We start from the raw sequence: 57671 nt of genomic DNA on the forward strand, positions 1-57671 counted from the left end.
TCGCTCTTGATTGTTCGGCGTAACCCACAACGATAACTTCGTTGAGCGCCTTAACATCTTCCTGAAGCGCTACGTTAAGCTGACTACGTCCGTTAAGCGGAATTTCCTGCGTTACGTAGCCAATAAAGGAGATGACCAACGTAGCATTGGGATTGGGTACGGTAAGCGTATATGCCCCGTTTATGTCGGTGACGGTACCCGTTGTAGTGCCTTTCACCACCACACTTACGCCGGGCAGACCTTCGTTTCCTCCGCCCGTAACCTGCCCTTGAACCTGCAATCGGGTTTGTGCCAAACTATTAAAGGCGCTAAACCACATAGTTAGCCCAATTATCCAGCTACAAATATGAATTATAGAACACTTTACCATAACAAATGGGGTTAAATGGGAATAGAGATGTTTATCTTGTTGTTATGTAAATAAGTAGGACATAATTACACAATGTTCTAGCTATTTTTGAAAAAATCAAAGTCTTTCGCTTACTTTTTTGTATTACTTAGGGAAATAATAACATTTAAACGGCCAAGATAATGTGGCTTCCAGCATTGAACTTTTTACTGGGTAAATGCCGGAATCAATAGTCGAGCGGCAGTACGTACCGGCTGCGCATCGGTTTCCGGAATCGAACGATACGGCCAGCGCATCCGGCAACCGACTTTCGACCAACCTCCTACTACCGACATAAACTTGTCACAAGCCGGATTTGGATAGCCTTTTTCAGTAATATAAGGAGCAATATACTCGCGCATCCACCGCTGAATTCCCTGTTCCCATTCTAGCGCCTGGTCTAAATCACTCAGCATCAGATTGTACCAATCCTGCGCCAGTTTCGGGTGCAGACATGCTACGTTCGAGTAAGCGCCGTGGGCACCTTCCTGAATACCCGTTGCCAGAAAATGGCCCGGCACGAACACTGATAGGCCCTGCATGTATTTCCGCATCTGAACGTACCATGCTGAATCACCACCCGGTACTTTTACACCAACTAATTGAGGAATAGCGTCTTTCAATTGACTGAATTGAGTAGGCGTTAAGCGAACTTTGGCGTGCGGAGGATTATAAAGCACTAGCCGAACGTCAGTTGATACGTCTGCCATTCGACGCAGGAATGAAATGATTTCAGATTCAGTCGGCGGAAACCAGTCGGGCAAAATTACCTGCACGGCACCCGGCTCCCAACGTAGCGACCGTTTTAACCGCTCTAACGACAAAATCGGACTCATGTGACTGACGCCAATTTGAAACGGCATTCCAGCAGCATGGCATTTCTGCGCTAATAATTCATGAATCTGATCAAATTCGACTTCGGTCTGGTTATAAAATTCGCCCGCCGTTCCGTTCGAGTAGATGCCATCGACGCCGAAGGCAATCAACGTATCGATTTCATTCGCTAACTCCTCAAAATCAATCGAATCATCTTCACAAATCGGGAGCATCAACGTAGCCCAGTTGCCCCGAATATCGGTTGCCTCAAGCGAGTGATACGTTGATGGTTTATTACGTGCGCTCATGTGCTACGTTGTTTTGACTTGACTTAATACGTGCAGCCCCGGATTATCTCAACGGTGTGATTATCGAGCCAATCCCAGTCCAGTTCAACACCAAGACCTGGACCTGTTGGGCAATACTGACAACCATCTTCCCGAATTTCCAGCGGATCGTTTTTCAATCCAAAACGGAACATAGGATGGTGACTTTCCAGAAAACGTGACAATCGTGTGGCACAACCGACGTGCAGATTTGCTACGTCCAGCAAGGGGGCTCCTGCCGTGTGAATTTCCAGGCCATAACCCATCATTTCGCACATTCCCAGGGCTTTCATGATGCCCGTTACCCCACTTTTATGATGCACATCGCCCCGGATGAGGTCAATTGCCCCATTGGTCATGTAGTTTGATAGCTCAAATAATCCGACGGTTTCGGCAGCTAAAACTGGCGTTCGAATGGTGTCTGACAGTTTTTTCAACTGACCGATATGAGCGTCTGGAAATGGTTCCTCAAACCATTCATAACGGAGTTCATCCAACTCATAACCAATCACCAAAGCATCATCAAACGTCAGTACTGCCGATGAATCCAGCATCAGCGGAAAGTCGGGGCCAACTAATTCACGGGCTTTCCGTAATCGGGGAATATCCAGTGCTGAACCGCCTGAGAGTTGCAGTTTTATTCCCCGAAATCCCTGTTTCACTTTTTGGGTAACTTCCTGTTCAACCTCTTCGAGCGTCGTTATTGTTTGCGGTGGACAGGTGGCGTAGGTGGGTACCTTTTCGCGGTATTGGCCAAGCAATTTCGCAATCGATATATCTGCCACTTTACCTTTTATATCCCATAACGCTACGTCCAGATTGCCCCAAATGGCTTCCCGGAAATTGTATAAATGCCGCTGTTTTTGCCGAAACGACTGCCAGATTGCTTCGTGATTGAGCGGATCTTTTCCCACCAGATCATGATAATATACATCCTGAACCGCATAAGCCGATGCGCGCCCCTGACCTAACGGACCATAATCCATCGTGTAGCCTTCTACGCCCTCATCGGTATGCAACGTAGTGAGTGGAAAGTCCCAATACGATACGTGGCCGGACGGTATCGGGCGCGGATGAAACCACGCTTCAGCGCCTACGCGAATCAGGCGAGTTGTAATCTCAGTGATAAGCATCTGAAATTGCACTTATGTAGTACATATCGATGCGAATAAAAATCACACGAATGATATCTCCTAATTTATCTGCTATTTTTTTGTTGGATAATGAAATTTCAGGCTAAACGTAGCAGATGTGGCTCGAGATGTTTGAGCATGCCACTAGTAAACTCTTCAGGAGTTCCGTTCTTCAGAATATTGACCAAATCCCGGTGAGTAACTGAGCCAACAGTATGGAAGTCGTGGTCGGTTTCGTATTCTACTACATATTCGAAAACCGGCATGAGCATGGCCTGAAACCGCTTAATAGTCTCATTGCCAGCCATTTCGTATAAAGCCGAGTGGAAAGCGATTTCACAGTCAACTTTTTCCTGAATCGTCAGCACCTGAGATTCCTGCTTGACAATCGCTTCCAGTTTTTGGATACCCTCGTCGGTTTTTCGGACAAATAGCAAGGCGGCCTGACCAACTTCCAGTACCAGCCGAAATTCAAAAATCTGTTTACGCGTATCGGTACCTAAAATGTGGGGATGCATCATCCGTTCCAGCCCGCTCAGAATATCGGGTTGTGTCAGTATCATACCCCGACGTTTTTTAGTGTCAATCATACCCAGCATCCGCAGTCGGCTCAAAGCTTCTCGTACTACGTTTCGACTAACGCCCAGTGCTTCAGCCAGTTCCACTTCTTTCGGAATAGCGTCACCTGGCCTGAAGGCTTTGTGAGTAATGTATTCACGTAATCGCTCCTCCACCTGATCGGCCATAGTGGTCGAAATGATCGGTTCTATTTTAGGTGTCGCTTCCATTATATATATTATTTCGATGAACGATATGTATACCCATTCATCGAAATGCTAAAGTAGTGAATTGGCTAATAAGTAGTACATTTATACAAATTTCAAATTAATAAAGAAGGCGTTACGATCGGCATTAACCTGTGCAAATGAAAGCAATCGTTTGTTGGATATTACTGGGAATTGTCAGTACTGTCGGTTTAGGGCTGCAATACGTTCCATCAAAATCAGCTACGTCAGAGCAAAAACGTAATGAACCAAACGTACTATTCATTGTTGTCGACGATTTACGCACTGATCTGGGTTGCTACGGGGATTCGCTCGCTCACACGCCGAATATTGACAAACTGGCTCGCACGGGCGTAGTATTTGATCGGGCTTACTGTCAGCAGGCTGTTTGTGCGCCGTCGCGAGCGTCCATGCTGACCGGATTACGCCCTGATTCGCTACGTGTTTGGGACCTCAATACACCCATTCGAACCCATTTGGCGAACGTAGTGACGCTGCCACAGTATTTTAAGCAACAAGGATACGTAACACAGTGTATCGGCAAAATCTTTCATGATCCCGCTGATCATCAGGACGCTCAGTCATGGTCGGTGCCCGAACAACTGCATATTACCGATGACGCTGGCGGCAAATACGTCCTCCCTGAAAATATACGTAACGGCGGTAAAGGTTTCTGGAAAGCAGCTCCTACCGAGCGCGCTGAGGTACCGGATTCGGCGTATGTGGATGGGCGAGTGGCGCTGGCAGCAGTACGTGCGCTTGAGAAATTACGGACGCAACCGTTTTTTCTGGCCGTTGGGTTTCGTCGTCCTCATTTGCCGTTTTCAGCGCCCGAACGCCACTGGAAATTTCATAAACCTGAGCAATTCGCTATTCGAAGCAATGAACAACTGCCGATGGGAGCGCCAGTTTACGCAGGTCATGAATCGTCGGAGCTTCGCGGATACACGGACGTACCGCCTAAAGATGATTTGTCGGATGCAATGAAACAGCAGCTTCGGCACGGCTATTACGCCAGCACCAGCTACGTCGATGCGCAGGTAGGGCTTGTTTTGCAGAAAATCAGGCAATTAGGATTAGCCAGCAATACGATTGTAGTTCTGGTTAGTGATCACGGCTTTCATCTGGGCGAACAGGGGCTCTGGACGAAAACATCGAATTACGAACTTGATGTGCGCGTACCACTTATTGTTTCGGCACCCGCGCAGAAGGCCAGAGGTAAGCATACAAAAGCGTTGGTTGAATTGATCGATCTATTTCCGACGCTGACAGATTTGTGCCAGATCCCTACGCCAAAACAGATACAGGGTAAGTCGTTCAAAAAGCTGGTCGATAACCCAGGTCTAACGCATCGATCCAGTGCGATTAGCCAGTTTCCACGACCCTGGACATATAAAAAGAATCCAGAATTGATCGGGTATTCCATCCGTAATCAGCGTTTTCGCTACACTGAATGGCGACGGTATCAGGATGGTAACGTAGCAGCAAGTGAGTTATACGACCTCGAACATGAACCGATTGAACGTACCAACCTAAGTGGTCAATCAGCTTATAGGAATATCTTGAAAGACATGTCTCAGGCGTTACATAACGAAATCCCGGCAAAACCGGCTCCTTTACAACGTGCTTCCCGTTAACGTACTACGTCTGAGAGTAAGGTTACGGGTAATGGATTTTAAAATAAACCTACACTACGTATCGCTTCACTACGTAGCATTCTCCATTTATCAGATGCTTTTCTGGCAGAACATCAACACAGAAACGTATTAAACCGAAAATCCCGGACGGATAGGTATAAATTACCAGGTTCCGCGTTTTGTAACATATAACTCTTGTGTAGTTAATAAGCTGGATTGTTTACCTGAACGCTTAAACTCATGCGCCCTTTTTTACCTAAAAAACGGTCTTTTCTCTCCCGACAGACCGTTCTTGTTTCGGCTACTGGTCTGGTAGTTGGTGGGCTTTTTGTCGGAGCTTACCAGAACCGAAACCTCAACAAAGCTTCGCAGTCGTACCTGACAAGCCTGTTCGCAAAACTAGGCGACGACGATAAACATGACCCCAAATACGCGGTTGGTAGCCTGAATATTGCACCTGGCCTCGAAGCGACTCTTTATGCCGCCGAGCCAATGCTAACCAATCCGACCAACATCGATGTAGACGCCCGTGGTCGTGTTTGGGTTTGCGAAGCCTATAATTATCGTCCAGCCGTCAACGGCAATCCGACAAAAAAAGAGGGTGATCGTATCGTCATTCTGGAAGATACCAACGGCGATGGCAAGGCCGACGAAACCAAAGTGTTTTATCAGGGCCCCGAAATCGAATCACCACTGGGGATTTGGGTGCAGGGTAACAAAGTAATCGTTTCCGACAGCCCGAACGTCTGGGTATTTACCGATGAAAATGGTGACGATAAGGCTGACAAAAAGGAGTTGCTGTTTACAGGTATCGGCGGTGAGCAACACGACCACGGAATGCACACGTTTGTGTTCGGCCCCGACGGAAAATGGTATTTCAACTTCGGAAATTCGGGCGAACAATTGCTCGATAAAAATGGCAACGCCATTACCGATATCGCCAGTGGAAAAACCATCAATAAGCAGAATTTCAAACAGGGCATGGTGTTTCGCTGCGACCCTGACGGGAAGAACGTAGAGCTACTGGCCCAGAATTTCCGTAATAACTACGAAGTGGCGGTCGATTCCTACGGTACGCTCTGGCAATCGGATAATGACGACGATGGCAACAAGAGTGTACGGATTAACTACGTCATGGAATATGGTAACTACGGCTACACTGACGAGATGACGGGGGCAGGTTGGCAGGCCAACCGCGATAATATTGAAACCGAAATTCCTTTCCGCCACTGGCATCTGAACGACCCCGGCGTAGTGCCCAATCTGCTTCAGACAGGAGCTGGTTCGCCAACGGGAATCATTGTATATGAAGGAAAACTTCTGCCCGAAGTCTTTCGCAATCAGGTTATTCACTGCGACGCTGGTCCGAACGTAGTGCGTTCGTATCCAGTACAGAAAAACGGTGCGGGTTACAAAGCCGAAATTGTGAATGTACTCGAAGGTGCCCGCGACCAGTGGTTCCGGCCTGCCGATGTGTGTATAGCGCCCGATGGTTCGCTAATTATTGCTGATTGGTACGATCCCGGCGTGGGTGGGCACCAGGCGGGCGATCAGAAACGTGGCCGTATTTATCGGGTAGCTCCTCCCAATACGCCTTATACAATCCCCAAACTGGACGTATCGACTACCGAAGGCGCTATCGAAGCGTTACAAAGTCCGAGTATGGCATTCCGGTACGCGGGCTGGCAAAAACTCCACGAGATGGGTAACAAGGCCGAAAAAGCGTTGGCGAAACTGTATAAATCTTCAGACAATCCCCGGATGAAAGCCCGCGCCTTGTGGCTTTTAAGCCAGTTAGACAATGGTAAAAAACACATCGAAACGGCGCTGAAAAGCGACAATCCTGACCTACGTATCACGGCGCTACGTACCGCCCGCGAACGTAAAGCCGATGTAATTCCCTATGTAAAACAGCTTGTCAATGATCCTGATCCTCAGGTACGTCGGGAGTGTGCCATTGCGCTACGTAAGAGTACGTCTCCCGATGCTCCAGCACTTTGGGCGCAACTTGCCAGTAAATATGATGGGCAGGATCGCTGGTATCTGGAAGCGCTTGGCATTGGGGCAGAAGGTAATTGGGACAGTTACTACGTTGTCTGGGCCAAACAAATAGACCCGTTGGCTAATGCCGCTGGGCGAGATATCGTTTGGCGCGCCCGAACAAAAGAATCGGTACCGGCGCTGGCGAAACTGGCTGGTGATGCCAACGTAGCACTGAATCAACGGCTTCGTTATTTCCGGGCGTTCGACTTCAACCCCGGTGCCACCGAAAAATCGACGGCTCTACTGGAAATTCTGAAAGCAAACAGTAGCTCTACGGACGTAACAAAACTGGCGCTACGTCACCTCGACCCGACTTTCGTGAAAACTTCGCCTGTTGCCTCGGAAGCACTGGCGAAACTCATGACCGATGTATACGGGAAGCCTGAATACATCGAACTGGCAACACGTTACGAACTTGCCTCAGAAAGTGAACGCCTGAAACAACTGGCTATTCAGAAAGCTATGGAAGCTATGGGACGAGATGCTGCCCGTCAATTGCTGAAGCAGCAGGGTAGACCGCTGGTTTTGGAGGTTATCAATGGGAGCGACGCCGAAGCTGCTACGAATATGCTTATCGCACTACGTCGGGTAGGCAACAAGGAATCCATCGACATTTTGAAAACGGTAGCTCTCGATGAAAAACGGGCGGCACCGCTACGTCGGGAAGCAACCCGGTCATTAGGAGGTAGTATTGAAGGAGCTGATATGGTTTTGGCTCTATTGAAATCCGGCGATATTAAAGGCGATTATAAAAAAGCAGCCGCGCAGGGTGTAAGCAACGATTGGCGTCGAAACGTTCGTCAGCAGGCGGCTAGTTATCTGGATGGAAGCCAAAGCGCGGAAGGCAAGAAACTGCCTCCCATGACCGAACTGCTAACTATGAAGGGCGACGCGGCCAAAGGAGTCATCGTGTTCAAGAATAATTGCTCCATCTGCCATCAGGTAAACGGAGAAGGTATGGATTTCGGACCGAAACTATCGGAAATTGGCTCTAAACTGCCAAAAGAAGGCCAATACCTTGCCATTATACATCCTGATGCGGGAATCAGCTTCGGTTTTGAAGGCTGGGAAGTGAAATTTAAGGATGGCAGTTCGATGACGGGTATCGTATCGAGCAAAACCGAAACCGACCTTCAAATGAAATTCCCAGGTGGAACAGTGCAGAACTATAAAATGGCGGATGTCGTCTCCATGAAACAGATTGATTCGTCGATGATGCCTTCCGGTTTGCAGGAAGCCATGAACACTCAGGAATTAGTAGATTTAGTAGAGTATTTAGCAAGTTTAAAGAAAAAATAACCGGGATTTAACGGATTTGAGGATTTACACGATTTTGTTTATTGATAAAGCGCTTCAAAGAAGCGAAAAACAAAATCGTGTAAATCCTCAAATCCGTTAAATCCCGGTTCAGACAACCATCATGCAACGACGCAACTTTGTAAAATCGACATTTGGGCTGGCTGGGGCCGCCGTCACGGGTGAATCTATAACCGGTAACTGGCATTCGCAACCTACTTCTCTAGCCAAAAACACGTTTAAATTGAAATATGCCCCACACTTCGGCATGTTCGAGAATAGTGCAGGTAAAGACCTCATCGACCAGCTCAAATTCATGGCCGATAATGGTTTTACAGCTCTGGAGGACAATGGAATGATGGGGCGTGATGTGGCTACGCAGGAAAAAATCGCCAAAGAAATGGCCCGGCTCGGTATGACACTGGGCGTTTTCGTGCTCGATAAGGGCGGAAACAGTCAGAATACACTAGCAGCCGGAAAGCCCGAATTCATCGAAATTTTCCTGAATGGTTGCCGGAAAGCTGTCGAAACCGCCAAACGTGTTAACACTAAGTTCACGACGGTGGTACCCGGGGATTTTGATCGGAGTCTGCCGATTGGTATTCAGACGGGCCATGTGATCGACGCGCTACGTCGGGGAGCCGATATTCTGGCTCCGGCAGGCTTGACGATGGTGCTGGAACCCCTCAGCGATACGCCCAATCTGTTCCTGCGCACCTCCGATCAGACCTACGAAATCTGTCGCGCCGTGAATAGCCCTGCCTGCAAAATCCTGTTCGATATTTACCATATGCAGAAAAATGAAGGACACATCATTCCGCATATCAACTGGTGCTGGAGCGAAATCGGTTATTTTCAGATTGGTGATAATCCGGGACGTAAAGAACCGACCACAGGTGAAATCAATTACAAAAACGTGTTCAAGCACATTTACCAGAAGCAGAAAGCCGAAAACAAAGAGTTTATTTTTGGAATGGAGCATGGCAATTCGCAGCCGGGTAAAGATGGTGAAGTGGCGTTAATTAAAGCCTACGTCGAATCAGACAGTTTTACTGTTTAAATTTTTTGTCATGCTGAAGCACGAAGCATCTTAATGATTCCTGACTAGCTCATTTGGATGCGTTAAGATGCTTCGTGCCTCAGCATGACAAAGAAAAACGAAAACGGGTATTCAGAAGTCTAATCGACTGATCTGATTACCCGTTTTGCTTGACGTAAATTTCTTTCTTAAAGAACTACTACAGAGTTCTCTTCGCTCGATACACCACTGGCTACGTATTTATCAGCAGACCAGTCGTTTTCCCATGTTATACCGTCCAGGACGTAACGGAACTGATACTCTCCACCTACCGGCAGTTCAACGGTTGTTTTGTACGAACCGTCTTTTTGCTTTTTCAGAATTTGGGTACTGATGTCCCAACCATTGAATTCACCGGCCAGGGAGACCGTTTTAGCACCGTTGACGGCTTCAGCCGGCAATTCAAACGTTACTTTTGCAAGAGGCTTGCTTTTGAGGAATTGTTTGGCAACTGCCATATAAGTTCACTTTTTGGTTTCAATGCAAAGTTATAATACAAAATAAGTAATATCATAATTATCAGTATATTAACGCTGAATATTCTTTAAAATATTCTAATTAATGTATTTTGATTTATAATTTCACTTCTGAGAAACGTCCTATTTTGAAACTATCTTTACTATGCTTTTAGGCATACGTTGTCGTAATTGTATTGTCATTTGCCTGCTTAAACGATTAGGTAACTATTCAGGAAAATTGTGCCGCTAGTTGCTAGCAAATGAGCAGCTCAGTTACGGACTATTGATAAAATAATACGCTATTTGCCCGCGTATCATTTTATCAATAGATAATCGGTAAAAGTACTCGTCTGCTTTACCTTATTTTGTCGTGTAATATCGGTTGACGCAACAAGGCACCAACAACTTTCTGACTCTCTATCATTCGTTCAGAATACGAGCCGGAAATAAAATGATACGTTAGATGCCGTTTATCGAGTTCCAGGCGGAAACGATTCAGCATTTCTTCTCGCCGGTGTCCCTGATCGCGAAGATTATCAGATACCCACGGTACGTCGATGTCCAGCAAAATATACGTATCATACTGAACGCTACGTTCCAGCGCAGTTAGTTCGGGCGGTATTTGATCAAAATAAATTGAGGAATAAATCTGAGTGGTAATCAGATCAGTATCGCAAAAGAGAAGCCGGTTCGCGATACGTTCGGCGGCTTGCACGGCTTCCGTCTGCGCTTGTCCAATCTGGATAATTTCGTCTATGGTGAACGTATTAGACGTAATGAAGCTACGCGCCATTTCCGGTACAAACGCTGTTTTGTATTCAGTAGCTAATTGCTGAGCCAGGGTTGTTTTTCCTACGCTTTCAGGGCCATACAAACAGACTTTTTTGACAAAAAATGGCCGTACTACGTCGGGTATAAATTCCCAATACTGCGCGGGTTGCTGCCGGATCAACGTAGCAGAAACGGGAACCTGCTGCCGGAGTGGGTCGAACGAAACGTAGTGTAAACCAGAATGATGCGCCAGTGGAATAGCGTACTCCTCCGATGCGAAAAAGACGCTCACTGCTGGGAAACGTCGTTTGATAAAGGCTGCCCAGAGTTTGGTGGCTTCCCAGAGAGGAAGCGTCGGGTCGTGAAAATCGTCGGATGCTGTAACAACCTCAATTGTTGGATAGGTGGCAAGTAGTTCCGTGAGCCAGCCAAGCCGGATAGCTGCGGGAATCACATCATCGGGCGTAACGGTCATCGACACAATCAGGTGATCGCATTGTTTCCGGGCAAAATCAATCAGCGCCAGATGCCCCTTATGAACCGGCATAAACTTGCCGAAAACCAAACCCGTTCTTTGGCTCATTCAGTAACGTTTTTCACAAAAATAAGTCGTGCTACGTATCACACCGATGCTACGTCTGACTTACTTCTTCACAAATACGTACTCGCCTGTATCAAAAGGATTTAGCACTAACTGTTTTGTATCCACAGAAACGATTTTCATGAGTCGTCCTTGTGTAGAGGACATGCATAAGGCCCGGATTCGTACACCATCACCTTCCAGGGTGTAATCCCCACTTCCGCAACCTAAAAATCCGTATTCAATGGGTTTTGTATTTTGATAATATTCGTTGAAAGTGCCATCGTTAGTGAACGTAATAAATACGCCTTTATCAGTTGGAACGCTGACCTGCGCACAGGCTGCGCTGGTAGTTGGCTGGCAATAATTGATAAGTTGCCAGGTACCTACGAGCTTATTCGCCGGGTCGGCATTCTCTGGTTTCGAGCAACTCAATCCAATCAATACAGTGAAGAAAAGAATAACGTTTTTCATGAATAGAGAGATTTATCAAAGCAGACCCGAAAAACAGCTAAAGCGTTGTAGCCGGGCTGTCTACAACCTGCACCAAATATTAACCTGCCCCCGCCGATTCCTGCCCAAATGCATCCATCTGTCAATCTGCAAGAACTGCGGGTAATTAATGCAGCATTTTTACCATGCATTAGCCGTTCACCAGATTATTTCCTGACCATGAACCAGAAACTCCGCCAATTCTTTGTCCTCTGCCTGTTGGTGGCTGCCTGTTTACCGCTGTACTGCCTCGCGCAGGGCTACACCCCCGAAACAGTCCCAAATCCTAAAGAGCAACGTAGCAGTCACTACGTTAGTAATCCCGATGACATTCTGTCGACAGTAGCCGTTAGTCAGATTGATTCGATGCTGGGTGCACTGGAAGATTCGACAACGGCGCAGGTGGCCGTGGTTTGCGTGAATTCTATTGGTGAAGCTGTGCCCAAAGATTTTGCCACTACGTTGTTCCGGAAATGGGGGCTTGGATATAAGGAGAAAAACAACGGCTTGCTGATTTTGCTGGTGAACGATCAGCACCGAATCGAAATGGAAACCGGTTATGGTCTGGAAGGCGTTCTGCCGGATGCAATCTGCAAACGTATTCAGACCCAGAACATGATTCCGTTGTTCAAAGTGGGTGATTTCGACAGAGCCATGGTGGCGGGTGTCGCGGAAGTAATACGTATCCTGACGATGCCCGAAGCTCAGCGTGAGATTTATGATGATTCAAAATACATGCCGGCTCCATATACAGGGCTGAGTGGTGGGGGCGTGATGGTACTCTGTATTTACTTCGGTGTCTTTTTATGCCTTGTAAAACTATTTACCCTTTGGTTCAGAAGCTCCGACGCAACCACAACGGCTATTGAGCAGGCTATTTCTAAATCCCGCTGGAAAAGAGATGTGTGGGGAATTTTTCTCACGTTGATAATGCCAATGCTATTGGGTGCAGTATTCATCCAGCTTCGGGACAGAGGTATGATGCCCGGTTGGCAAATGCTGCTGTGTCTGTATGGCTATATGTGCCTGGTTCTGTGGGAGGCCCGCCTGCGCCGACTGATCAAGTTTAACGAACTTTTTGGCAAAATGACCGATCAGCAGCAATACGACCGGTGGAAGCTGGCCATGTCAACCGGCTGGTTCAAGGCCATGCTTTTCCCGCTGCCGTTCTGGCTGATTCGACGAGAAGATAAACAATGGCTGGATAGACTCCGAAATCGGCCAAGACGTTCGGCTGAGGGTTATGACCTTACGAAAGTGGCTGAGCCTGAAGAAAATCCTTTCCTGACTGAATATCAGCAAGTGGAGCAGCGACTAAAAACCGTAGATTACGATGTTTGGCATAATCAGGCTCATAACGTAACGCAGGCGATTGGCTACGAAAATCTGAAGGATAAAACGTATACCCGGTGCCGTAAATGCTACTCCAGAGCGTTGCACCTGACCGATACCAGCGTAGTGACGAAATCTACCCTCGAACGAGAAGGACGTAGCATTAAAAAATACGTCTGCGAGGCCTGCGGTCATCACGAAGAAACCGCTCATGTCATCGCCCGACTGACAGTAAGTTCAGCTTCCTCGTCATCGTCCAGCTCGTCGGGCAGTAGTTACAGTTCATCGAGTAGTTATTCAGGTGGTTCTTCCAGCAGTTGGGGCGGGGGTAGTTCAGGCGGAGGCGGTTCGGGAAGTAGCTGGTAGCCAGTACGTATCGTATGAAAATTTTATTCCGGAAACTCGTGGCGTATTCACCCTTGGCAGCTATTGCCGCACTCTTGTTTGGCTGTAGCGAAAGTGCACGTAGTGGTTATCGCATCGAGGATGGTGAGGTCGTGTTGTATACGGGTTTTCCGGCTAATCGTTCGGTTGTCAAAGAAGCCAATGTCGCTACGTTCAAGGCCATCAATAAGGTATACAGCAAAGACGAAAAGCAGGTGTTTTATCGGGGGCAGCCCATTGCAAAGGCTGACCCTGCTACGTTCGAGTATCTGGCTGGCGACTATTCCAAAGATCGGGCAAACGGGTATTTTCAGGAGAAACGTATCAGTACCGATGGCCACCATTTTGATATTGTACCAAACCCCGCCGAAACCTCCAGTAACGTAACGGCAGAAGGAATCGCCTATGCCCGCGATAGCCGCTACGTTTACCGGAGCACAGAAATTGTAAAGGGCGCCGACCCTGCTACGTTTAAAGTCGTTCCCATGTTCAACGGCAATTACCTTACGCATGACCGACGCTACATATACTTCCATGATCGTCCGATCGAAGGCGCCAACGGACAGTCGTTTCGAAAAATAGCAGAGCTGACATTTACGGACGGACGTAGCGTTTGGGGGCTGGAACTGGGCAAAGACACCTACTGGAACCGGATGACTGACGTAGATATTACGTCCTTGAAAAGTGCGGGAAGCTACTACGCACTCGATAAAAATCACGTCTATCTAGGTAACGACCAACTTCCTGATGCTGACCCTGATACGTTCGAAGAAACCGGCTATCTGACGGGCAAAGACAAAAATGCTACGTATCAGTCAAGGAATCGTTCGGCTAATTAATTGGCGTTTAGTATGCGCGAATTGGCGAATACGTCCACAGAACGTAACGATTTAATTATTACCCCGCGATTACTGGGTATTATTTGGAAAAGCTTCGAATGGCATGGCTTATTCATGAATAACCCAGATACGCCATTATTGGCCCATTTTCTGGCGTATTACGAACGGCCCGTGCAAAATCCTGTTTTCAGTTGGTATAACAAAGCGAAGCAATTAACGTATCGCTATGACCTGAGTATCAATCAGGTGGAGGTAACGCCTTCGGTTCAGCCTGAATTGCGGTGGGAATCGGATGCTAACAAGTATCTCTGGAAAATTCTGCCGCCCGAATGGCTGGAAGCTAACGGCAATTGGAAACCCATTTGGTTTAAAGCTGCGGAACGCTGGGAGATAGCCCCAATACTATTTATACTGGAGCAGGGTTTCGACGTAAATACAACCGACGAACTTGGTAGAACAGCCTTGTATTACGTTGTTGGACCGTTCGGAGGCAGACTTGACCTCGTGGAGTTGCTGGTAGAAGCCGGGGCCGACCTGAGCCTGCCGAATAACACAGTTGATATTCTTTTAGAGCGTAGTCAGGAAGGGCTTCTGGGGCGGATCGAAATTGAAAATGCGGCTCTGATTACTAGTTACTTACAAAGTTTGTAACCAGCCGTTTTTTGGCTATTTTTCAGACATCAATTGCGTCTGAACGTTGATCCTAAAACCTTGAATCAGTCATGAAGAAGCCCCGAGGTTGTCTCTTTTCCCTGGTCGTTCTTGTGGTAGCGATACTCGTGCTGGGAACTATTAGTTTCTTCGGCGGCAAATTCATTGACCGCTTCCGGCGCCCGTGGGCCTATAGCCAAACGGAGCCGCTTTTGATTGGCAAATGGCGAGGGTCGTATAAAGACCCTGACGGAGTAGCCAAAAGCCTCGAAATGGAAATGTTTGTGCCGGAAACAGATGATAAACGCTGGGAAAACGCTTTCAGAACCCGCCGTCGGCGCAGTGGCCGCCCCCGTTCTCGTTCCATTAACTCATTTAAGGGAGCTACCGTTGTCGTTAGTCCATTAGGACGGGAAGAGTATGAAATCTGGGGGCATGTGCACCGCGATGATTATCACCAGATCGACATGACCTTCGAGTTCGATGAAAAGCAAATCCTTAAAGTCAATAATTTTTACCTCCACCACGCTGAGCAGAGCCGTTGGCAGGGTGATGAATTAAACGTTACGTTGCTGTTCGTGTACCGTCGCCCCGACAACTCTGCCTATTCCGATAGCGCCGACCCGCGCTACTCTAAGCGCGTACCTGTTCATTTAACCCGTGTTGAGCTCTGAATTACCGCTTCCTAAAAACTAATTGCCGTTCGCTCAAAGGTTTGTCTGCTGAAAAGCTGGTCCATGTAGCTTCATCTACAGAGTCTTAACGCACTCTTTACTTTGAAGGACATGAAAAAGCTACTATCATTTTTGACGATCGTGCTGTTGCTGAACGGCTGTAAGAAATCTGAACCAGAACCCACGCCGTTTTCCATTCAAAATTTTGATCCTGCCCAGGGAGTTGTCGGTACGGTGGTTACGATTACGGGCGAAGGATTCTCGACAGATCTTGCCAGGAACGTAGTGAAATTCGGAACGGGTGTAGCTACTGTGACGGGTGCCTCGGCTAGTCAACTGACAGTTACGGTACCGGCTTCGGCACAATCCGGTAAAATCACGGTTGAAGTCGACGGGCGAACCACGACTTCCTCGGCTGACTTTACGTTCATCGACGGGCCAGTCATTACCAGTTTTACACCCCAGCAAGCCGAAGAAGGCGAAACGGTACGTATCAACGGGCTTAATTTCTCCAATAATACGTCGGCGAAATTTAACGGCGTAGCGTCCAAGGGTGTTACGCGGTTAAGTAATACGCAATTGGACGTAGTGATACCGGACGGAGCCACAACGGGTAAAATCGTGCTGGAAGACGCTGGTAAATCGTTCACCAGCACCCAGGATTTCACCGTGATTGTGCCCCTGTCGAGCAAATCTACGATAACGAAATTAGTGGGTATCCCGGCCTTCGCAACAAATGGAGCCGACGGTGTTCGGATGGCCTACACCAGCAACAGTATCTACCTGACCGGTCCGGGCCAGAAAACCGTCTATAAAATGGACCTCACTACGTTGGGCGTAGCTCCTTTCCAGACAATTACGGGTGAGCCAGTAGGTATTGCGGCTACTGGCGATCAGGTTTATTTTGGGGATACGGATGCGGGATACTTTTATACCTATCGCTTCGATAAACTATCCAAATCAACCTCGGCCGACGCCAATGCCCGGCCTTTCTCCCTGAAACCCGGTGGAGCTACCGGAAAATATACCTATCTCTCTGCCAATTTTAACAACGAAATTATTGGCATCGTCAATGGTACGGCTGGGGGTAATTCGTCGTCAAGTTTCTCGACCACGGTGGTCAACACGCAGCTTAAGGGCACCCCCGACCAAGCCAACGCGCACCTGGCTACCAATACAAAAAGTGTGTTTGTCTTCTGCAATCAGGCGCTCTGGAAACTACAGACCAACAATACACTTACGCTGGTAGCGGGGGCTGCGGGCCAGAAAGGCTACGTTGACGGCGCAGGCGCTGCGGCCCGGTTTCAGGACGGCGGTTATGCACGCGGGAATGCGATAGCGGTCGATGAGGCCGACAATGTGTACGTAACAGACTATGGTTCAGGTTGTATTCGCAAAGTTGATGCGTCGGGCAACGTAACGACAGTGGTAGGGAACAAAAAATTTTTCGGGACCACCATTAAGCCGGGAAAAGGACACCGTACGGCCTTCCGATTCGACCAATTCGACATCGCGACGGGCGCTGATGGAGCGTTATACGTAGTGGCCAACAATGACGTCCAAAGCCAGACACTTCGCTTTGCGGTTTATAAGATCACGTTTGATAAATAAAGCTTCAGTGACTACATAAACTTTCTTTGGAGAAAGTATTGTAAAACCCCTCCATCAACCTTATTTATTTCAATTAACAAAAGATTAACTAACTTGCGAATGGAATCGGCATTAATAAAAACGCCGGCCTCAACCGGACCGGCGTTTCTGGTTTCTTTCTTAACTTAAACGCTGTTAGGCGTCCGCCTAATGACATCAACAAGCAGACAGTAGTTGCATCCTAAGGCCGATTGTATGATGAACGGTTGAATAGATATACAAATGGTCGGACGCGAGATGCCGGAGCCTTAGGTTCCGGCATCTTTTTTTGCCGTTTGAAAAGGTTTGACTTCAGCCCAGATTTCTATAGAACAATTTCCATAGTTTTGTTCACGCATCAAGGATTTGTTACGTCCGAAAATGCAAATCATTACAGAAATAACGTTTCTATTCAGTAGTCTTTGCCTTTCGTTTTGACTAAGAAACGCGTAAATTACCCTGACTAAGTGAGGTACCCTAAACCGTTGTATCGTTCATGAAAACCCAGTCGACTGTAAGTGCTCACCCCTGGTTTCGGTTCTATCCGAAAGAAGTACCCACCGAAATCAATCCAGAAGCTTATCCATCACTAGCGGCTTTGTTAGAAGAGGGCTGCCAACGGTTCGTCAATAAACCGGCTTATGCCTGTATGGGTAAGCAGATCACGTTTGGTGAACTGGAAAAATTGTCGGCTCAGTTTGCGTCGTTTCTGCAGAATGATTTGAAGCTTCAGAAAGGCGACCGGTTGGCGATTCAGATGCCTAATACGTTGCAATATCCGATTGCCATGTTTGGCGCACTGCGGGCGGGATTAACGGTTGTCAATACCAATCCGCTCTATACGCCCCGCGAAATGCAGCATCAGTACAAGGATTCGGGCGCGAAAGCCATCGTTATTCTGAGCAATTTCGCAAGCAATCTGGAGAAAATTCTCGACCGGACCGACATTAAACACGTAGTAGTCACGCAACTGGGCGATATGCTGGGTTTCCCGAAGAAGCTGATCGTGAATGCCGTTGTGAAGTACGTAAAGAAACTGGTGCCTGCTTACAACCTACCCGAGGCAATTTCATTCAGTGAAGCCCTGAGTCGTGGTAGTTCTCAGCCTTTTAAACCGGTAAACATCGCCAATACCGACCTGGCTTTTGTTCAGTACACTGGCGGCACAACCGGCGTATCGAAAGGAGCGATGCTGACGCACCGAAACATTATTTCCAACGTAGAGTGCCAGCATTACTGGATGATGCCCTCGCACGTGCCCGAAGGTGAAGGCATTATTGTTGCCGCGTTGCCGCTTTATCACGTATATGCCCTCACCACCAATGCGTTAGCTGCTTTGAAAAGCGGCTCGATGAACCTGCTCATCACCAACCCGCGCGATTTGAATGCCTTTATCGACGACCTGAAAAAGTATAAAATCACCGCGTTTACGGGCGTCAATACGTTGTACAACGGACTACTCAATCACCCGCGTATTGGCGAGGTAGATTTCAGCCATCTGAAAGTTACGTCAGCAGGGGGCATGGCTTTACAGACCGCTGTGGCCGAACGATGGGCTAAACTGACCGGTAATACACCCTGCGAAGGCTACGGCCTGACTGAAACATCGCCAGTACTTTGCTCTAATCCGGTTGATGGAAGTGTACGGGTGGGTACTATTGGAATTCCCTGGCCCAGTACGGAGATGAAAATTATTAACGAAGATGGAACCGATGCTGCCATCGGCGAACCCGGCGAGATTGTAGCGCGGGGACCACAGGTATTTAAAGGCTATTTAAATCGGCCGGAAGAAACTGCCAAATCCATGATGGGCGAGTGGTTTAAAACGGGCGACGTCGGCGTGATGAACGAAGATGGTTTCTTTAAAATCGTTGATCGCAAGAAAGACATGATTCTGGTATCGGGCTTCAACGTGTATCCGAACGAAATTGAGGACGTAGTGGCGCAGTGCCCCGGCGTGCTGGAAGTCGCTTGCATTGGCGTTCCTGACGAGAAATCGACGGAGGTCGTAAAGATTTTTGTGGTCAAGAAAGATCCAAATATTACCGCCGACGACATAAAAGCTTACTGCCGCGAGAATCTGACTCCTTACAAGGTGCCCCGCGCGATTGAATTCCGCAACGAACTACCTAAGTCGAACGTCGGCAAAATACTACGTCGGCCGTTGCGGGATGAGGAAATGGAGAAGCTGAAAAAGTAGTGGTTTTAGCAACGTAGCGCGGGTGGAAACCCGCAGCCGTGGTGTAGAATATATCCATCAAGGCTGCGGATTTCCACCCGCGTTACGTTGTAAAATTATCCCGCCATCGCAGCCGTTGGTGCTACGTCGAAGAGCTGCAATTCCTGCTGAAATCCTTTCACCTGCTTTATAAACCGGCTGGCTTTCCGTCGCGAAACTTCTACGCGGTGGCCATTAACCAGGCTCACACTTAGTTGCTGATGCTCAGGGTGAATAGCTTCCAGATAAAGCAGATTGATGATATTCTTTTTGTGAGGCCGCGCAAAGAATTTTGGCGACAGACGGCTTTCCATCTTCTTGAGCGTCAGCGAAACCATCAACTGACTACCATCAACAAAGTGAAATAACGTGTAATTGCCCTCGCCCTCCAGCCGCACAATCTGATGCATGGGCATTTTCTTGCGGCAACCCCAGAAAGGAAGTGTTAAATCAGGCATGGCAAACTGGTCGGCCAGTTGCTCAACGAGGAAATAGCTTAGCGGTTTCGCTACTAGCTTTTTTTTCATGATGTGGAAATTTTTGGTGCGAATAGTAAAATACAAAACAACTTCCACTGAGGTAGAGAGTTTGTTTATGTATTCAGATAGCAAGTTTACACAAAATTCATTATCAATCAATTGGCTGACTGATAAAAAAAATTGATACCGAAATGGTAACGTAGCACATAGGTTAAAAAAACCTTCCAGCAAGGACGTAATGAACTAATTAAGTCGCTTTCAACTTTGAGAAAGATAAGACAAGTCGATACGAATTAGCATGGCAACCCTTCTTGATTTGGTCGGTAATACGCCCCTGGTTGAATTGAACCGCCTGAATCCAAATCCCAACGTAACACTTTATGGTAAACTTGAAGGTAATAATCCTGGCGGCAGCGTAAAAGACCGCGCTGCGGTTAGTATGATTCAGGGGGCCATTGCTCGTGGTGAACTAAAGCCTGGTATGAAACTTATTGAGGCTACAAGTGGGAATACAGGCATTGCCCTCGCTATGATTGCCCGGCTCTATGATATCGACATTGAGCTGATCATGCCCGGCCATTCCACCCATGAACGCGTGTTGACCATGGAAGCATTCGGCGCTAAGGTGATTCTGACTGAAACCATGGAAAGCGCCCGCGACTATGCCGAAGATCAGGTGAAAAAAGGAGGGTATCTGATGCTCAATCAGTTTGCTAATCCCGATAACTATCTGGCTCATTACCAAACTACGGCCCCCGAAATCTGGCGCGATACGTCCGGAAAGATTACCCACTTTGTTTCATCGATGGGTACTACGGGTACTATTATGGGCACTTCGCGCTTTCTGAAAGAACAAAACCCGGACGTGCAGATTGTAGGATGCCAACCCACCGAGGGGTCATCCATTCCGGGAATTCGGAAATGGCCAGTGGAGTATCTTCCGAAGATATTTGAGCCGCAACGCGTTGACCGAGTTATGGAAATCTCGACCGAAGATGCTACGGCCATGACGCGTAAACTGGCTAGTGTAGAAGGCGTTTTCGCCGGTATGAGCAGCGGAGGTGCCGTTCATGCCGCCGTCGAACTGGCCAAAGAACTGGAGTCCGGTACTATCGTCTGCATCATCTGCGACCGGGGCGACCGCTATCTCTCATCTGATCTGTTTGGTTGATAGTCGATCCGCAAGACGAGAAATATTTCTACCAGCCTTAACTCCCGGTTGGCTGCGACGTATCTTTGCAGCATGTATAAGCGAATCATCCTGCCATTACTATTCCGTTTCGATGCGGAAACCATTCACCACACCGTCACAAGATTTTTAAAAATATTTCTGTCTATCCCCGGCGTTTCGGCTCTCTTCCGAAGTTACTACGTAGTAAACGACAAACGTCTGGAACGTACCGTTTTTGGTATTACGTTCCCTAATCCGGTAGGTATGGCGGCTGGCTTCGATAAAAACGCCGAACTCGTCAGCGAACTGAGCGACCTGGGTTTTGGCTTTGTGGAAATCGGAACCGTTACGCCCCGTCCGCAAGCCGGAAACCCCCGCCCGCGATTATTTCGATTGAAAGCTGATCTGGGAATAATCAACCGAATGGGTTTCAACAATAAAGGCGCTGGTCCGGCTGCCGAACGACTACGTCATTTCGCTAAAAATCGAGGAAATCGGAAGGTGATTGTGGGGGGTAACATTGGCAAAAATAAAGACACGCCGAACGAGGAAGCTATACAGGACTACCTGTTCAATTTCCGAGCCCTGTTCGATGCGGTTGATTATTTTGTTGTCAACGTCAGTTCGCCCAATACGCCCGGCCTGCGCGACCTACAGGAGCGTGAACCGCTAACTCGTTTGTTGTCGGCTATCCAGGAGGAAAACCGCCAGCAAGCGGTACGTAAGAATGGTTCTCCCAAGCCTGTTTTGCTGAAAATTGCCCCTGATTTAACGAATGGCCAACTGGACGACATCATTGCTATTGTTGCTGAAACAGGTATTTCGGGTGTTATTGCTACCAATACGACCATTAGTCGTAGTGGATTACAAACACCTGCAACCCTAGTTGAACAAATGGGAGCGGGTGGCGTAAGCGGTCAACCGCTACGTGCACGAGCAACCGAAGTAATTCGATACCTTCATCAGCAGTCGGGCGGAAGCTTTCCCATAATTGGCGTTGGCGGCATTGCTTCAGCCGATGATGCAATAGAAAAGCTCGAAGCCGGGGCCAGTCTGATTCAGGTATACACCAGCTTTATTTATGAAGGGCCAGGTTTAGCCCGGCGCATCAATCGGGGGTTGTTAAAGCATCAGTCATAAATGGTCAAACTCAAGTTCTGGCTTATTCAGTTTCAGGAGCCAATCTGATATACATTTTACATTTGTAAACAAAAAGCTAGTCCCGTGCATAGTTTCTTCGTAGATTTTCGTTGAAATTTTGGAAATTTACCTGCCGCTACTGTCCTGACCCATTTTATGGCACAACCGACTACCCCTCCTCGGCAGAACACAATCCGTCGACCTGTTGAACGTAACGAACCCCGTGCCCCACGGCCAAAGCCATCGGCCAGCCGAACGAAAGCGCCTTCTTTTAATTGGGGTGCTGCTCTCGACCGTTGGTTCACCGACCAGCGTTCTACATTGACCCTCGGGGTCTTAACGATGGCCGTGGCTATCGGACTGCTGTTTGCGTTTGTTTCGTACCTGTTTAATGGTACCGCCGACCAGAGTGTGGTTGGCGCTGCTCTTTCCGAACCATTGACCGAAACCGCCCACGAAACCCGTAACTGGGCCGGCGTGGTAGGGGCGTATATTGCGCACGTATTTGTGTTTCGATGGTTTGGCATTGGAGCGCTGGCCTTTCCGATCATTGTTTTTCTGGCGGGCTATAAACTCACCTTTCGGCGTGAATTGTTACCGCTGAGTCGCACTACTACGTTACTTCTGTTCATGGCCTTCTGGACGAGCCTCATGCTGGGGTACATTGTGCTGGTAAGTAACTCAGCGCAAACGGCCAGCGTATGGTGCGGAGGTCTGGGCTATGAAACCAACGTAGCACTGTATGGGCTGATTGGCTGGGGGAACCTGGCTTTCATTGCTTTTCTGCTTTTCGTCTTCGTCGTTTATTTTGTAGATATACGGACGATCCAATTGCCCAATCTTTCGTTGCCATCTCGCCCTCGTCCGGTACGTTCATCGGCGAATCCTTTGCAGACGTACGACGAAAGCGAGTATGAGGATGACGAGGAAGAGGAATTTACTGCGGACGAACCACGTAATAACGTTCGTGCTACACCAACATATCAGGACACTCCATACACGAATGGCACGAGCACACCCGATGCGAACGTAGCAGAACAACCGGCTTCGATGGCGGAAAATGTGGCTAAAACGACTGGTGTTACGTTCTCGATAAAAAACCGGGATGCTGTGGCCGACGATCCGGTTGTTGACGAAGAACAGGGTGCTACGCCGTCGCCTACGTTTGAGCCTGATCCGTTCGAGGATGATGACTTGGTGGCGCTTCACGGTCTTTATGACCCAACTAGCGAATTATCCCAATACCAATACCCGACGAATGAACTGCTGACCGACTATCAGAATAGCCGAAAAGCGCAGGTTTCTGACGATGAACTGACGGCGAATAAGGAACGTATCGAAAACACGCTACGTAACTTCGGCATCGAAATCGACTCCATTCAGGCGTCAATTGGTCCGACTGTTACGTTGTACGAAATCGTACCGGCCAAAGGCGTCCGTATTTCCAAAATCAAGAGTCTGGAAGATGACATTGCCCTGAGTCTTTCGGCCCTTGGCATTCGGATTATTGCCCCGATGCCTGGGATGGGAACCATTGGGATTGAAGTGCCCAACAAAAACCGCGAAATGGTGTCGATGCGGTCGGTGATTACGAGCGATATCTTCAGTAACAGCAAATTCGACCTTCCCATAGTACTGGGGAAAACCATTTCGAACGAAATATACGTAGCAGATCTGGCTAAAATGCCGCACTTGCTCATGGCGGGGGCAACTGGTCAGGGAAAATCGGTTGGGTTGAACGTACTACTTACGTCGTTGATTTACAGAAAGCATCCGTCGCAATTGAAACTGGTGCTGGTCGACCCAAAAAAGGTGGAATTGACCCTGTTCAACAAATTGGAACGTCACTTTTTGGCGAAGTTGCCTGATTCAGAGGAGCCGATTATTACGGATACCAAAAAGGTGGTCAATACGCTAAATTCGCTCTGTATAGAAATGGATCGGCGTTACGACCTGCTGAAAGATGCTGGTTGCCGAAACCTGAAAGAATACAATGCGAAGTTTGTAAAACGCCGATTAAATCCTGAGAAAGGCCACCGGTTCTTACCCTACATCGTCTTGATTGTCGATGAGTTGGCCGACCTGATGATGACCGCTGGAAAAGAAGTAGAGCAACCCATCGCCCGATTGGCTCAGTTGGCCCGTGCTATTGGTATTCACCTGGTTGTAGCTACGCAGCGGCCTTCTGTGAACGTAATCACCGGCTTGATTAAGGCGAACTTCCCGGCGCGGCTGTCGTTTAAAGTAACGTCTAAAATTGATTCCCGAACCATTCTCGACACAGGCGGAGCTGAACAACTGGTCGGTATGGGCGATATGCTTTTATCGTCGAATTCCGAGATCATTCGCTTGCAATGTCCCTTTGTCGATACAAATGAAATTGAGGAAATCTGCGAATACGTAGGTAATCAGCGCGGCTATGACGAAGCCTACGCCCTGCCCGAATTTGTAGGTGACGATGGCGGACAAAGCGACGATAAAGATGTTGATCTCGGCAACCGCGACCCGATGTTCGACGAAGCCGCCCGCCTTATTGTGATTCACCAGCAGGGTAGTACGTCGCTGATTCAGCGTAAACTCAAACTGGGCTATAACCGCGCCGGTCGCCTGGTCGACCAGTTAGAGGCTGCCAAGATTGTAGGTCCGTTTGAGGGCAGCAAGGCCCGCGACGTACTGGTGCAGGATTTACAAATGCTGGAAGAATTGCTGAAACGTTTGAAAGGCGAGTAGAAGCTTTATTCCGCTACGTAACATCATTAAACTTTTCCGATCATTTTTGGTCTTTGTATAGAGATAAAGCCAATTATTATTAACCTGAATTGACGAGTAATTCCTATGAGAATGAGAACAATAGCGTGCATATTGAGTTTGGCGTTCTGTTTAACGTTTCCTGCATTTGCCCAGAAAGATAAACGTGCCCAGACCATTCTGGACGCCATGAGTAAGCAATATAAGTCGCTGAAGTCGTATCAGGCTTCGTTTACCTACGCCAGTGCAGGGGCTGGTACGAAGGAGTCTTATAAAGGTGATTTGACGGTAAAGGAAGAGAAATTCCGGTTGCTGCTGGGCGGGCAGGAAGTGTTTACCGATGGTAAGACGATGTATACCTACATCAAAGAGTCGAACGAGGTAAATGTGCAGGATTTCGAAAAAGGCAGCACCAGCGAACTAAATCCAACCCAGATTTATACGATTTATAAGCGGGGGTTCGATTACAAGTTTCTGAGAGAACAGAAGCAGGACAGCCGTACAGTTGAGGTCATCGAGTTGACGCCTAACCGTCCTAAAAGCCCGATTGCTACCATCCAGATTTCAGTCGACAAAGCCGATAAATCGGTTCGTAACTGGCTGATTGTTAATAAAGATGGGAAACGTACTACGTATACCATCACCAAGTTTACGCCGAACGCCAACGTAACAGACGCTTATTTCGTTTTCGATAAAGCCAAATACCCCGGCGTCGAAGTAGTAGACTTACGATAGTCGATAGTCAGTGGCCGCCAATGTCATAAACTGGCGGCTACTGATTATCGACTTTTTTTACACTTTCTCCCCAAAGGCTAAATCGCCCGAATCGCCGAGGCCGGGAACGATGTAGAAATGCTCGTTCAGGTGGTCATCGATAGCCCCTAACCATAGGTGGCACTGAGGCAACCGTTGCTGAACGTACTGAACGCCTTCAGGACTGGCGATGATGGATGCAATGTGTGTTTGCGCCGGAATTCCGTAACGTAGCAGCGCGTGATAAACTTTTTCGAGGGAGCGGCCCGTAGCCAGCATAGGATCGCAAAGAATCAGTACTTTTCCACTTAAATCGGGGCTAACAATATAGTCCATCGCAATTTCGAAGCTTTCGGTGTCGTTAGCTGGGTAGCCCCGGTAGGCTCCGGCGAAGGCATTTTCGGCCTGGTCGAAATAATTGGCGAATCCCTGGTGGAACGGCAGACCCGCCCGCAGAATGGTCGCTAAAACCGGCTGCTGACGTAGTATCTGCGTTTGCGCCGTACCAAGGGGCGTTTGCACAGAGGTTGTCTGATACGATAGCTTTTTCGAGATTTCGTAAGCCATCAGCTCGCCAAGCCGTTCCAGATTCCGGCGAAATCGTAACCGGTCCTGTTGAATGGAAACATCACGGAGTTCGGCGATAAACTGGTTGGCCAAAGAAGACTGCTGCGCAAAAACAAACATAGGTTGTTGGAGACTTTAGCCCTAAATTAGCCGCAAGGTTGGCGTATATCCAAACCAATTCTTTAATTTAACGGCTCATACAGCCCATTGAGTGATCGAACGAAGCGCAGCGGGTTCGAGAAACGTAATGTACATGCGTAGCAACGTTTATCTTTTCTGGTTACTTTTTCTTTCGTTATCTGCTCGGGCGCAAAGCCCATTTGTGCCGCTCAACGCTGATTATTATCACCTGATTGATCGGCTCGAAATCCACCAGAATAAGTGGGCCGATAGCTTCCACAGCAGCGTAAAGCCTTATAATCGGCAAAGTGTGATTCAACTGGTCGATAGTTTAACGGCGCATCCTGGTCGCGGATTTTCGAATACCGATTACTTCAATTTCGATTACCTACGTAACGATAGTTGGGAGTGGGTAACACGTACTGATTCCATTGACCGCCTTGACCCATTTACCCGGCATCTGGCTATCCAGAATTCTCCCGGCGACAGCCCCCAGCCTGTTCTTAAACATTTCTACCATAAGAAGGCGGATGCTTATAGTCTTCAAACGCCTGACCTTGACTTACATGTCAACCCGGTTGTGTATGTCGGTTTTGGCGCCGAAGCGTATTTAAACCCAAATGCCACGCCATCCAGCGAGCGTAGATTCCTTTTTACCAATACCCGGGGGCTGGAGGTTCGGGGTACCATTAGCGGCAAACTCGGATTCTATACATTTTTTACGGATACTCAGGCGTCATATCCTGAATACGTGCAGCGCTATGGTGACATTTACAGCAGCCGTTTCAATGGCGCAGAAGGGGCGGCTCCCGGCGAGAGTTTCATTAAAAAATTTCGTACCAATGGTGTCGATTACCTATCAGCACGTGGCTACATTACGTTCGATGCGCTCAAAATCATAAACGTACAATTTGGGCACGACCGTAATTTCTTTGGAAACGGCTTTCGCTCGCTACTTTTATCGGATAACAGTCCACCAGCGCTGTTCATGAAATTTACGACGCGCCTGGGCAAGCGAATTCAGTATACGAACCTGTATTCTCAGTTGCAGAATACCCAAGCTCAGCCCACTGACAAGGCAGACAAGCTTATTCCGCCGAAATTTACGGCTATGCACCACCTGAGTATCAATTTGAACGATCACATGAATTTGGGGGTGTTTGAGGCAGAAGTCTTTAGTCGCGACCGGGTTGATTTGAGCTATCTAAACCCAATTATTCTGTATCGTTACGTCGAGTCGAGTCAGGGAAGCGCCGATAATGCCTTTGTCGGCATTGATTTCAAGGCCAATTTCCTGTCGCAGTTTCTGGTCTACACGCAGTTTATGCTCGATGAATTCCGACTTCGGCAACTGCTGGATGGCAAAGGAGACTGGACTAACAAATTCGCGTTCCAGCTCGGTGGTAAATACATCGATGCGTTTAACGTACCAAACCTCGATTTGCAACTAGAAATGAATCTGGCGCGGCCTTATACGTATTCGCACGAACGGTCGGCAACGGTTAGCGCCGGGCAAACCAACTACGCGCACTACAGCCAGCCGCTGGCTCATCCGCTGGGAGCCAATTTCATCGAAGGGCTGGGCATAGTACGTTATCAGCAGAAAAAACTCTCGGCAAACGGCATTTTCGGTCTCATGATGTACGGCGCTGACACCGCTCCAGATCGCAACTACGGTGGTAATATTCTGCAAGATTACAATAGCCGTATTCGGAATGAAGGCAACTTTATTGGTCAGGGACGTAAAACTATTGTAACGACGGCTGATTTGCGGGCGTCGTACATGCTCCGGCACAACATATTCCTGGAAGGCCGTTATCTGTATCGATTCCAGAGCAGCCAGAACATTCAGGATAACTACACCGACCACGTACTGAGTTTCGCGCTACGTTGGAATTTACCCTACCGGAACCTGGTCTTTTAAGAGTAGGATTAAGGTTGTAAAGTTCGGTATTGGCACAACTTTATAACTTTACAGCCCAATAACTTTAGAACTCCATTAATGCTTGATATCATACGTAACGAATTGACTGAGGCCCAGTCGGTTCTGGATAATTTTCTACGTAACGAAGATCATCTGCGGGCCATTGAACAGGCCGCTACGTTGATGGCCGATGCGCTCAAAGAAGGCAAAAAAATTATTTCCTGTGGTAATGGTGGTTCCCACTGCGACGCCATGCATTTTGCCGAAGAGCTTTCCGGTCGTTACCGCGACAATCGCCGTTCGCTGGCTGCAATCGCCATTTCAGACGTTAGTCATTTGTCGTGTGTAGGCAACGATTATGGATATGAATTTGTGTTTTCGCGATTCATCGAAGGTTTGGGTAACGAAGGCGACGTATTGCTGGGTTTAAGCACGAGTGGTAACTCAGCTAACGTAATACGTGCCGTTGAGGCTGCTCGCGAAAAGGGCATGAAAGTTGTTTTGCTGACGGGTAAAGATGGCGGTAAACTGGCTGATAAAGCCGACGTAGAGATTCGGGTGCCGCACTTTGGTTACGCAGACCGTATTCAGGAAATTCACATTAAGGTGATTCACCTGTTTATCCTGCTGATTGAGAAGCAGGTTATCTGATTTTACCCCCATCCGGTGGATAAAATCAGAACTGCTTCAGGTAAGACAGCTTACCAATAACGTGTTGTTCCTGCTGGCGGTCAATGGCTCGTAAACTGCCGGGATACGAACCGTTGTTGTAAACAACGTAAAGAAACGAGAGCGGCTGAAACTCCCACGAAAGCCGAATGTTCCATACGTTCCTGTCGGTATACGTGTTACGTTGGAAAAAAGTAATGAGTTGTAAGCGGGGATTGACAGCCATGCGGCTTTCTACACTGTACAAAGCGATATTTCCCGTATAACCACCTACGTTCCGAAAACCATTGGTTTCGCCTGTGAGGGTAAATGAGGCATGGGGTAGAGGAGCCAGTATGAGCGAACCCCTACCATAATTCAAATAACCGTCGTAGTAGGGGCCAGTTTCCAGGTTTGTCTGAAAAGAGACTTTTTTCGACGGATCGGTACTGAACATGGCAACGTAGCGTGTATAGTTATACTTGCCAGAAGCAATCTTTAACCCGAGCGGGCGATAATCTTCGTCGTCCAGACGTTGGAAATAAATATTGGAAAATAGGCCAAGATAACCGCCGTTTTGAAACGCCAGCCAGATTGGGTTGAAACTGTATTGCGCTTCCTGCAAATAACCGGTTGAAGCTTTGTGATAAAATTCAGCGAAAGCGCCCGGCTCGAAATTACGTATCCATTTGGGCAACCAACCTGCCCGGTAAACCAAATACGCTCCCGGCGTAGTGGCCACTACGTCGCTACGTGACACAAAGCCCATTTCGGCATTAAATTGCCTGGTTACTAAAGAGTTCGTAAGCCACGCCACCAACTGATTGCTTTTGTACAGGAATTTGCTGTAACCCGCTAGACCTTGTTCCAGACCACCTGAGTTAAGTGAGCCGATCAGCATGGCGTTATAGGAAGTAGCCTGATTCAGCCGGAAAAACCCATCGATAGCAAACGTACCATTTCGATAGCCAGCGCTGGTGGCCGTCTGGTGTACATTTTTCATCGTAAACAAAGCCCCAATCCGGTTCTGTTTGCCAACATTTTCTACGTAGCGCCCCACAATAAAATCCGTAGTGGGGCTGTCGGAAAGCTCCCGTTGCCGGATGACCATACCGCCGTAATTCCGGTTTAGCGACCGATAAACGAACCGAGCCCCGGCATCAATGGGCACAGGAGCGCTGGTACCGTCGGGCAACGTTGCCAGACCGATGGTTCGGCTAAAAAACGGCTGAATAACCATGCTACCACCTTCTCCCGTCCCAAGATTACCGGACAGACCAGCACTGAATAAACTGGCATTTTCCAGAAAAAAAGCGCGTCGTTCGGGAAAAAGTACGGAAAGCCGCGTCAGATTATTGACCTGTCGGTCAACGTCAGCCTGTGCAAAATCGGTGTTGAACGTAAGGTCTAGAACGGTATTGGGGTTGATAGCCCATTTTAGGTCACCCCCAAATTTTAGTTTCGTGCTTGGCGTTCTGGTGGATTCTGAACCACTGTAACGGTCATCGCTGAGCAATACGTAGGGCTGAATCCGAATATTTGGCGAGGGTGGGGGAGGTTTTAAACCAGAAATCTGCCCGGCATATTCAACGCGGCTCGCTGTAAAGGCCCTGGGAAAAGGCGACCAGGCCGACAGCTCATTGGAGTAGCGACGATTCCGAAAAAAATTGATGCCCCATACCTGACTCGAATCAGCGGTACGGGCGTAACGTAGCGTTTGCCACGGAATCTGCATTTCTGCTACCCAACCCGAATCAGTGCGGCTGGTACGTACTTTCCAAAGGCCATCCCAATCTTCGTCGTACAGCAAATCATCGAACGAAAGCAGATCACGTTGCGTGCTGTATGGGTTTGTGGCGAACGTCATTCCGTTTCGACGGTCGTTAAATCCATCGATAACTACGCCAAACTGATCGTGTGCTCTAAAATTAAAATCCCGTTTGAAATTAGGAGAACGTAGCGACCGCCGTCCAAGCGAATCGTGGTTAATGGCCGCTACGTAGAGAAAATTTCGGTTATATAGTACCCGGACTTGGGTGCCGAACGTAGCAGGTCGACCCTGCTGTGGATCGACTTGCGTAAACCCGCTAATGGGAATTGCCTGCTGCCAGTCGACCTCGTCTAAACGACCATCTATTTTAAGTTTCGTAGACGTAGCGTAAGCCTGAACCTGCTTACGTATCGTTGGAGGAGCGAAAATAACAGCCTGTGCACCTGTCTGTTGATTTTTTAGCGGCAAATTGGACGTATCACGCCGAATTACGACGCTATCAGACTGGGCCGAATTAGGGACAGCCGGGTTCGTTTGAGCCAGTAAATAAAGTGGAAAGCAGACGAATAACCAGCCGAAACGAATACTATGGGGCAACATGGATGGTGGATTTAACCGCCAAAATAGCTATTCAACCCGGCTTTGAAGCCGAATTTTTGTTAAACGGCCCGAAAAGACGTTTACTGGTAAGCCGTCGGGAACGTAACGTAATGATTAATAATCTCCGCCAGCACCTCCGCCCCCGAAACTACCGCCCCCAAATCCGCTGAAGCCGCCCCCACTGTCTCCTCCGCCACTACTCCAGCCTCCTCCGCTCGAATTACCCCAGCCTGAGAAGGTCGATGTTGGAAAGAAAATCGGCCCCCAACCTCCGCCACGATTGCGGTTGTTGCGGCCACCACCACCACGATTTCGTCGGGAAATGATAAAGATGATAATGATGAAGATAATCAGGAAAATAACGAATGCACCAATGCCCTCTTCGCTACCTCCCGTATCGGGTTCACTCTGGTATTCGCCACGGGCGCGTTGAATGATTTCGGTAGTAGCTTCGTCTAAGCCCTGATAGTATTTTTCCTGTTTAAACGCAGGGGCCAACGTATTGCTGATGATACGTTTAGCGATGGCATCAGGAATAGCGCCTTCCAGACCGTAGCCAGGCGCAATGTAGATTTTTCGGGTATTTGGCGCCCAAACCAGCACCAGTCCGTTGTTTTTGCCCTGCTGCCCAACACCCCACTTTCGACCAAGTTGAAAAGCGAAATCGCCAATCGGATAAGGTTCGATTGTTTTAACGATAGCAATAACAATCTGGGTAGATGTCGAATCATTGTAGGTGCGTAATTTCCGTTCCAGTTGCGTTTGTTCGCTCTGGCTCAGCATACCCACATAATCGTTGACCAGTCTAGGCGGATTTGGTTTTTGGGGAATAACATCGTCCGCCGTTTCCTGCGCCTGTAAAGACAGTGGGATCACCGCCAGAAACAGGAATAAACCAATACGTAGTAAGTTGATTAACTGAGGTATTTTCACGGCTTTATCGTTCAAACGAAATGTCGTCAGACAGTTCATTGGTATCATCGCTGGCGTACGGAAAATAATGCTTTAATTGTTCTCCGGCCCGCTCGATGCCCTGACTTAGTCCTTCTGCGTAATCACCAGCAGCAAAATGACGACGTAGCAATTCTTTCGTGCTTTCCCAGAAATCAGCGGGTACTTTCGCATCGATCCCCTTATCGCCGACGACGGCAAATTTTCGGTCTACATGTGCCAGATAAAACAGAACACCGTTCTGATCTTTAGTCTGATGCATACCGAGTTGGGCGAATACGTCAATAGCCCGCTGCACCGGGTCTGGATTGACACAGTGTGGTTCAACATGCACCCGGATTTCGCCCGACGTTGCTTTTTCGGCCTGCCGGATAGCATTGATGATACGTTGCTGTGCGTCGGAGGAGAAGGGATTTTCCATCGGTAAGTTGTAAGGTTATAGAGTTATATGGTTATTGAGTTGTAGAGTGCTTCTTCAGCGAGAACTCTACAACTCAATAACCATTAACCTTACAACTTAAAATTGTACTGTTGGCGCACTTTGCGCGGCCTGTGATGCCTCAAAGAAGCCTTTGACCGGGAAGCCAAAAATGCCGGCGAAAATGTTGTTCGGAAATGATCGTACCGATTGGTTATACACTTTCACGGCTCCGTTGAAATCATTCCGGGACACTGAAATTCGGTTTTCAGTACCTTCCAACTGCGCCTGTAGTTCCGAGAAATTCTGCGTGGCTTTGAGTTGTGGGTAACTCTCGGCAACAGCCAGTAGTTTCGAGAGTGAACCACTTAGCTGATCCTGAGCGGCCTGAAATTTCTGGATATTTTCGGGTGTCAACTGGTCGGCGTTCAGGTTGATGCTAGTGGCATTGGCCCGCGCCTGAATCACAGCGGTTAACGTGCTTTTCTCAAAATTAGCGGCTCCTTGTACTGTACGTACCAGATTCGGAATTAGGTCTGACCGGCGTTGGTATTGGGTTTGTACTTGTGCCCATTTTTCCTGAACGTTGGTATCGTTCTGAACCAGACCATTATAGGAACTACAACCGTACATGCCCAGGATAAGGGCGATAACGACTACGATAATTAACGATTTTGACATGATTTGTGAATGCAAAAGGTTATTACTGGATTCAAAGTTGACAAAACTCGATAATTTGCTATCATAAAACTACGCTAGCGGCTTTTTTCTCATTTTTGCTACAGCTTTGCTTTGATGACTGGCAATTATTGATACTTCTTGGAATGAATCGCGCTCATGTAATACTATTTAATCGGCGTTTGTGTTTAAGCCAAACCACTACGTTTGATTGCTTCAGGCTGACACAGACAGGCCAACTACAACTATGAATCTAGATTTAACCGGAAAAACGGCTATCGTGTGTGGAAGCACGCAGGGAATCGGTCGGGCGTCGGCTGTTGAGCTGGCTTTGTTGGGCGCGAACGTAGTGCTGATGGCACGTAACGAGCAAAGTCTTCAGCAAACGCTTATTGAACTCGATACGTTGAAAGGCCAGCAACATTGTTACGTTGTTGCTGATTTTGGTCAGGCGGGCGCTGTTGCTGAAGCGATTACACAACATTTACAGAAATTTCCCGCCGTGCATATTCTGGTAAACAATACCGGCGGCCCGGCTGGCGGCCCTTTGTTCGACGCAAAACCGGAAGAATTTGTTCAGGCGTTTCACAATCACCTGCTCAATAACCAGATTTTGGTACAAGCCGTTGTTCCATCTATGAGAAAAGCGGGTTACGGACGTATCGTCAATGTTATTTCGACTTCCATCAAACAGCCTATTGCTGGATTGGGCGTATCGAATACCATTCGCGGTGCAGTGGCTCAGTGGGCCAAGACACTCTCATTAGAGATTGCGCATTGGGGAATCACGGTCAACAACGTATTGCCTGGCTACACACAAACGGCTCGTTTAGATGCAGTTCTGTCTATGCGTGCCAAATCGGCGGGCAGGTCAGAAGAGGAGATGGCGCAACAAATGGAACGTGAAATTCCGATTGGTCGATTTGCTACGTCTGAAGAAGTGGCTGCTGCTGTGGCATTTTTGTGTACACCTGCTGCCGCTTCCGTCAACGGCATCAACTTGCCCGTGGATGGTGGGAAAACGGGAAGTTTGTAGGAAGTTGTAGGGTTGTAACTTAAACCAGATTGTTCTTAAACGCATATGCCACCATGCCGGCGGTGTTTTTGGTGCCGGTTTTTTCGAGGATGCGGAGCCGGTGGCCTTCGACGGTGCGGGGACTCAGGAAGATTTTTTCGCTGATTTCAACCGTAGATAAACCTTCGCAAATGAGCGTCAAAACTTCTTTCTCGCGTTCTGAGAGCAAAATTTTGCTATTATAGAAGCTACCGGCGGGTTTTGCTACGTTCGGTTTATTCGTCATTTTTCGAAGCATAGCCTTCGAGACGAATTCATTCAGATAAACGCCTTCGTCCATTACTTTTCGAATCGCCTTTTCGACTTCGCCCGCTTCGGCATCTTTCAGTAAATAACCGCTCACGCCTTTCTCCAGCAAATGCAGTACCATGCGATCTTCATCGTGCATGGTTAACACTACAATTTTAATCAGGGGATAATTGTCGCGAAGATGGTCGGCGGTGGTAGTGCCGTCCATGACAGGCATTTGCAGATCGAGCAGTACTACGTCGGGTGTTTTCCGGGCGATTCGGTCGAGTAGCTCCTGACCATTGCCAGCTTCCAGAACCAGTTCAAAATCAGGGATTTGGCCGAGAATAGTAGCCATCCCTAAGCGGAACAGATTATGGTCATCGCACAGAGCCAGTTTGATTTTTCGCATGGAGATGATAGGATTAGGCTTCATGGCTTGCCAGAACAGTCAGATAAAGAACAAATTAACGTAATAATTCAACAGGCTGGGCATCAAACTGCTTAACCTGTATGTGGATTCGTGATCCACGACCCGGCACTACGTCGAACGTAGCGTGACCATCCACAACACTCAGGCGACTTTCGATATTACGTAGCCCCAAACCTCTCTGCCGATTTTCCATGATAGCGTCGAAATCGAAGCCTATACCATCATCAATAACCGACATGCGAATCTCACTTCCGAGATTGAACAGTTGAATAATGATGTGCCGGGCGCGGGCGTGCCGAATGGCATTGTTGAGCAATTCCTGGGCAATCCGGTACAGCATTAAATCGAGTGCGGGCGTGAGTTGCGGCAAAAATTCAGGACAATCCAGTTGAACCTCTGTATCGGTATCCGTAGCTTTTTCGGCCAATTCTTCAAGGGCGGGCAGCAGACCGAATCGCTCCAACGTAGTAGGAACCAGATTTCGACTGATTCGGCGAACGTTGGTCATGGTTTCGTCGATCATGGAGCGCGTTTTCTGGAATTCGTATCCAACCTTCACTTCTCCACCCACCTGCCGCTCCAACTGGTTCAGCGTCATTTTCGTTACCGACAGCATCGTGCCAATACCATCATGAAGATCTTCGGCGAGCCGTCGTCGCTCTTCTTCCTGTCCCCGGAGGGTGGCTTCCATCAAATCACGCCGGTGCTTGGCTTGTAATTCCGTAAAAGCCAGTTGCTGTTTGGTCTGTTTTTGCTGGTAATAGGCCACGAATACGATGATGAACACGGCCATCATCAGTAACACGGCCGTTCCAACGGCAATTATAAAACCAGTATCAACCGACATTAATGTAGTTTACAAATCAGTATGTATAGTAAAATTGTCAAATCATGCACTGAATGTCAACGATTTACTCTACGATTGAGCAAACGGTCAAAAAGAGTAACATAACGCTATAAATTGGACGTAATACAGGGGTGTTTAACGGCATTTAGTTGGTCAGGCGAATAGATACGGATTAGGTCAGATTTTCTTTATCGTACTTACTTAACCAGAGTCCATATGCAGATAATACACAAAAAGCGATGAATAATAGCTGGCTACTATTCCAGTATTTATCAAACGTTTCGGCAGGAACTAGTTTAATATCTTTATACCAGTATCCGTTGAAAAGCATAATAAAAAATGTTCCTGCTGTATAAAACAATAAGCCGGAAATAAACCAGAACATGGTATGAAGTAAAATATTTTTTATACTGATATCAGTTAGGATTTTGTTGAAGTAAGAAAGGCAGATAAATATGGCAAATAAACGGAACGCGGAAGGCCCTATCGGTGAAATAGAATCACTCTGATAAGTAAACAGACTTGCCGTTAAGCAGACAGTTGCTAAAATTACTGTTATACGTTTCCAGGCCACGTTGTCAGTTGATAACCAGCTAATTGCTAGTAATATCAAAATATAAGATATAGACTCAATATTTTCCAGGTATAAGTTATTTTTATCAAAAAGAGAATAAGAAATAGATATCGTTTCTTTAATAGCAAAAAACAGGAAAAATATAATAATCAATTTTGCTAAAGAAGAAAGATATTTATAGCGAATAAAACCAGAAAATATTGGTAAGCTACTACAAAAATATGTGATAAAATCTAATGGATATTTCTCGCATAATAGTAATAGCCGGTCAAACATTAGTTAGATACGTAAGGAACATAGTAGACGTTCTGTAGTATAACAAAGAATTTAGTGCTATTTATTCGGCGCAATGTTGTGGACAGGGCATCCCTTCTGCCAGTACCATTGTTTCGTTACCATTAGCATCATCTTTCAGGCCACCCGAAGCAGCATTGGCCGGTAGGTCTCTACCTCTCGAATCGACTCCCGTAATTAAAATGCGGGGCTTGAGTTTCCCTTCTGTTGGCGGTACTTCGCGGCCGTTTTCATCTTCCCAGCGACTGGCGTAATGGATACGTAATCCAACGCAGCCCTTCTGATTCAGTAGCTGTTTTATATTGTCGAGACCAAAAAATTCTGAGCGGGTTAATTCATCATGTCTCTGTCCGCTTGCTAGTTTGGCGTTGTAATACGTGTCTTTCAGGGCCTGCGCCTTCCGTACACTGATAAATTCGCCAGCACCTTCATTAAAAACCGGGTTCTTTAGGTTCATGATTGTTAAAATGATAGGTATTAATAAACGTAGTAGTGTCCAATAGAAGCAGAAAGCACCACTAACCTACGACAACTACAGAATTGACGCAAACTTGAGAGAAAACAAGGGATTGTACTAATTAATTAATAATCAGAATATTATATCGAATAATATACTTTTCAATACGTAGTTTTACGTAGTAAATTACGGACTTTTGCCCGTATAATTCCGGCCTGTAAAAACGGGGATTTTGCTCTTTTTCCGAAGCTTATCGACGTTGTACCTTTGTTACGTCGCCAATGGTCAATCCTGTTGAATCACCAGTGGCAAGAACATTTCTCATAGGTTAGGTTAAGAAAATGCTGATAACGTAATGATTATCAGCATTTTGAATTTCTGTGCCTCTCTAAATATTTACTTTTGAAGCTTTCCTTACGCCTTTATTCGTCAGCATCTTTCCTATCTCATTTGCCATGTAAATAGACGCTTCAATTTCTGCTTTGCGAATGGCGACGCTTTCAATATTGAAACCGAAGGGGATAGATCGTTCTGTGCAGTATGTGGTCAGCGCCGAGGCAATGTCGAGGCAGATATTTACTGATTTTTCAAGAATATCATCCGATTTTTTCAGCTCCTCTTTCAACTCATCCGGTACGTGGATGCCCAACCACTCCATAAAATGGAGGGTTTTTGCCGATCCGCAGGCGGTAATGGTGAAAATGATTGTCGGCGGTTTTATACGCTGCTTATTACAACTGATAGCCAGATCTTCTATAATCTGCTTTGCATAATCAAGATTGAAAATGCATTGTGAAATAAAGTAAGATACCCCGCAACTCATCTTATCCAGCATCCTGACATCCTCATCCTTTAATACGTTATGCCGTTCAGGAATGGTTACAGCACCGATAACGGATGTACTCTGGTGCTTACTCCAGATTTTATAAGCTTCCGAAAGACTGGTTTTTACTGGAAAATCGGGTGTCGGTATGCCGACAAAGACGGGATAGAAATTTTGTTTGTGTAGTTCTTCCAGCCAATCGGATAATTCCTGGCTGGAAAATTTGCCAGCAGGGCGATAGATTATTTTCGGAATGTTTAAAGAACCCAGATAGTTGGAGGCAAAATCAAGCGGATCCAACGCCGTTAAAAACGGAAAAGGCCGTTCATCTTTTGTGCGAGCCGACTCATCCTGTACATCGTAGACCACAAGTGCATCAATATCCAGGGAAGCCAGTCGTTCCATTGTTTTTTGAGCAATCTCGGCAACTCGTTCTGTGGGGGTGCCGGCTTTGGGTGGCGTGATGCCGTAAAGCAACACACCTGATTCTGCAGATTTGATTTTTTCTAGAAACATATTGGTACTTAAACTGTACGCTGTCAAATCAAAATAGATGGATAAGACGATGAAAGATCAATTATCAATAAATCCAGCAGCAAATATGACGACAGTATTTCGTAGCAGCTATATTTTTCAGAAATTGAAAAGCACAGGCAGCCCTTTCTTTACTTTTCAAAGGTGTGCCTGAATGGTCCCGTTTGTTCACTTACAACTGATAATATACGTAACGAAATCGTTCAGAATGAGGATGCGTTTACAATCTTCCCATGTATGGATCTGTGGTACTTTCTCTACCGGTTTCTACGTGGCCAGCAAACCGTTTTACTGCTGCCGTTTTCCCAATCGTTACGTTGAAGTCATACCATCCATGGCTTTGGAAGAGCGGAATCGTGGTACGTACCGATCCGTTTGCTGCTACGTTAATTTCGATTGGTTTTCGTTGGTAAGCGTTGTCTATTAAATGTACTGTCTGAGCAGCGCTTTCCCGATTGTGAATCTCAACTTGCAGATCGCCAGTAGGTTTACCCGCTTTATCTACTACGTAGGAACAAATCGAATGAACGTTTAAATCCTTCCCATCACCGGCGAACTCCCTGAAAAATCCATTTGGTCCGTAAACGCGGAGGTGGTATTTACCACCTTCAAAATCGGCTAGATTCCAGGTGTCGTCCAATTTGTCTCCGGCCCGCACCGCGTAATTCCAGACTTTTAAGGGGTCGTTCTGATAGGGATTCATGGCATAGATCAGGAATGGTGAACCAACTGCTTTTTTGCCAAAAACCTTGTTGGCGGCATTCAGGCTGATTTTGAACGTTCGCCGATCTGCCGCCAATTCTCCGTCAACGTATAACTCATACGGAATCGCGCAGGATGGGCGGGTTCCCGGCTCCTGTTTGGGTAAATTTGGAGACGTAGCCGGATTTTTATTGATCACTGAAACGTCTTCGGGACTAAGTGCTTTAAAATTGGCAGGAACTTCTTTGAATTGTGCCTTGTGAATAGTCGTCACAATCTCGTCCCGGTTTACTGGTTTCGGTTTTTTGTAAGCAGTCGGATCATAAGGCTGAAAAACCGTACTGATATTCCCGCAAATCGTCCTCCGCCATTCGGTAATGTTGGTTTCTTTGATCGCCTTCTTTGCTTTGTGACTCGTAAATTCTTCTAAAAACTGAATGATGGACGTATGGTCAAAAACCTGAGAATTCACTTTCCCACCCCGCGACCACGGAGAAGCAATGACCAGCGGTACCCGGAAACCAAGACCAATCGCGCCCTCCCGCGCATTAGCTTTCGGAACCTGCGATAAATCCTGTTCAAGTGTTACGTACTCGGCTTTAATATCGATGCCAGCAGATACCTTACCCGTGTTTTCCTTTAAGGGATTGGGAATGGAAAACGGTGGAATGTGGTCATAATACCCATCGTTTTCGTCATAGCACAGGATAAAAATTGTCTTTTTCCAGACCTCCGGATCTTTCGTCAGAATATCCAGAATCTCGGATACAAACCAGGCACCGTACCAGGGCGCGGACGGGTGATCTGAAAAGTTTTGAGGGGCCGTCAGGTAAGAAACGGTTGGCAACTTTCCTTCCTGAACGTCCTTGCGAAATTGGTAGAAAATATCGCTTTTCGGTACGTTAACCTTTTGCTGTTCAGCGCCATTCTCATAAGAAATGCTACTGAGCGTGAGGTAATCAGGATCATTTACGTTGGTCTTAAACGCCCGGCTATGAATTCCCTGCTCGGTGGCCGACAGCTTTTGGAAATTCTCGGCACTGTATTGAACAAGTTCGGCCTCGTATTTCCCAAGCATCGCCCGCTTCCCTTCGTGCAATTTGGCAAGCTTATCCTTTTCGTCGCCCGTAGCCGCTGCCAGTTGCTTTTCGGATTCAGGCAGTTGTTGTTTCAACTTCTCAATTTCACGCTGAATGAAATGAAGGTATTGTTTTGAGAATTTGACGTTGTACTGCGCATGTCTTTCCAGCGGATTACAGCCAAAATTTCCCAGCCACGAACCTACGGGCGTATTGAACTGCATCACCGCACTCACCTCATTCTGGTAAAACCCCCAGGAAATACCCGCTTCCTCCAATCGTTCAGGAAAGGTTTTCCACTTAACTGGCTTATTATACGAAAAATAGCTGTTACGTACCACCGCCAGCGAATCCATCGTGGGCTGTTCCCGGATCGTGCCCGACCATAAATAATAACGGTTGGGATGGGTTGGCGTCATCGACGAACAGAAATTCTGATCGCAAACTGTAAACGCATCGGCAAGCGCATAATAGAACGGAATATCCTGCCGGTCGTAATGGCCCAGCGTCAGCGGCATGTCCGAATATTCCTTATGGCCTGATCGCTTCGAGGTGAGCCACTTGTCATATTTCCCGCCGTTGTAGGCGTCGACCTGTGACTCGCGTGAGTGCGGCAGATCGTGCATCCAGGTAGCCTTTGTACCCTTGATATTCAAGTGAAACGGCGCATACGTATCGCCTTTATTATCCGTCTGCAACCAGACTTTATTTTTGTTTGGCAGTGAGATCGCCCTCGGATCGTTGAATCCGCGAACCCCTTGCAGTTTTCCGTAGGTATGGTCAAAGGAGCGGTTTTCCTGCATCAGAATCACTACGTGTTCCGCGTCCAGATAGGTGGAATTGGCCGCCGGATTGATGGCCATCGCCTTTTGTATCGATTCAGGTAAAAATTCCGCCAACCCAATACTGCCAGATAATAATGCAGCCTTTTTAAGAAATTCTCTTCTTGAATCCATAGTGAGGGATGCTTATACTGAATTAGTCGCTCTCAACTGTATAAAACCACGAGATTAAAAAAACTACCAATAAAAGTTAGTCTTAAACTGGACCTTTTTAAATAAAACAATACGTGCCTTGGCAATATACAAATAGGACTATCCTACCTTATATTATCAAATTGTGTCGATTGATACTGGGTACAACGAAGCAACTTGACGATTATCAAAAGAAAAGGGTAAGCGTTATCGTTAATGGGTTTAGTAAGAACCTATTCGCGTTCACACATGGCAGATCAGCCCAACTGGCTTTATAAATTAGGGAATCTACTCGTGCCCTCCAGCCAGAGCCAAACCACCTCTATCGCTACGGTAACGAATAAACGGATCTTAACTGAATTGGTGAATTCGTTTGAGGATTCCATAAGTCGGGAGTCTGTTGGATCAAGTATGCTGTTCAATGCGCACTTTCTGATTATCCTGCATCCGGATACCTACGAAGAACGCCAGAACGCATTTCCGGTTATTGTCGATGAAGCGGTAAAGGCATTTAAAGCCATTATTGAGTTGCACAAAGGCCAGTATGAACGGGTAGCGCCAGTTGCCTCCAGCTGGTTTTTTAAATTTGGTGGCGGACGAGAGTTTGGTGGGGAAACGGTCTCTCCGTCAGATATCTACGTAGTGGGTGCGCTGACTGGAATTTTGCCCGGTAATGAACAACGCCAATCCCCGGATAAGCTGCACGTAACGCGCCGTGTCAAACAAACCAATCGCTACGAAAAAGTCGATGTTGACTTCAATACATTTCAGCATATCGACTTTCGCGAACCGGGGGCGTTTGTCGTAAAATTTAAATTTGATACGTCGCCCATCCAAAACGAACGGACGCCAATGCCGGGATCAGCCACCCGAAACGTAGCTGATTTACCACGTAGCATTGCTGCCGGACTGGCCGAAATAACGTATTATATTGCCGAGTTAAACAAAGAAGATACGTATCTGATGCGCGACCGGGAAATTGTGGTAGCCCGGGAAGAGCCCGATAATCAACATTTCCCGAACTATCTGCTCCTTGAATCGGCCTACGTATCGAACCCGCACGCACGCATTCGGTATGACGACGCAACCCAAATGTTTCAGCTCGCATCGTTCAGTCGAAATGAAACCCGCGTGAATGAACAGCTCATTCCACGTAGTGAACCTGCTAATCCACAGTGGTATACCTTACCCGACAAGGCCCAGATTCTGATCAATAGTATGGTTACGCTAAACTTCCAACGTACTACGTAAGCATGATTGATGCGCTACTTGTTTTCGTGTTGCTCCTGTTTGTTGTGTTTCTGGTCTTGAAACATTTTCAGGATTTACCACGATAAATAAACAATACTATTTCTGCCAGGATGAGCAGTGGATTTTTCGACAGAGCCAATTTGCTACGTCGACCTGACTGCAAATCCTGCAATTCGCTACTGAATGAATTCATTGGAATTTACCGGCAAGACCGACGTAGGCCAGCGCCGAACCGATAATCAGGATGCCTTTGTCTGCTCAACGATTTGGGCAGAAACGAGTGCATTGCTGGCTGTTATCGACGGTGTGGGCGGCTATGCCGGGGGCGACCGGGCTGCGGCTATCGCAAAGGAGTCGATTGAACAGTACATGGCCACGCCGAACGGTAATCCGTTGTCGATGCTGCGCGAAGCGGTTGTGTTTGCCAATAACCAAATCAATACCCAACGACATCAGGAGCGTCAACTGGCACAAATGTGTTGTGTACTGACCACCGCTGTAGCTGATAGCCAGTCGGGTAAGTTGTACTACGTTCATGTGGGTGATACCCGTTTATACCGATACCGTCAGGGAGTTCTCGAAAAACTGACGTACGATCATTCCCTGGTTGGTGTGCGGGAGGATGCCAATGAACTTACCGAAGCCGAAGCGATGGCGCACCCGCGACGTAACGAAATTTTGCGGGACGTCGGCTCAGAGGAGCATCGGGTAGATGACCCTGATTTCCTGGAGTCGGGGGAAACGGATTTTCTGCCGGGCGATACGTTGCTGCTCTGCAGCGACGGCCTGACCGATATGATTACGCAGGCGCAGATCAAGACGGTTCTGGATCAAAAACGAACGCTTGACGAGCAGACAATCGAATTGATTCGGAAAGCCAATCTGAAAGGTGGTAAGGATAACATTACAGTCGTTCTGGCTAAAAACAATACGTTAGCGGCCAAACCTCCGACGAGTGCAACCAAGGTTGTCGACGTACCAACACCGAAATTACCACCTGCTATTGTTCCTCCTATTTCGCAAGAGGAATCGTCTGCCGAACCAAAGCCAGCTAAGAAACGCTCAACTGGATTACTGGCTCTGTTTGGATTGTTGACCATCGGACTGATTGCCGCAATTGTATGGTATCAATATCAGCCATCAGGCCAATCTGATACGTCAGCGGATAGTGTGAGAACGATCACCACTCAGCCGAACGTAGCATCGGCGGTAGCGGAAACAGGAGTGAGGTTTGATTCACTGCTACAAATCGCTTATCGTAGTAAAGACCATCGTCTGGTTTTGCCTGCCGATACGTTTCGACTTACCAAAACTTTGCTGGTAACTGATTCCTTGCAACGTATCACGGGCGATAACCGGCTGACAGTCTTGCTGCCCGCCGACTCAACGCAGACATACGTAGCACTACGTATCAACCGTTCAGGAACTGTGAACCTGGAAAATATGGTGATCAGTGGGTTTAAGACGGGTATCGAAACAACGCACGATGCAAAGTTGCAGCTTTCAAACGTGTACTTCAAAAATGTGGGTTTGCCTATAAGTGCTTCTGTTCGGCAGGATACGTTTCGTAAAGCCGTTGTCATGATGTCGGTACAACATGGGCCTGATTCAACCAAAACAAGACGCCGTTAATGTCCACGATTCGATTTGATACGCGGTTTCCGGGCTACGAAGTACTAAGCGAATTAGGACGTAGCAACGCACGCATTCTGAAGGCGCGTCATCTGGCAACGGGCGATCTGGTGGCGATTAAGCATTTTGCGCTCAATACTGACGCCGAAACGCTACGTCGGTTTGAGCGGGAATCGGCTATTATGACCAGCATTGCCCATCCTAATATCGTAAAGGTGCGGGAGGTTCGGCTGGAAGCTGAGTTGCCTTACCTCGTCATGGAACTCATTGAGGGGGGCAGCCTGAAGCAACTCATCGACAGCCAGGGTGCGTTGGATGTACCAACAGTCAGTCGGTTAGGGTTGCAAATGGCTAGTGCGTTTAAGGCGATTCATCCACAGGGCATCGTTCACCGTGATATTAAACCCGAGAATATTTTGTATCGCCCTCTGCCCAGTGGCGAGCTGCATTTTCTGCTTACCGATTTTGGCGTGGCCCGGTTGCACGAGCAATCGAATACGATGACGGGGCAGTCGCTGATGACCTATGAATACGCGTCGCCGGAGCAGTTTAACGATCCACGTAATGTTAGTGTCGCAACGGATTATTACTCCTTAGGTGTGGTCTTGTATGAATGCCTGCATGGAAGTGTACCGTTTGCGCTGGATGACCATACAGGCATTGTGACTTTCATGAATAAAGTGTTGACGGAAGCTCCACCCGCCCTGACGATTTCCAGGAACGACCAGACTCTTAGCCCGTTTACAGATTTACTTCGGGGGTTGTTGCAAAAGAAAGCCGCTGATCGACTGAGCGATCCTGATGAGTTAACCTGGTTGATTAAACAGGCCGAACTAGCTTATTTTCAAGCCAACCGCACCAGCTCTACACGACCGTCAACGCCCGAGCCAACAAAGCCCCCGATTATTAGTGAACCTAGCCAAAATGCGGTTAACGTAGCATCTGTTACGTTACCGGAAGAGAAGCCAGTGCCAAGACCTACCCCTCGTCAGCCAATGTCAGGTGGACTAAAATGGGCTGCACTTGCTTTGGCTATTTTGTTAGGAAGCGTCGGCCTGTACTACGTTGTTCTCAAGCCAAAAACCAATACACGTACAACAATTGCCGATACGTCAATCCCTAGCACTGATACGTCTGGGAGAGTCAATTCTAACGAAGAAACGATACGTCGTCAACAGGAAGAAGTGGAGGCCGTACGACAGGAACAGCTCAGACAGGAAGCTCTGGCTGCGGTTAAGAGGCTGACTGTTAAGGTGAATGATTATCGGGTAGGCTTATTCGGCGGGATCAAAAATGTGCAACTTCAATTGAGCAACCCGAGCCAGATTACCTTTTCGTCGGTTGCTGTTAAAGTGAACTATTATAAAGATGGTGGAGGGCTGTATAAATCTGAAAAGGTGTATTTCAGCAACATCGGCCCCAATTCGTCGCTAATCGAGAACGCGCCCAATAGTGATCGGGGGACTAAAGTTACCTACAAAATTGTCGAACATCGGTTTGCCCAACCTCTGGATTCACTGATGACAACTGCTTCATCAGACTCGCTAAATTAATTGACTCATGCCAACTGTAAGTGTCAATACGCATTTTCCGGGTTACGAAATTATTGGCGAATTAGGACGTAGCAACGCGCGTGTTTTGAAGGCGCGTCATCTGGCAACGGGCGATTTAGTCGCGATTAAACACTTCACCGTCAATACGGATGCTGATACGTTGCGCCGATTTCGTCTCGAATCGCAGCTGATGACCGATATTCAGCATCCGAACGTAGTACGTGTGCGGGAAGTGCAGCTGGACATGCCGATGCCGTTCATCGTAATGGAATGGGTGGAGGGCGGCAACTTGCGTACGCTTCTCGGCGAACAGGGCTATCTGGACGTATCAAACACGATTCGACTGGGGTTACAAATGGCCGAAGCTTTTAAGGCGATTCATACTCGCGACATTATTCACCGCGATATCAAACCCGAAAACATTCTCTTCCGACCGTTGCCCAGTGGCGAACTTCATTTTCTCCTGACGGATTTTGGTGTGGCTCGTCTACGTGAGCAATCACAAACGATGACGGGCCAGTCCTTAATGACTTACGAATACGCGTCGCCGGAGCAGTTCGATAATCCACGGGGCGTTGATGAGGCTACAGATTACTACTCGCTGGGTGTGGTTTTGTATGAATGCCTGTCGGGCAGGGTGCCGTTTTCGATGAGTGATAGTGCCGGGATCGCTACGTTCATGGGGCATGTTCTGCGAACACAACCCCCAGCGTTGTTGCTGCCTTCAGGTCAATACGTTCCTCCAAGTCTGGATGAAATTCTGGAATCGACATTAGTCAAAAATCCATCTGAACGACTTCGTGATGCCAACGAACTTATATTTCTGTTGCGGCAAGCCAATCTCGAACAGTTGCAGACAAACCGACCTGCGGAACGTCAGGTACGTACTTCTTCGCGTACGATGGCGGCTCCTGTACAGATGCGTCAACCGGTAACGCCAGCCGTACCTATACCTGATTATGAGCCCGAGCGCCGTTCGAACGGATGGGCGATTGGACTGGCTTTTTTTATCGTTACGTTATTGATTGGACTGGCTATTCTGTACAAGAATTATCAGGATAAAGCCAATCACAAGAAGGCCCAAATTGTAGCTGATTCAACGTTGACAGTGCCTGATTCAGCTTATACCGATACGATGGCAGAAGATACGACAGAGGCCTCATCAGGCTATCTAATCGAGAATCCAACGGATTCGACTGCAACGGAAAGTATTCCGGAGTCAGTTCCCGAACCGCCTGCATCAACGTCATCCGTCTCCGATTCATCGAAAGCGGTCGTTGATTCAACAAAGTCGTCTAACTAACGTGAACTGTGGAAATTCCCAAGATTAATAACTTGATTTTGACTGCATTGCTGGCGCACAGGGCTTCGACAGGCTTAGCCTGACAGGCCAGCTCGATCCAAGAAATTTAAGTAGCCTGTCAGGCTGAGCCTGTCGAAGCCCTGTGCGCCAGCAATACGTTTACTTAGCCATAATTCACGTTAACTAACGGGCCTGTAATTTACTGCAACACCACAACATGAATGTTTCTTCTGCCCCTTCCGGGCGTTTGTATTTGCTTGGCTCAACGGTTCTTTTGCTACTTCTCTTTGGGCGGTTGTATATGAACCTGTCTCCCGCGTTGAACCAGGCTAAAGAAGCACTGGCCAGCGGGCAGGCATTAACACTCGACTCAGGGTTGAAATCAGCGTCAATCCAGCGACTTCTCAACACGGGTAATTACTATAGCGACCCGAAAGACGGAGACTTGATTGCTGATACGTTGGCTGCCAAGCTTCGGCAAAATGGCTCGCCTGATAATCTGGGAACTTTAAACAAACGGCTGTTTTCAGTGCAGGCTCCTGTGGCCTGGCGCAGTCGGATTGGTGGTGTCGACTTTCAGAGCCGGTTGCAGGTATCCCGCCAGCAAATGGGCTTCGACTCGGTGCTTTACATTCGCGAACTAAATAACCCTAAACCATATCCCGGTACCGTTAACGCAGGAAGTGGAACGGAGTCAATATCGGGCCGGGTTACGCGCGACGAAAAACCGATGGTGAACGTATTGGTTCAACTAAAGCGCCATCCTGCCACCGCCCAACCCGATACGTTACCTGATCGGTTTACGTACGCCCGAACGGATACTGATGGAAAATTTTCATTTACTGGTTTGTCGGAAGGTTCGGGATATAGCGTTGTTCCGCTTAAGCCCGGTTTTGAATTTGGGAGCCGACGGGGTACAAACCACTTGACTAGCGATCAGTCGTATACTTTCACCGCTCGTCGGCATCAACTGCGCCTGATTGGCTCAACGGTTTATGGGCAACTCAAGAAAGACCATGCCTTTATTGTTCGCACGCCAACTGCGTTTACGGCACAATTCTGGACCATTGTGGTGCTGTATATGCTGGTTTTCTGGCTTGTGCAGGGTTTTTGGGATATCCGACGCTTTCAGCCCGATCCGCTATTATTGCCCATTCTGATGTTATTGACGGGTATATCGGTGCTGACGCTTTTAGCCATTCAGGACCCGTTGCAGGATATACTTTACGCCTGGCAAACCTTGCAGGGCGTTGCAATTGGTCTGGCTGGCATGACGATTTTATCGCAGCTAAACATTGGGCGTTTTTACGCAGATTGGCGCTACGACTGGCTTTTTACGTTCCGAAATCGAAATTCTGTACGTTTGTCGGGCTGGACGTGGTTGGTGCTTGCGGTTGTTCTTGCTACGTTAACTTTGCTCATCGGTTCGGGGCCGGAAGGAAGTGGTGTGCGGGTAAACCTGTCGATATTAGGACTGACATTTCAACCCAGTGAGATCACTAAATACCTGCTGCTGATCTTCTTTGCGGGTTTCTTTGCCGCCAATGAACAACAGATTCGACAACTGCCCGATCTGCGATGGCGGTTTCAGGTAAGTTTGGGGGCATTGGCTGGTGCTGGACTACTCATGCTGCTTTACCTCCTGCTGGGCGATATGGGCCCTGCCTTAGTCGTCTGTTTCACGTTCCTGCTGTTTTATAGCATCGCTCGCGGAAACCTGCCACTGACGTTGGTAACGGGCTTTGGTTATGGCGTATCACTCTGGTTACTAACCGGTTGGGTCGCTACGTTGCTCAGTTTAGTAATGCTAATCGGGTATATGTATTGGCAAGGCGAAGCGCGTTCGCGGACAAAATTAGGCTGGGTCGCTTTGCTCACCGAAGCTCCTGTTTTACTTCTTCTGGTAATGGCAATGTTCGCTTTTGGTGATCAACTGCCGTTTGTAGGAAGTCGCCTGGCCGACCGGAAAGCTATGTGGCTCAACCCCTGGAATAACGATGTGTACGGGGGCGATCATCTGGCGCACAGTTTCTGGGCATTATCATCCGGTGGCTGGACGGGACAGGGATTAGGAAAAGGATTCGCGAGTGCCATGCCGGCCGCCCATACCGATATGATTCTGCCTAGCGTAGGGGAAGAATTAGGTGGCTTGGGTGTAGTGGCCGTTTTTCTGCTGATGGGAATCCTATTACACCGGATTTTATTGCATGCCCGACGAGCAGGCCAGCCCTTTAGCTTCTTCCTGGTGGCCGGTATCGCGATCGCAACGGGCGTTCAATTTCTGATTATTGCTGGCGGCTCCATTGGGTTATTACCTCTGACAGGAATTAGCGTACCGTTTCTGAGTTATGGCAAAATTTCATTGATTATCAATTTAATGGCAATGGGCGTCGTGTTTAGCGTAACGCATCGGCCGGGGCAGGTTGAGCAACGCCAATACCTGGAGAAGCATTATGACGTAGTATTGATGACGGGCATTGCCGGGTTTCTGATTGGCGTATTAGTTCTGATCGGTCGCCTGTTACCAATTATCGGCTGGCGGGGTAGTGAGTACATTGTGCGCCCTGCTCGTGTAGTGACCCGCAACGGTGACCCTGTATACAGCTACAATCCGCGAATCGAGCGGCTGACCCGTGTGCTGGCGGCAGGAACTGTTTATGACCGAAACGGTCTGGTACTGGCAACAAGCTCTCCCGAACAGATTAGTCAGCAGTCGACGCGACTTCGGGAAAGTGGCCTGAAATCGGAGCAACTTCAAACGCTCACGCAAAAACGATTGCAACGGTACTACCCGTTTGGCGAACATCTGTTTTTCTGGACCGGCGATTTGAATACGCAACTGTTCTGGGGTCAAAGCAATGGGTATTATGCCGAGGCAACCCATTTCAGCGAATTGCGCGGCTTCAACAGTCGCCCGAGAAAAACGACTCTCATTGCTACCGACTACCAGGCCGACCGCTTCAGCCCTACAGTTCAGCAAACGCGTACACTTACCGCTTATGATTATAGTGAGTTGGCTCCAGCCTTACAGGCCGGAATAGATAGCCGAGAAGTTGCCGAACGTAAAGCCAAAAACCGTGACATTCATCTGAGTATCAACGCTGAATTGCAGGTCGCGTTGCAGAAGGCTTTGGCTCAATCTGAATACAACAATAAACGGCTTTCGGTGGTAGTGCTGGATGCAAGTTCGGGTGATGTAGTGGCGTCGGCGGTTCACCCATTACCGAATCTTAAAACGCCCGAAGTCATGCTGTTGTCAGATCGGGACCGGCTGAAACTACCGTATCTGGTGACTGAACGCGATCTGGGTATGACGTACGCAACGGCTCCCGGTTCAACGGCTAAAATCCTGACGGCGATGGCTGCGTTTAATAAATTGGGTTCGTCGGCGTCGGCGGTTCGTTATCCAATTTCGTGTCAGGAAATTATCCGACGTAGCACGCGGGAATCGGAACCCTGTGGAGAAACGGTCGATATGCGGAAAGCGATTGTTCGGTCGAGCAATGTCTATTTTATTCGAACGGCTAATGATAACACGTTGGATACTGAACTGGCCGATCTCTATTTGGCCACGGGTATGAACGTCGATTTAATTGGCGGCTACTCCTTTTCGGATACGCATACCGATGACGAACGTGTTCAGATTCGGCAGCACTGGCGCGACTCATCCTTTGTAGTACGTCGGAAATTGTATCAGAGCACCCAATATCCAAGACGATACCGGAGTGAGCTTTCAGGTCTGGCCTGGGGGCAAGGGCAATTGACTGCAACTCCTGCATCAATAGCCCGGATGGCAGGAGCCATTGCGAATCAGGGCATTTTGCAACCATCGCGCTACGTTCTGGATAAGGCAGGAAAACCACAGGCGATCAGTGCCGGAAAGCACGTAGCACGTCGGCCAGATTATGCAGAGCAGCTAGAAGAATTCATGATTGAACAATCGAATCCATCAGAGGGACGTAGTAAGATTAGTGTCGCACGGGTGGCGGGTAAAACCGGTACGCCCGAACGTATCGTGCAGGGTGTTCAGCGGAATGATGGCTGGTACGTATTTTTCGCCCCTACACCCGATGGTCGGTCGCATACGGTTGTTTCCGTACGTATCGAGTTAGGCGAATCCTCCGCCGATGCGGTCAACGTAGCGAATAACGTAGTGGCTCCCATTTTGAAACAACGTAGTTATTTGGGAAGCTTTTAACAGTGTAACAACTACCATGAATCTACTAGAAAAAGTCAAAAATTTATTCGGATTTACACCAGCGGAACAGGAGCCTAATCCGTCTATAATTACGCCAAATGAACGTAGTGAATCCGCTCCCGTTACGTCAAAATCGACACAAACTGGTCCTCCGCCAGCTGCTACGTTACGAGAGCAGGTAATGCGGTTTATAATCGGTAAACTTCGGGCCTATCAGAATGAACCGGACACCGCTCCTATCGGGCTTCGGTTATCTGTCTTATGCACAAATCCTGAAGATGAAGATTTATACCGGGTTGTTTTATGGACAAATCAGCCGGGGAAATTTCAGGCTGAACTGGCTCGTCAACTGGCTGATAATTATATTACGTTACCCAAAAACTGGCAGTTTGAGTATGCCTTTTTCAATGATACGTTGCCTGATACTACGTATCGTGAAGGTAATCTGGGTTTGTTCGTCGTTGATAAATCAAAACCGGACAGCTCACCGCTTCTGGCAAGGGTAATTGCTCTGGTGGGTCAGTTAGAACAGGATGAATACATTCTCGATTCGGCTAAAAACACTACGTTCTGTATTGGGCGTGGCCGGACTACACAGACTGCATCGGGTCGGGTTCGGACCAATGACATTGTAATCTTAAATGACGACGATCCCGGCTTCGACCCTCAGAAAGGTTCTGGAAATGGAGCAGTTAGTCGGGCGCATGCGGCTATTCGCTATGATCTAGTTCAAAATCGATACGCACTTCTTGTCGATCCTGGCGGACTACCTGCGGGAGGTAACAAAACGAAAATTATACATCCAAACGATTCCAGGGAGCGGGCCGATATTGCCGGCATGAGTTACCCACTTCAAAGCGGAGATCAGATTGAGTTGGGTGGCGAAGTTATGCTGCTGTTCGAGCTTCTCTAGGCTCAGCAGGCGTTAAGCATGGTTTTCAGTAAATCTCTGTGAGTGAACCCTTTTGGTAGTTCTAAACGAGCGCTAAATTTCGTTAAACGTCTGGTTCTACCTGCATGAAAGCCCTTTCTCTGCTTTGCCTTTTCGTCTTTTTCCCTTTGTTACTATTGGCCCAGGTAACAGAGAATTACCCTGTTCATCCCGATGCCCAACCACAGGAAGGTGTTCCCAAGGGCGAAGTCCTCAAATTTACGTTTGAGACATCCAAAATCTTTCCGGGCACCTGGCGTGAGTACTGGGTGTACGTACCCGCTCAATATCAGCCTTCTCAACCTGCCTGCGTTTATGTAAATCAGGATGGTGTTCAGTGGCAGGCACCCGCTGTATTCGACAATCTGATCCATAAAAAAGAAATGCCCGTTACCATTGGCGTATTTGTCATGCACGGTCGCGTCAAAGCGGCTAAGCCTGATGATGCGCTTGATCGGTTCAATCGGAGTTTCGAGTACGATGGATTAGGGGATAATTACGTCCGATTCCTGCTGGAAGAGCTTCTTCCCGACGTAGAAACCCGAAAAACGTCAGATGGACGAGCGATACGACTTTCTCAAAAAGGTAATGACCGGGCAATTGGCGGATCAAGTAGTGGAGCCGTTTGCGCGTTTACGGCCGCGTGGGAACGCCCGGATGCGTTTAGCCGGGTATTCAGCACGATTGGTACGTATGTGGGTTTACGCGGGGCCGATCGCTATCCGACCCTGATTCGGAAGGTTGAACCAAAACCGCTACGTGTCTTTTTGCAGGACGGCGCCAACGATCACAACATCTACGCAGGCGACTGGTTTATGGCCAATCAAATGATGGAAAGAGCGCTAACGTTTGCGGGCTACGAGGTGCAGCACATTTGGGGCGAAGGAGCTCATAATGGCAAACACGGCATGGCGATTTTCCCCGATGCCATGCGCTACCTCTGGAAAGGCTGGCCCGAACCTATCAAAACGGGAGTTTCGAAGAATCAGATGCTTACCGATATTTTAGTGCCCAATGAAGGCTGGCAACTGGTTGGCGAAGGGTATCGATCGGCAGAAGGACTTAGCGCTAATGCCAAAGGAGAGGTATCTTTTACGGATGGACCAGCGGGAAAACAATGGAAAGCAGACCTGGATAATAAATTAAGTCAGGTTGGTGGTAAAACCGTCCCGACCAGTAATGGACTCAAGGGGAATTTTAGTGTCATGGCCAGCAACGGAAATAGTTACGTCACCAGTTCGTCGATGAATGCCAATGGGTTAAGTGAGGTATGGCTGATTCGACCCGGAGGAAAAAGGGTTAAGGTCGATACCGGGCTTATGCTCGCTTCGGGTGTAGCGCTTTCTCCAGATCAAACGCTGCTATACGTAGCTGATAATCGTTCCCATTGGGTGTATAGTTTTTCAATAGCGACCGACGGAACATTGACTAATAAGCAGAAATATTACTGGCTCCATTCGCCCGATACAGCCGAAGATGCTGGTGCGGAAGGACTCAAAACGGATCGCGACGGGCGATTGTATGTGGCTTCACGAATGGGGGTTCAGGTGTGTGATCAGGCTGGCCGCGTTAACGTCATTCTGCCCACCCCCAACGGAAAAGTTTCCAGCATTTGTTTTGGCGGAGCAAATTTCGATTTGCTCTACGCAACCTGTGGCGATAAGGTGTATCGACGTAAACTAAATGCAAAAGGAGCCAATGCGTGGGAAAAACCCATCAAGCCAACTGCACCAAGATTATAAGTTGATTCAACTGTATAGTAGTGCCGTTGTAGCCAGCATTAATAATCACCTATAGACTTGAAGTCTATCAATTTCCAGTTTCATGCCTGATCACTTCGACCCCGCACCCATAACCCGTCATTTGCGGGCTATGTATAGTTCCCGGCTTTTAATCGCAGCAGTTCACCACATCCCTGTTTTTGAGGCATTAGCCAATGGACCACTTTCCATTGCCGAACTGAGTCAGCAGCTCAACCTAAGTGAGCGGCCAGCCAATGTACTCTTCCCGGCTCTGTGTGCGATGAATATGCTAACTTATAATCAGGCGGGACAACTTATGATTACCGAGCTAGGTCGCTACCTGACCCAAAGCCATGAGTCTAATCTGATAGGGTATGTCGGTCTGGAAAAAGAGGATGCCGGAGTGATTGAAATGGCCCTCCGGCTCCGAAACGATGGCCCGCTGGAAACGCCGGACGGCATCTCATACATCAAAGAGGGAGAAGGTCCTTCGCCTATGGATGACCCCGGGCTATCCCGTAAATTCACATTAGGCCTGGCCGGACGTGCTCGTCATTTGTCGCCCATCGTAGCCGCTAAAATGACTCAGCGCTCAGGGCATCTGCTGGACGTAGCATGCGGTACGGGATTGTACACGTATGAATGGCTACGTAATAATCCCACCTCAACAGCCACTCTTTTTGATCGCCCGGCGGTACTGGACGTAGCAGGTGAACTTCTTGAAGAGTTTGGGCAGAGTGGTAAGCCAGACGCGCAAAGCGTTCAGGAGCGTGTTACGTTTCTGCCGGGGGATATGCTGACCGATGACCTACCCAAAGCAGATATTCTTTTAGCGGCCAGCCTGTTTCACGATTGGCCAACGCCCACCTGTCAGTTACTGGCTAAACGGTTTGCCGGAGCCTTACGGGCCGGTGGTGAACTGTGGGCGCACGATGCCTTTTTGAACGATTCACTGGATGGTCCGCTGGCGGTTACGGATTATTCAGCCCAACTTTTCTGGGGTACGAAAGGTCGATGCTACAGTCGGGCTGAATACCGGAGATGGTTTATCGAAGCTGGCCTGGAACCGACTAAAAAGGCCATTGCTACCGAAATGGACTACGGACTAATCTGCGCACGTAAACCCGACTGATACGTTACTGAACTGAAGTAGTACAACGTGAATACTGGCTAAGTTAGTAATGCTCTGTAAACGAGTTGGTTATTTGTCTATCAATCCATTATTCATGGTAGTATAACGTGAATAATGGATTGACGATTTGCGCTTTTTTATCATCCTGAGGTACGAAGGATCTTAAAGCTTGTGTACTCCCAAGTAAGGATGCTTTAAGATCCTTCGTACCTCAGGATGATAAAAATACCTTACTCAAACCTACTGGATAGGATTGATAAAATCATACAAACCGCCGAAAAAATCATACACAGAACTACAGCGAAAAACGCCATTCTTTGTAGTGGCTAAACCTACGTATCGGTACCCAGGAAGATAGCCTGTCGGATGACCCCAAAAATGGGACCGATTTAGTTTAGTCAGTCAGAGAAAATGAAGATTTATCCCCGTGCTTTAGTAACGATCAATACGTTATCAACGATTAGATTGGCCTGCTGGATTCTGATTGTCCTGTGCCTTAGTTCCTGTTCGAAGGACGTATTCATGTTTACCTCTTTTCATGAACCCGCCAACGAAGGATTGCGATTTCTGTACAGTTCCGACGGCTACAAATGGACAGACCTGAACCGTACCTTTCTGAAGCCCGAAATTGGTAATCAGAAAGTTATGCGCGATCCGTCCATAGCCCAGGGCGAAGATGGTACGTTCCATCTGGTATGGACGAGTAGCTGGAAAGACGACAAAGGGTTTGGTTACGCCAGTTCAAAAAACCTGATTCACTGGTCGGAAGAACGATTTATTCCGGTGATGGAACACGAATCCACAACGGTGAATGTGTGGGCTCCCGAACTGTTTTACGACGACGAAGCTCATCAGTTTGTCATCATCTGGGCGTCCACAATTCCGGACCGATTCGAGCGGGGCGTAGAAGAGGAAAAGAATAATCACCGAATGTACTATACTACCACAAAAGACTTCAAAACATTCACTCCTACAAAGCTCTTCCTCGACCCAAAATTCAGTGTCATCGACGCCGTAATTGTGAAGCGGAAGTCGGCTGATTACGTATTGGTACTAAAGGACAATACCCGCCCCGAACGTAACATCAAAGTAGCGTTTGGCACAAATCCCACAGGGCCTTACACCAACGTATCGGCACCGTTTACGAAGAAATTTACCGAAGGTCCATCCGTAGCCAAAGTCGGCGCCGACTGGCTAATTTATTTCGATTCGTATCAGGATAAATCCTATGACGCCGTTCGAACACGCGATTTCAAAACATTCACTGATATAAAATCAGAAATCTCGATTCCCGAAGGCCACAAGCATGGTACGATTTTCAAAATGAAGAAGCGGATTCTAAAGGGATTGCTGAAAAAGTAAGAGTGCGGCCCGGTCAGCATGACAAAAATGCGGTTAAAGTGTACCACAAAATGAAATATAGTCTTTTAACCCTTTTCCTGCTTTCTCTCTGCCATCTCGCAACAGCGCAGCAGACCGAAAAACACTACCTGTCGGGAACGGGTAATGATAATACCGTAAACTGGCAATTCTACTGCACCGCTGGCCAAAATTCAGGCAAATGGACAACCATCCCGGTACCGTCGAACTGGGAGTTGCAGGGCTTTGGTAAATACAACTACGGGTTCGCAAAAGACAGCGCGAAGGGTAAAGAACAAGGTTTGTATAAGTACAAATTTCAGGTTCCGGCTTCGTGGAAAGGTAAACACATAAACCTTGTTTTTGAGGGTGTTATGACCGATGCTGATGTGAAAGTCAATGGTAAATCAGCAGGACCAACACATCGGGGCTCGTACTACGCTTTCAAATACGACGTAACGAATTTACTCAACTACGGTACCAGCAATTTGCTCGAAGCGAACGTATCGAAACACTCGGCGAACGTATCGGTCAACGAGGCTGAACGTAAAGGGGATTTCTGGATTTTCGGTGGTATTTTCCGACCTGTTTACCTGGAAATTCTACCAGTTGAACACGTAGCAAACGTAGCGATTGACGCCAAAGCGAACGGTACGTTCACCGCGCAACTTCAACTGGTCACCAATGGCAAAGCGACCGACGTATCAGCGCAGATTTTCACTACGTCCGGCCAGAAAGTGGGCACGCCATTCTCTTCCAAAATCAGTTCAGGAGGCCGTGTTACGTTGACTAAAACGATTCTCAATCCGTTGCTGTGGACATCCGAAACACCGAATCGTTACAAAGTCGAATTCCAGTTACGTCAGTCGGGGAAATTGGTGCATAACGTAACGAAATACGTTGGTTTTCGAACTGTTGAGATAAAGCAACGCGATGGCATTTACGTTAACGGAACGAAAATCAAACTCAAAGGCGTGAACCGCCATTCGTTCTGGCCAACATCAGGCCGGACGCTGAGCAAAAAGATTAGCGTTCTGGATGTCAATCTGATG

47 protein-coding genes (2 of these 47 cut by a window edge) are annotated in these 57671 nt (G+C 47.9%); 27 read left to right on the top strand and 20 right to left on the bottom strand.

All coding sequences use genetic code 11. The annotated features are described in order from the left end of the window. The 4 genes from IC229_RS24540 to IC229_RS24555 all read right to left on the bottom strand — a co-directional run. On the bottom strand, positions 1-295 hold the 5' portion of the coding sequence (locus IC229_RS24540) for a SusC/RagA family TonB-linked outer membrane protein (RefSeq protein WP_223834176.1). Its footprint begins 2981 nt before the window's first position; only the first 295 of its 3276 coding nucleotides appear in the window; it begins with the start codon at positions 293-295; the stop codon falls past the left edge of the window. Positions 296-555: 260 nt separating this feature from the next. Further along, on the bottom strand, positions 556-1512 hold the full coding sequence (locus IC229_RS24545) for a dihydrodipicolinate synthase family protein (protein WP_190889881.1): 957 nt from the start codon (positions 1510-1512) through the stop codon (positions 556-558). A 23-nt stretch (positions 1513-1535) separates the two neighbouring features. Beyond that, entirely contained in the window at positions 1536-2663 is a 1128-nt protein-coding gene (locus IC229_RS24550; RefSeq protein WP_190889883.1) for a mandelate racemase/muconate lactonizing enzyme family protein, read from the bottom strand. A gap of 98 nt (positions 2664-2761) precedes the next feature. After that, entirely contained in the window at positions 2762-3451 is a 690-nt protein-coding gene (locus tag IC229_RS24555; protein ID WP_190889884.1) for a FadR/GntR family transcriptional regulator, read from the bottom strand. 137 nt (positions 3452-3588) lie between these two features. Here IC229_RS24555 and IC229_RS24560 point away from each other — a divergent pair, with 137 nt between their 5' ends. The 4 genes from IC229_RS24560 (at position 3589) to IC229_RS24575 (ending at position 9484) form a co-directional block, all read left to right on the top strand. Then, positions 3589-5085, top strand: coding sequence for a sulfatase (locus IC229_RS24560; protein WP_190889886.1), 1497 nt, complete (start codon positions 3589-3591; stop codon positions 5083-5085). Next, on the top strand, positions 5072-5218 hold the full coding sequence (locus IC229_RS24565) for a hypothetical protein (protein ID WP_190889888.1): 147 nt from the start codon (positions 5072-5074) through the stop codon (positions 5216-5218). The genes IC229_RS24560 and IC229_RS24565 overlap by 14 nt, the downstream gene beginning before the upstream one ends. A gap of 107 nt (positions 5219-5325) precedes the next feature. Beyond that, positions 5326-8427: a PVC-type heme-binding CxxCH protein gene (locus IC229_RS24570; RefSeq protein ID WP_190889889.1), complete on the top strand. Its 3102-nt coding sequence runs from the start codon at positions 5326-5328 to the stop codon at positions 8425-8427. Positions 8428-8548: 121 nt separating this feature from the next. Next, complete coding sequence (locus IC229_RS24575) at positions 8549-9484, top strand: hydroxypyruvate isomerase family protein (protein WP_190889891.1); 936 nt, start codon at positions 8549-8551, stop codon at positions 9482-9484. 167 nt (positions 9485-9651) lie between these two features. Here the strand turns inward: IC229_RS24575 and IC229_RS24580 are convergent, their stop codons facing one another. The 3 genes from IC229_RS24580 to IC229_RS24590 all read right to left on the bottom strand — a co-directional run bounded on the left by IC229_RS24580 (position 9652) and on the right by IC229_RS24590 (position 11785). Next, positions 9652-9960 (bottom strand): isoamylase early set domain-containing protein, encoded by a 309-nt coding sequence (locus IC229_RS24580; protein WP_190889893.1) that lies wholly within the window; start codon positions 9958-9960, stop codon positions 9652-9654. Positions 9961-10315: 355 nt separating this feature from the next. Continuing rightward, positions 10316-11314 carry an AAA family ATPase gene (locus IC229_RS24585; RefSeq protein WP_190889894.1) on the bottom strand — a complete coding sequence of 333 codons (999 nt, stop codon included), beginning with the start codon at positions 11312-11314 and terminating at the stop codon, positions 10316-10318. 60 nt (positions 11315-11374) lie between these two features. Further along, the gene (locus tag IC229_RS24590) at positions 11375-11785 is read right to left on the bottom strand and encodes a lipocalin-like domain-containing protein (RefSeq protein ID WP_190889895.1); all 411 of its coding nucleotides are present in this window, start codon (positions 11783-11785) and stop codon (positions 11375-11377) included. A 198-nt stretch (positions 11786-11983) separates the two neighbouring features. Here IC229_RS24590 and IC229_RS24595 point away from each other — a divergent pair, with 198 nt between their 5' ends. From IC229_RS24595 to IC229_RS24620, 6 genes are all read left to right on the top strand, one after another. After that, a complete protein-coding gene (locus IC229_RS24595; RefSeq protein ID WP_190889896.1) occupies positions 11984-13501 on the top strand; it encodes a TPM domain-containing protein in 1518 nt (505 codons plus the stop codon). 14 nt (positions 13502-13515) lie between these two features. Continuing rightward, positions 13516-14358, top strand: a complete 843-nt coding sequence (locus tag IC229_RS24600) for a DKNYY domain-containing protein (protein ID WP_190889897.1) — start codon at positions 13516-13518, stop codon at positions 14356-14358. Between the two features lie 12 nt (positions 14359-14370). Continuing rightward, positions 14371-15009 carry an ankyrin repeat domain-containing protein gene (locus tag IC229_RS24605; RefSeq protein WP_190889898.1) on the top strand — a complete coding sequence of 213 codons (639 nt, stop codon included), beginning with the start codon at positions 14371-14373 and terminating at the stop codon, positions 15007-15009. Positions 15010-15080: 71 nt separating this feature from the next. Beyond that, entirely contained in the window at positions 15081-15683 is a 603-nt protein-coding gene (locus IC229_RS24610; RefSeq protein ID WP_190889899.1) for a hypothetical protein, read from the top strand. 111 nt (positions 15684-15794) lie between these two features. Further along, the gene (locus IC229_RS24615) at positions 15795-17294 is read left to right on the top strand and encodes an IPT/TIG domain-containing protein (RefSeq protein ID WP_190889905.1); all 1500 of its coding nucleotides are present in this window, start codon (positions 15795-15797) and stop codon (positions 17292-17294) included. A gap of 514 nt (positions 17295-17808) precedes the next feature. After that, complete coding sequence (locus IC229_RS24620; protein ID WP_190889907.1) at positions 17809-19512, top strand: AMP-binding protein; 1704 nt, start codon at positions 17809-17811, stop codon at positions 19510-19512. A 95-nt stretch (positions 19513-19607) separates the two neighbouring features. On the opposite strand, the gene IC229_RS24625 is transcribed toward IC229_RS24620, so the two are convergent. Further along, entirely contained in the window at positions 19608-20057 is a 450-nt protein-coding gene (locus tag IC229_RS24625) for a LytR/AlgR family response regulator transcription factor (protein ID WP_190889909.1), read from the bottom strand. A gap of 250 nt (positions 20058-20307) precedes the next feature. Here IC229_RS24625 and cysM point away from each other — a divergent pair, with 250 nt between their 5' ends. From cysM to IC229_RS24645, 4 genes are all read left to right on the top strand, one after another. Beyond that, positions 20308-21180: a cysteine synthase CysM gene (cysM, locus tag IC229_RS24630; RefSeq protein WP_190889910.1), complete on the top strand. Its 873-nt coding sequence runs from the start codon at positions 20308-20310 to the stop codon at positions 21178-21180. Between the two features lie 72 nt (positions 21181-21252). After that, a complete protein-coding gene (locus IC229_RS24635) occupies positions 21253-22320 on the top strand; it encodes a quinone-dependent dihydroorotate dehydrogenase (protein ID WP_190889912.1) in 1068 nt (355 codons plus the stop codon). A 156-nt stretch (positions 22321-22476) separates the two neighbouring features. Beyond that, positions 22477-25050, top strand: coding sequence for an FtsK/SpoIIIE family DNA translocase (locus tag IC229_RS24640; RefSeq protein WP_190889920.1), 2574 nt, complete (start codon positions 22477-22479; stop codon positions 25048-25050). A gap of 111 nt (positions 25051-25161) precedes the next feature. Continuing rightward, on the top strand, positions 25162-25803 hold the full coding sequence (locus IC229_RS24645) for a LolA family protein (protein WP_190889922.1): 642 nt from the start codon (positions 25162-25164) through the stop codon (positions 25801-25803). Positions 25804-25860: 57 nt separating this feature from the next. Here the strand turns inward: IC229_RS24645 and upp are convergent, their stop codons facing one another. After that, positions 25861-26508, bottom strand: coding sequence for a uracil phosphoribosyltransferase (gene upp, locus IC229_RS24650; RefSeq protein WP_190889923.1), 648 nt, complete (start codon positions 26506-26508; stop codon positions 25861-25863). A 133-nt stretch (positions 26509-26641) separates the two neighbouring features. Here upp and IC229_RS24655 point away from each other — a divergent pair, with 133 nt between their 5' ends. Beyond that, the gene (locus IC229_RS24655; RefSeq protein WP_190889925.1) at positions 26642-28432 is read left to right on the top strand and encodes a hypothetical protein; all 1791 of its coding nucleotides are present in this window, start codon (positions 26642-26644) and stop codon (positions 28430-28432) included. 78 nt (positions 28433-28510) lie between these two features. Further along, entirely contained in the window at positions 28511-29083 is a 573-nt protein-coding gene (gene lpcA, locus IC229_RS24660) for a D-sedoheptulose 7-phosphate isomerase (RefSeq protein WP_190889927.1), read from the top strand. A gap of 25 nt (positions 29084-29108) precedes the next feature. Here the strand turns inward: lpcA and IC229_RS24665 are convergent, their stop codons facing one another. The 4 genes from IC229_RS24665 to IC229_RS24680 form a co-directional block, all read right to left on the bottom strand. After that, positions 29109-31451, bottom strand: a complete 2343-nt coding sequence (locus tag IC229_RS24665; protein ID WP_190889928.1) for a carbohydrate binding family 9 domain-containing protein — start codon at positions 31449-31451, stop codon at positions 29109-29111. Positions 31452-31565: 114 nt separating this feature from the next. Then, positions 31566-32399: a TPM domain-containing protein gene (locus tag IC229_RS24670; RefSeq protein ID WP_394355984.1), complete on the bottom strand. Its 834-nt coding sequence runs from the start codon at positions 32397-32399 to the stop codon at positions 31566-31568. Then, positions 32389-32823 carry a TPM domain-containing protein gene (locus tag IC229_RS24675; RefSeq protein ID WP_190889932.1) on the bottom strand — a complete coding sequence of 145 codons (435 nt, stop codon included), beginning with the start codon at positions 32821-32823 and terminating at the stop codon, positions 32389-32391. The genes IC229_RS24670 and IC229_RS24675 overlap by 11 nt, the downstream gene beginning before the upstream one ends. A 96-nt stretch (positions 32824-32919) precedes the next feature. Beyond that, positions 32920-33501, bottom strand: a complete 582-nt coding sequence (locus IC229_RS24680; RefSeq protein WP_190889934.1) for a LemA family protein — start codon at positions 33499-33501, stop codon at positions 32920-32922. A 244-nt stretch (positions 33502-33745) separates the two neighbouring features. On the opposite strand from IC229_RS24680, the gene IC229_RS24685 reads away from it, so the two are divergent. After that, positions 33746-34534, top strand: coding sequence for an SDR family oxidoreductase (locus IC229_RS24685; RefSeq protein ID WP_190889935.1), 789 nt, complete (start codon positions 33746-33748; stop codon positions 34532-34534). A gap of 19 nt (positions 34535-34553) precedes the next feature. On the opposite strand, the gene IC229_RS24690 is transcribed toward IC229_RS24685, so the two are convergent. The 6 genes from IC229_RS24690 to IC229_RS24715 all read right to left on the bottom strand — a co-directional run bounded on the left by IC229_RS24690 (position 34554) and on the right by IC229_RS24715 (position 41500). Beyond that, complete coding sequence (locus tag IC229_RS24690; RefSeq protein ID WP_190889937.1) at positions 34554-35213, bottom strand: response regulator transcription factor; 660 nt, start codon at positions 35211-35213, stop codon at positions 34554-34556. Between the two features lie 55 nt (positions 35214-35268). Continuing rightward, positions 35269-36081, bottom strand: coding sequence for a sensor histidine kinase (locus IC229_RS24695; protein WP_190889939.1), 813 nt, complete (start codon positions 36079-36081; stop codon positions 35269-35271). A 172-nt stretch (positions 36082-36253) separates the two neighbouring features. Then, positions 36254-36931 (bottom strand): hypothetical protein, encoded by a 678-nt coding sequence (locus tag IC229_RS24700; RefSeq protein ID WP_190889941.1) that lies wholly within the window; start codon positions 36929-36931, stop codon positions 36254-36256. A gap of 61 nt (positions 36932-36992) precedes the next feature. Beyond that, positions 36993-37406: a hypothetical protein gene (locus tag IC229_RS24705; RefSeq protein WP_190889943.1), complete on the bottom strand. Its 414-nt coding sequence runs from the start codon at positions 37404-37406 to the stop codon at positions 36993-36995. A 388-nt stretch (positions 37407-37794) separates the two neighbouring features. Then, positions 37795-38745, bottom strand: a complete 951-nt coding sequence (locus IC229_RS24710) for a methylenetetrahydrofolate reductase (RefSeq protein WP_190889944.1) — start codon at positions 38743-38745, stop codon at positions 37795-37797. Positions 38746-38983: 238 nt separating this feature from the next. Then, entirely contained in the window at positions 38984-41500 is a 2517-nt protein-coding gene (locus IC229_RS24715; protein WP_190889952.1) for a phosphocholine-specific phospholipase C, read from the bottom strand. Positions 41501-41767: 267 nt separating this feature from the next. Here IC229_RS24715 and IC229_RS24720 point away from each other — a divergent pair, with 267 nt between their 5' ends. Continuing rightward, positions 41768-42769 carry an FHA domain-containing protein gene (locus IC229_RS24720; protein ID WP_190889954.1) on the top strand — a complete coding sequence of 334 codons (1002 nt, stop codon included), beginning with the start codon at positions 41768-41770 and terminating at the stop codon, positions 42767-42769. Between the two features lie 67 nt (positions 42770-42836). On the opposite strand, the gene IC229_RS35800 is transcribed toward IC229_RS24720, so the two are convergent. Next, positions 42837-42962: a hypothetical protein gene (locus IC229_RS35800; RefSeq protein ID WP_262893408.1), complete on the bottom strand. Its 126-nt coding sequence runs from the start codon at positions 42960-42962 to the stop codon at positions 42837-42839. Between IC229_RS35800 and IC229_RS24725 the strand changes: the two genes are divergently transcribed. The 9 genes from IC229_RS24725 to IC229_RS24765 all read left to right on the top strand — a co-directional run. Then, positions 42953-44401: a PP2C family protein-serine/threonine phosphatase gene (locus tag IC229_RS24725; RefSeq protein ID WP_190889956.1), complete on the top strand. Its 1449-nt coding sequence runs from the start codon at positions 42953-42955 to the stop codon at positions 44399-44401. The two genes, IC229_RS35800 and IC229_RS24725, sit on opposite strands and share 10 nt — an antisense overlap. Beyond that, complete coding sequence (locus tag IC229_RS24730) at positions 44401-45954, top strand: serine/threonine protein kinase (RefSeq protein ID WP_190889958.1); 1554 nt, start codon at positions 44401-44403, stop codon at positions 45952-45954. Before IC229_RS24725 ends, IC229_RS24730 begins: the two co-directional genes overlap by 1 nt. Before the next feature lie 7 nt (positions 45955-45961). Further along, positions 45962-47257, top strand: coding sequence for a serine/threonine-protein kinase (locus IC229_RS24735; RefSeq protein WP_190889960.1), 1296 nt, complete (start codon positions 45962-45964; stop codon positions 47255-47257). A gap of 217 nt (positions 47258-47474) precedes the next feature. Beyond that, on the top strand, positions 47475-51455 hold the full coding sequence (locus IC229_RS24740; protein ID WP_190889962.1) for an FtsW/RodA/SpoVE family cell cycle protein: 3981 nt from the start codon (positions 47475-47477) through the stop codon (positions 51453-51455). Positions 51456-51471: 16 nt separating this feature from the next. Next, positions 51472-52368, top strand: a complete 897-nt coding sequence (locus tag IC229_RS24745; RefSeq protein ID WP_190889963.1) for an FHA domain-containing protein — start codon at positions 51472-51474, stop codon at positions 52366-52368. Between the two features lie 104 nt (positions 52369-52472). Then, complete coding sequence (locus tag IC229_RS24750) at positions 52473-54128, top strand: SMP-30/gluconolactonase/LRE family protein (RefSeq protein ID WP_190889965.1); 1656 nt, start codon at positions 52473-52475, stop codon at positions 54126-54128. Positions 54129-54210: 82 nt separating this feature from the next. Next, positions 54211-55260, top strand: a complete 1050-nt coding sequence (locus IC229_RS24755; protein ID WP_190889966.1) for a methyltransferase — start codon at positions 54211-54213, stop codon at positions 55258-55260. A gap of 411 nt (positions 55261-55671) precedes the next feature. Next, on the top strand, positions 55672-56622 hold the full coding sequence (locus tag IC229_RS24760; protein WP_190889968.1) for a glycoside hydrolase family 43 protein: 951 nt from the start codon (positions 55672-55674) through the stop codon (positions 56620-56622). Between the two features lie 50 nt (positions 56623-56672). Continuing rightward, positions 56673-57671: the start of a glycoside hydrolase family 2 TIM barrel-domain containing protein gene (locus IC229_RS24765; protein ID WP_190889970.1), read on the top strand. The gene runs 1791 nt beyond the window's last position; 999 of the gene's 2790 nt are visible here — the first part of the coding sequence; its start codon is at positions 56673-56675; its stop codon lies beyond the right edge, outside the window.

It is taken from the genome of Spirosoma profusum, assembly GCF_014699005.1.
GTDB classification, from domain to species: Bacteria; Bacteroidota; Bacteroidia; order Cytophagales; family Spirosomataceae; genus Spirosoma; species Spirosoma profusum.

What these genes read in the sequence shown, in the direction of transcription:
- IC229_RS24730 (WP_190889958.1), top strand. Translation starts at nt 44,401, where the DNA reads ATGTCCACGATTCGATTTGATACGCGGTTTCCGGGCTACGAAGTACTA.
- IC229_RS35800 (WP_262893408.1), bottom strand. Translation starts at nt 42,962, where the DNA reads ATGAATTCATTCAGTAGCGAATTGCAGGATTTGCAGTCAGGTCGACGT.
- IC229_RS24745 (WP_190889963.1), top strand. Translation starts at nt 51,472, where the DNA reads ATGAATCTACTAGAAAAAGTCAAAAATTTATTCGGATTTACACCAGCG.
- IC229_RS24750 (WP_190889965.1), top strand. Translation starts at nt 52,473, where the DNA reads ATGAAAGCCCTTTCTCTGCTTTGCCTTTTCGTCTTTTTCCCTTTGTTA.
- IC229_RS24695 (WP_190889939.1), bottom strand. Translation starts at nt 36,081, where the DNA reads ATGTCGGTTGATACTGGTTTTATAATTGCCGTTGGAACGGCCGTGTTA.
- IC229_RS24715 (WP_190889952.1), bottom strand. Translation starts at nt 41,500, where the DNA reads ATGGATTCAAGAAGAGAATTTCTTAAAAAGGCTGCATTATTATCTGGC.
- IC229_RS24755 (WP_190889966.1), top strand. Translation starts at nt 54,211, where the DNA reads ATGCCTGATCACTTCGACCCCGCACCCATAACCCGTCATTTGCGGGCT.
- IC229_RS24600 (WP_190889897.1), top strand. Translation starts at nt 13,516, where the DNA reads ATGAAAATTTTATTCCGGAAACTCGTGGCGTATTCACCCTTGGCAGCT.
- IC229_RS24720 (WP_190889954.1), top strand. Translation starts at nt 41,768, where the DNA reads ATGGCAGATCAGCCCAACTGGCTTTATAAATTAGGGAATCTACTCGTG.
- IC229_RS24585 (WP_190889894.1), bottom strand. Translation starts at nt 11,314, where the DNA reads ATGAGCCAAAGAACGGGTTTGGTTTTCGGCAAGTTTATGCCGGTTCAT.
- IC229_RS24550 (WP_190889883.1), bottom strand. Translation starts at nt 2,663, where the DNA reads ATGCTTATCACTGAGATTACAACTCGCCTGATTCGCGTAGGCGCTGAA.
- IC229_RS24655 (WP_190889925.1), top strand. Translation starts at nt 26,642, where the DNA reads ATGCGTAGCAACGTTTATCTTTTCTGGTTACTTTTTCTTTCGTTATCT.
- IC229_RS24590 (WP_190889895.1), bottom strand. Translation starts at nt 11,785, where the DNA reads ATGAAAAACGTTATTCTTTTCTTCACTGTATTGATTGGATTGAGTTGC.
- IC229_RS24610 (WP_190889899.1), top strand. Translation starts at nt 15,081, where the DNA reads ATGAAGAAGCCCCGAGGTTGTCTCTTTTCCCTGGTCGTTCTTGTGGTA.
- IC229_RS24545 (WP_190889881.1), bottom strand. Translation starts at nt 1,512, where the DNA reads ATGAGCGCACGTAATAAACCATCAACGTATCACTCGCTTGAGGCAACC.
- cysM (WP_190889910.1), top strand. Translation starts at nt 20,308, where the DNA reads ATGGCAACCCTTCTTGATTTGGTCGGTAATACGCCCCTGGTTGAATTG.
- IC229_RS24570 (WP_190889889.1), top strand. Translation starts at nt 5,326, where the DNA reads ATGCGCCCTTTTTTACCTAAAAAACGGTCTTTTCTCTCCCGACAGACC.
- IC229_RS24640 (WP_190889920.1), top strand. Translation starts at nt 22,477, where the DNA reads ATGGCACAACCGACTACCCCTCCTCGGCAGAACACAATCCGTCGACCT.
- IC229_RS24725 (WP_190889956.1), top strand. Translation starts at nt 42,953, where the DNA reads ATGAATTCATTGGAATTTACCGGCAAGACCGACGTAGGCCAGCGCCGA.
- IC229_RS24645 (WP_190889922.1), top strand. Translation starts at nt 25,162, where the DNA reads ATGAGAACAATAGCGTGCATATTGAGTTTGGCGTTCTGTTTAACGTTT.
- IC229_RS24580 (WP_190889893.1), bottom strand. Translation starts at nt 9,960, where the DNA reads ATGGCAGTTGCCAAACAATTCCTCAAAAGCAAGCCTCTTGCAAAAGTA.
- upp (WP_190889923.1), bottom strand. Translation starts at nt 26,508, where the DNA reads ATGTTTGTTTTTGCGCAGCAGTCTTCTTTGGCCAACCAGTTTATCGCC.
- IC229_RS24605 (WP_190889898.1), top strand. Translation starts at nt 14,371, where the DNA reads ATGCGCGAATTGGCGAATACGTCCACAGAACGTAACGATTTAATTATT.
- IC229_RS24705 (WP_190889943.1), bottom strand. Translation starts at nt 37,406, where the DNA reads ATGAACCTAAAGAACCCGGTTTTTAATGAAGGTGCTGGCGAATTTATC.
- IC229_RS24620 (WP_190889907.1), top strand. Translation starts at nt 17,809, where the DNA reads ATGAAAACCCAGTCGACTGTAAGTGCTCACCCCTGGTTTCGGTTCTAT.
- lpcA (WP_190889927.1), top strand. Translation starts at nt 28,511, where the DNA reads ATGCTTGATATCATACGTAACGAATTGACTGAGGCCCAGTCGGTTCTG.
- IC229_RS24735 (WP_190889960.1), top strand. Translation starts at nt 45,962, where the DNA reads ATGCCAACTGTAAGTGTCAATACGCATTTTCCGGGTTACGAAATTATT.
- IC229_RS24680 (WP_190889934.1), bottom strand. Translation starts at nt 33,501, where the DNA reads ATGTCAAAATCGTTAATTATCGTAGTCGTTATCGCCCTTATCCTGGGC.
- IC229_RS24675 (WP_190889932.1), bottom strand. Translation starts at nt 32,823, where the DNA reads ATGGAAAATCCCTTCTCCTCCGACGCACAGCAACGTATCATCAATGCT.
- IC229_RS24575 (WP_190889891.1), top strand. Translation starts at nt 8,549, where the DNA reads ATGCAACGACGCAACTTTGTAAAATCGACATTTGGGCTGGCTGGGGCC.
- IC229_RS24560 (WP_190889886.1), top strand. Translation starts at nt 3,589, where the DNA reads ATGAAAGCAATCGTTTGTTGGATATTACTGGGAATTGTCAGTACTGTC.
- IC229_RS24595 (WP_190889896.1), top strand. Translation starts at nt 11,984, where the DNA reads ATGAACCAGAAACTCCGCCAATTCTTTGTCCTCTGCCTGTTGGTGGCT.
- IC229_RS24690 (WP_190889937.1), bottom strand. Translation starts at nt 35,213, where the DNA reads ATGCGAAAAATCAAACTGGCTCTGTGCGATGACCATAATCTGTTCCGC.
- IC229_RS24760 (WP_190889968.1), top strand. Translation starts at nt 55,672, where the DNA reads ATGAAGATTTATCCCCGTGCTTTAGTAACGATCAATACGTTATCAACG.
- IC229_RS24710 (WP_190889944.1), bottom strand. Translation starts at nt 38,745, where the DNA reads ATGTTTCTAGAAAAAATCAAATCTGCAGAATCAGGTGTGTTGCTTTAC.
- IC229_RS24700 (WP_190889941.1), bottom strand. Translation starts at nt 36,931, where the DNA reads ATGTTTGACCGGCTATTACTATTATGCGAGAAATATCCATTAGATTTT.
- IC229_RS24555 (WP_190889884.1), bottom strand. Translation starts at nt 3,451, where the DNA reads ATGGAAGCGACACCTAAAATAGAACCGATCATTTCGACCACTATGGCC.
- IC229_RS24615 (WP_190889905.1), top strand. Translation starts at nt 15,795, where the DNA reads ATGAAAAAGCTACTATCATTTTTGACGATCGTGCTGTTGCTGAACGGC.
- IC229_RS24665 (WP_190889928.1), bottom strand. Translation starts at nt 31,451, where the DNA reads ATGTTGCCCCATAGTATTCGTTTCGGCTGGTTATTCGTCTGCTTTCCA.
- IC229_RS24635 (WP_190889912.1), top strand. Translation starts at nt 21,253, where the DNA reads ATGTATAAGCGAATCATCCTGCCATTACTATTCCGTTTCGATGCGGAA.
- IC229_RS24740 (WP_190889962.1), top strand. Translation starts at nt 47,475, where the DNA reads ATGAATGTTTCTTCTGCCCCTTCCGGGCGTTTGTATTTGCTTGGCTCA.
- IC229_RS24685 (WP_190889935.1), top strand. Translation starts at nt 33,746, where the DNA reads ATGAATCTAGATTTAACCGGAAAAACGGCTATCGTGTGTGGAAGCACG.
- IC229_RS24625 (WP_190889909.1), bottom strand. Translation starts at nt 20,057, where the DNA reads ATGAAAAAAAAGCTAGTAGCGAAACCGCTAAGCTATTTCCTCGTTGAG.